Below are 49,734 nucleotides of genomic sequence, written 5' to 3'. Positions count from 1 at the left end.
ATAACAGTTATAGCGACAAAAGGTGAAAAATGTTTAGAAAATTTACATTTATCAATTTATATTTTTGGCATTTTTATGTATTATTAAAGTAGTGGGGGTAAATGAGAATGGAGGAGGACAATGCAACAAACATTAGAGAAAATCGGGAAACAAGTTTTTTATAAGCGACTGCAGCAAAAAATGACACAAGAAGAATTATGTCAGGGCATTTGTTCCGTCTCATATTTAAGTAAGATTGAAAATGGAAAGATAGAAGCATCAGAAGAAATCTTGCAGCTGCTCTGCGCGAGGTTAGAGATTGCTGTGTCGGATTTGAGAGATGTAGAAGAAGAAGTGAAAGAGAAGTTAGATGATTGGTTAAACGCGTTAGTTCATTTGGACAAAGGGCAAGTTGAACGCATATATAATGAGTTACAAGGTGAAATGAAGCATGTTTTAGATTTTGAAATCATAAACTATTATAAATTACTCTATACTCGTTATTTAATTATGAAAAGAGATCTTCCTGCACTTGAAGAAGAACTAGAGAAGTTGAGAAAAATGTATAAGAAGTATTCTCCGTTTCAAAAAATGTTATATACGTATAGTAGAGGGATATTATATTGTTTGCAATATAAGTGGAAAGATGGCCTCGATTATTTACTAGAGACAGAAGTGATGGCTAAAGAACAAGGGTATTATGAAACTGGGATTTATTATAATATTGCTCTTACATATACTCATTTAGAAATTCATCATCTTGCACTGCATTTTGCTAATGTTGCATTAGAGGGATTTCGAGGTGAATACAAGTTTAGGAATGTGATTAACTGTCAAATTCTTATTGCACTAAGTTATGCGGAAAAAGGTCAATATAAAGAGGCTTTGGAAATGTACGAAAGTATATTGAGAGAAGCATCATCTTTTGCAGACGAAGATGTACTTATAGCTATTACTTTAAGTAATATTGGAAATATATACTATAAAAAAAGACAGTATCAGCGGGCGAAAGAATGCTATTTAAAAAGTTTGCAATTTCAGAATCAAATAGATTTAAATTATATAGATACATTATATGAAATGGCATTACAATGTATTAAACTAGAGCAGCTAGAAGAAGCGAAAGAATGGATTGATAAGGGAGTTATTGCTGCTAAGCAGGAAGAAAGGTTTAATACAAAGTTATATCTACTTCTCATGCTTCGGTATAAATATTTTGAAGACGCAAAAGCCTATAAATCATTTTTGGAAGCAGAAGCTATTCCTTTTTATAAGTCGGCAGGAAATAAAATTGAATTAAAGAAAGTATATATAGAGCTTGCGGAATATTTCGCTCGGTTACTACATTTTGAAGAAAGTAATCGATATTATAAGTTAGTTATTGAAGTGCTAGAAGATCATAAGGAGGGTTAAAATGAAAAAAATATTAGCAGGAATTTTAGTGGTCGCAGTAGTATTTACCGTGGTAGGTGGTGTGCAATATACGAGTAAACCTGATACTTTTGGATTAGACTCTAATTTATCACAAACAGTAAATGTATAATAATAACCAAAAGGCCCTTTCCAAATTGGAAAGGGCCTTTCTCAATAATTGCTCCCCAAAATTCTACAAAACTTGAGAAAAGAATTTTTTGAATTTTTAGTATATAAATAGTGGAAACTAGATGATAATATAAAACTACTCTTTTTCAAAAAAATTTTTTATTAGGGGGAAGGTTATATGAAAAAGAAGAGTTTAGCATTTGTATTAGCGGCAGGAATGGCAGTTACAACATTTGGAGGGACAAGCTCTGCGTTTGCAGATTCAAAGAACGTACTCTCTACGAAAAAGTACAATGAAGCAGTGCAGTCACCTGAGTTTATCTCTGGAGATTTAACAGGAGCAACTGGAAAGAAAGCAGAATCTGTTGTGTTTGATTATTTAAATGCAGCAAAAAAGGAGTATAAGTTAGGAGAAAAGAGTGCAGAGGATTCTTTCAAAGTGAAACAAGTGAAAAAGGATTCTGTAACTGATGCAACAGTGGTACGTATGCAACAAGTATATGAAGGTACACCGGTATGGGGGTCTACCCAACTAGCGCATGTTAGTAAAGATGGTTCATTAAAAGTATTATCTGGAACAGTTGTACCGGATCTAGATAAAAAAGAAAAATTAAAAAATAAAAATAAGATTGAAGGTAAAAAAGCGATTGAAATCGCACAGCAAGATCTAGGGTTAACCCCTAAATATGAGGTAGAGCCATCAGCGGATTTATATGTATATCAAAATGGTGAGGATACAACTTATGCATATGTTGTGAAATTAAATTTCTTAGATCCGAAGCCAGGTAACTATTATTATTTCATTGAGGCGGATAGCGGTAAAGTGTTAAATAAATACAATACAATTGATCATGTAACAGATGAGAATAAATCGCCAGTTAAGCAAGAGGTTGCAAAACAAGATGCGAAAGCAGCTGCAAAACCTGTTACAGGAACAAATAAAGTTGGGACAGGTAAAGGTGTACTAGGAGATACAAAATCTATTAATACAACATTATCTGGATCTACGTATTATTTACAAGATAATACACGTGGAGCGCAGATTTTCACATATGATGCGAAGAATCGCACTACGTTACCAGGAACGTTGTGGGCAGATACAGATAACGTTTTCAATGCAAGCCGTGATGCGGCAGCGGTAGATGCTCATTATTATGCAGGAGTAACATATGATTATTATAAAAAGACGTTCAATCGTAATTCATTTAATGACGCTGGAGCACCGTTAAAATCAACGGTTCATTACAGTAGTGGATATAATAATGCATTCTGGAATGGCTCACAAATGGTATATGGAGACGGGGATGGCTATACATTTACTGCATTATCAGGTGGATTAGATGTAATTGGGCATGAGTTAACGCATGCGGTTACAGAATATAGCTCAAACCTGATTTATCAAAATGAGTCAGGAGCATTAAATGAAGCGATTTCTGATATTTTTGGTACTTTAGTAGAGTACAGTGATAATCGTAATCCAGATTGGGAAATTGGAGAGGATATTTATACGCCTGGTACATCGGGGGATGCACTTCGTTCTATGAGTGACCCAACAAAATATGGTGATCCAGACCATTATTCTAAGCGTTATACTGGTTCAAGTGATAATGGTGGCGTTCATACGAACAGCGGTATTATCAATAAAGCGGCTTACTTACTTGCAAATGGTGGTACGCATTATGGTGTAACAGTGAATGGTATTGGTAAAGATAAAGTAGGTGCAATTTATTATCGTGCAAATACACAATACCTCACTGAATCTACTACATTTAGTCAAGCTCGTGCTGGCTTAGTACAAGCTGCAGCTGATTTATATGGTGCAAGCTCTGCTGAAGTTACAGCAGTGAAGCAGTCATATGATGCAGTTGGTGTAAAATAGGTTCCACTCCTGTGGATTGTAAATAAAGTTTGATAAGGATTGCCCTTAAAGATGGAATGAAATTGAATATTCATTCCATCTTTTTATTGTTCATTATATCACTTTATGANNTCATAAAGTGATATAATGAAGGTAGGGAGAAAATGAAATCATTAGAACAGTTAACCGATTCTGTGTTTTATATTATGGCAGGATTTACAAAACCAAGACATGGCTATGCAGTGATGAGCTTGATTGAAGAATTAACAAAGGGGAAAGTAGTAATTGGGCCCGCATCACTATATACAATTATTAAAAAGTTAATAACCGAATCCTACATTGAATTATTTGATGATTCAGACTCACGTAGAAAAGTATATGTTTTGACAGATAAAGGTAGAGAAGTGTTGGAACAGGATATTTTGAGACGTAAAACGATGCTTGATTTTGCTGAAAATGGATTAAAAGGGGAGAACTAAAATGGGGAAAACAAAATACATAATGTCAAATGGGATTGCTTTTTCAGAAGAACAAGATTTAAAAAAGCTAAGAAAGTATGCTACAAAAGGATGGATTGTGAAACGTTTTAAACGAATGGGATATGAATTAGAAAAGGGTGCTGCTGAAGATACTATATTTAGTCTTGATATAAGACCATTAGCAGAAAACGAATTAGAAGAATATATTGAAATGTTTGAATTGGCAGGTTGGGAATATGTTTGTTCGAGTTATTATGATGTGCACCTATTTAAGGCCAAACCTGGTACAAAACCAATTTATACAGATAAAGAAACAAAACAGGAGAAAATAAAAACACTTAGACAACCAGTTATGTCAGCAGTTGCAATTAGTATGGCTATGCTGATTGTAAGTTATTTCGTTCATTCGGTAAGTTCAGGGGTATTAAGTACAATATTTTCGATAGTTTTCTTATTTTCCCTTGTCATTACCATTCCAATGTTAATGACATTAATGGCGACCTACTATCATTCGTTTAGAACAAAATAGTATAGAAAGAGAATTTCTAAGCTTATAAAGAAGTGGTAGTTATTATAATTTATTTTCCTGTTAAAATAAGCAATCTTTTTATAAAATTTTTGAAAGATAAGTTATAAATCCCTTATGTTTTGATCAACTTTTGTTCAAAATATAAGGGATTTTTTTATGATGAAATGAATGTTTTCAGCAACTCCCTTTGATAGAGAATAAAAAAGGAGCAATTGCTCCTTTTTTATTTTTTCTTCCACTTCTTCCATACATATAATACTCCGATACAACTAGCAATCGTTATAATCCACTTCGCTTCGCTTGTTCCGTTCATTACATGGTATGCAGAATACACTTCAATGAATAATGCTGGTACTTTTCCTATTGCACTTGCAATACTGAAAGAGAATAACGACATTTTTCCTAACGCAGCAAATAAGGTAATAATGCCAGATGGAATAAATGGGACAAGTCGGAATGATAGAACGAGAAAAAATGCTTCTTTACCTTGTACATAAAGAAGACGTTCTACTTTTGGATAGTTGTTTATTTTGTTATGGGCCAATTTTTGAAAACCTAGTCGATAGAAATAAAATGAAACAATTGCTCCCAATACTTCGCCTGCGATCGAAATTATTGTTCCGTCTGTTAAGCCAAAAAGCTGTATGTTGATTGCTGTTAAAAATATGCTTGGAATAAAGCCTGCCAAACTGATGATGATATTGAATAGAATACTAAGTGGAATTGCAATCGTGTAATGCTCTGTGAGTAAATTGTGAATCATTTCTTGCATATCGTTATAGTCCTTTGTCTTTTTTTGCATTACACCACATTTAATCAGTATAGGCAAGTGTAGATTTTAATAGAAAATATAAATTTTCATAATAAAAACCGAAAAATATACCCATTACAGGTATATGGTACGGAAGGTAGGGGGTATATTTTTCGGTTATTTCTTAAATCAAGAGAAGGTAATTCCATACATGGATAGGAAGAAGCTGAGAAAGTTGTAAAATGTTTAAAAAAGATAGAGTATAGATTAGAAAAAAACATTTAAGAAAGTCAGTATTATGTGGACGGACTGATTCACCCCTTTTCTGTGCAAGTAATATGAAATAAATGAGTTTTTTCGTTGTTAAGCGACATGCAAATCATTGGTGTACGCTTTTTTTATATAAAATTGACTTTTTGTGAAGTTATGACGATAATCATGAAAGAGGTGATATGATGAAACGATTATGGAGTATTTTCTTAAGCGGCTTACTTGCGATGATACTTGTTTTAAGTGGTTGTGCAGGACAAGAACAGAAAAAAGAAAGTCCAAAAGGAAGCGATTCAGCATCAATAGGGAAAATTAATGATAATATTTTAGATGAAATGGAAGGACCGCCGAAAAATGGTCATACGATAGAACGTCATGTCGGAAAGACAGAAGATCAGCTAAAAGAACGATTACGTACAGATAAAGTATCGGCCGCAAGTACATACTACGATAAAGAGACGGCAACAAAAGCTGTTAAAGATAGTTTGAAACAGCATGAGCAGGAAATTGAGAAGTGGTTAAAGAATTCCAAAGAAAATCGTCTCGTATTAAATACGAAGCATTCGTTTCCTGTTGGAAAAACGGTATTAAAGAAAGATATGAGTGTAAAAGATAAGCTTATGAATACAGTTACTGTTTTAGCAAGAGATAAATCAGGGTCATTAGGATTTAAAATCATTACTTCCTATCCATCGGACAAGTAAGAAAGGGAGAGTAGTATGTATCCAACACTTCAATATTTCTTAAAAACATATTGTACGTTAAGTGTGCATGAGGATGAGATAATCAATGTAATGACTGAGTTCTTAGAGGAAGAAGAGCAAGAAACCGTTGCTAAATTACAACATGAGCTATTACATATAAAGCAAGCGAAGGCATGGGAAGAAGGATCTTTATTAGCGGCTAAACAAGGAAACCGTATATGGTCGTTAGAAGAGGCGAGGGAACATATAGAGGCATTTATACGTTTACTGCAAAACAAAAAGGCGTGAATCATCACGCCTTTTTGTATACACTTTTTGAGATTTGGCCATTTGAGATCACTTGACCGTTTTGTGTTACTTTTTTATATGTAACAGCTGTAATTTTATTTCCAGTATCACTAATTACTTTTGATGAAACTTCTACGTCCTTACCAGTAGGTGTACCGAAAATACGTGTAGTTATACTGCCACCATTAGAGAAGGCTTGAATGTAAATATATTTTCCCGTATTGTTTTGGAATTTTAGATCGGGTCCATAATCTGCTACAGCGGCATCTTGGCCAAGTGGTAAGTAATGAACAGGCATAGAGTGGTTACTACGAGCAACAACTCCTAAATCAGCACGTAATGCTGCACCATATAGCGTACTACTAACTTGACACACACCCCCACCAGCACTTTGGACAACTTTACCATTCAAATATACAGCAGCGGATTTATAGCCATGCGCAGCATCTGTAATACCGACGCGTTCATTGAAACTAAATGTTTCACCAGGTGCTACGAGTGCTCCACTTAAAGTATTAGCAGATTTGTTTACATTAAAGGATTGGCTCCCGTTTCGACCAGCCATAGGAGTAGAATATTCAGCGATCACTTGTGTAATACCCATGTTTTTTATATCTTCTGTAGATCGTTCGGGTTTTGTGGATGCAATTGGAAGTTGAATATCTTGTGTACCAGTAGTAATTGCTTTTGCCGTTAATTCTTTTAATTTTTCTTTATCAACTTTTTCGCCATTTTGACTTTGACTAATGTTTACTGTTGTTCCGTAAACACTTAATTCAGCGTTTACAGGTTCCTTTAATGTTTCGTTATATTTTTCTTTTATAAAAGCCTCATAAGCTGTTGAGTTCAGTTCTGGTGTTAGTTTATATTCACGTTTTAACTCGCTGTTTTCAGCTTGTTTTCGCATGTTATAGCGATTCATAACATTCCCTTTTTGCTCGTTAAAGATTTTTTCGAAAATGTCTTTTTCTTTATAGTCAACACCTAAGTCTTTCCACGTATAAGTTTGTGTATTACTCGGTAATGCATAGTTAAGAGATTTTTTGTTTAATTCATCTACTTTTTGTTGAATAATTTCTTGCACGTCTTTTTTACTTTTACCATCAAGAGAAGTACCTTCAAATGTAGTGTGCGGTAATACGGTTGTATCGAGTTGTTTGTTTAACTTAGAAACGTATTGATAACCACCAATCCCACCTGCACATAGCAATATTCCACCTGCGACAGCAGAACCAATCAGTAAGTTACGTAGCTTCATTTACTTCCCCCCAAAAAGTTAATATATAAGGTTATATGTATTCGTTTTTTATGTATGAATGATAAAAATAGTATTATGTACTAGTATACTATTATTTTAATCGTCGGTGTAATGTTTTTATAAAAAATGTTACATTGTTGTAACAATTGTCTCTTTTTGTCATTATTTGCGTAAGAAAATGGAAGTATTTTGTTGGAAATTATAATAAAAAGGCTACTGGGAAAGTCCTAGCAGCCTTTTTATTATAATTTTTTATGTTCAGTTTTATTCGTAACATCGAGATGTTCTTTTAATGTTTTGGATATGTCCTGTACACTTTTTTCATCAGGAATGTAGTAGTAGATGCCGCCGATATATTTATCGCTACCTTTTACTTGGAGTTTATCCATCCTTAAGTTTGATCCCATAATGTTTGTCGTAATTGTCATCATGTCATCAAATGTTAAGTTTGTTTTTAAATCATGATCAACAGCATCTAATAAGCTGCCAATTTTATTAATAGAGTTTATAGATAGTGCTTTTTGAGCAATTGCTTCCAAAACAAGTTGTTGACGCTGACCACGCATATAATCACTATCAATGTGACGTGTTCTTGCTAAAGCAAGTGCTTCCTCACCATTTAAATGTTGGCGTCCTTTTTTGAGGTGAATGGCACCAGGCTCATCCTTACTATTTTGTTCTGTAAACTCAACAGGAACGTCTACGTCGATGCCACCAAGAGAATCGACAATTTTTATAAATGATTTAAAATTAAATTTTACATAGTAGTCGACAGGAACATTTAAAAAGTTTTCGACTGTATTAATTGTACTATCTACGCCCCCAAATACGTGAGCATGTGTGATTTTATCTTGTTTATCACGTGATTTAATATATACGCGAGAGTCACGGGGGATACTAACAAGTTTTACTGATTTATCATTTTTATTAATTGTAGCAAGCAATAATGCATCTGTACGTGTTGCTTTGCCGTAAGATTTTTCACGAAGGTCACTTTCATCTACCCCCATAATAAGGACAGAAACGTTGTCGGTCATCGGTTTAACAGCTTTATCTCGTTTATCAGATTTATCTCCTCTATCTAGTTCGGAATATGCATTATTTACAATTGATTTTGCTTTACTGTATATGTGGAAGAAATAGCTTCCACCCCCAATTGTTACAATGAGTAATGGAATGAGAACAAACCATAGTAGGCGTCTTTTCTTAAATCGCCTCTTTGAAGTTCTATTTTTGTTTTCTACATCTGAATTCATTCTTTAGTTCTCCTTCAAATCATTCAATTTGTATATTTTCTTATAATGTGTAAACGAGACACATAAAAGATATTGTACGCTAAATAGATATTGTTGTACATGTATAAAAAATAGATGTCTCGATTATTTATGAGACATCTATCCGTATTGTATACAAAAAGGATGAATAAAAAAAGGATAAAAATTTACCTTCTTATAGCATAATGCTTACCATAATTGCGGATAAAATGCTGACGAGTGTTGCGCCGTACAACAGTTTTAAACCGAAACGAGCAACGACATTCCCTTGTTCTTCATTTAATCCTTTAACGGCACCAGAAATAATTCCGATAGAAGAGAAGTTTGCAAAGGATACAAGGAAAACTGAAATAATACCTACTGTACGAGGAGAGAGACTGGTTGCAAGTTTGCTGAGATCCATCATGGCTACAAACTCATTCGTTACAAGCTTTGTAGCCATAATACTTCCTGCTGTGACAATTTCTTTACTTGGTACACCAATAAGAAAAGCGATAGGTGAGAAAACATAACCAAGTAACTGCTGAAATGTAATTCCAAAAATAAGATGGAATAAATCATTAATACAGCTAATTAAGGCAACAAATCCAATCAACATAGCGCCAACAACAACAGCAACGCGAAATCCATCTAGAATATATTCTCCGAGCATCTCAAAAAAGGTTTGCTTTTCGCCTTTAATTTCTAGAATGTCCTCTTCTTCTCTAACATCATACGGATTAATAATGAGTACGATAATAAAGCCACTAAATAAATTTAAGACAAGAGCGGTTACTACATATTTTGGCTCAATCATTGTCATGTAAGCACCGACAATTGACATCGATACGGTCGACATGGCAGAAGCGCAAAGTGTATACAAGCGATGTTTTGGAATTTGCGCAAGCTGTTTTTTTACGGTAATGAATACTTCTGATTGGCCTACAATAGCAGAGGCAACGGCGTTGTAAGATTCCAGTTTCCCGAGTCCGTTTATTTTGCTAAGGAAAAACCCAATCCAACGAATACAAAATGGCAATATTTTAAAGTGTTGCAAAATACCAATTAGGACAGAAATGAAGACAATTGGCAAGAGAACATTTAAGAAGAAAGGCATTTCGCCTTTATTCGCAATACCACCAAATACGAAATTCACCCCGGATGCAGCATAGTTCAATAACTTCGTAAATAAATTAGAAATCAAGGTTACAAGCACAAGTCCAATTTCTGTATTTAATAACAAATAAGTTAAAATCAACTGTATAATAAGCATGATGAAAATTGGTTTGAATTTAATATGCTTTTTATTATTACTTGCGATAAAGGCAAGAAAGAAAACAACGGCAAGGCCGAGAAAAAAAGTAACAAATTTCATAGTAAACCTCCTTATGAGATGTTCTGTTACATAGGTTTTTCATTTTGAGGGAGAATATGCATGTTTGATAACGAGAGGAATGACGTAGAGCGTGGGTATATCTAAAGTGCATCATATTGCAATTATATGTTCTAACTATAAAATATCTAAAAAATTTTATACTGAAATATTGGGATTTAAGGTGTTGAATGAAGTTTACAGGGAAGAAAGGGATTCTTATAAATTAGATTTATGTGTAGGAGGACAGTATCAAATTGAGTTATTTTCATTTTCAGATCCTCCTAAGCGGAAAAGTTTTCCTGAAGCAGCTGGTCTTAGACATTTAGCATTTGCAGTTACAGATATACAAGAAGCTGTCCAGCATCTAAAGCGATGCGGAATAAAAACAGAGCCAATACGTGTGGATGAAATAACAGGGAAACAGTTTGTGTTTTTTCAAGATCCAGATGGTTTACCATTGGAGTTATACGAGGATTAAAAATTGGGGAAATTTATATAGGTTTGCTTTTTAACAAATGAAGAGAATAAGAACAAAGTGAAACTTCCATTCGTTTTTTATTCATTCATTTGTTTTGATTGAGAGAAAACTTCTTTTAAAAAGGAGGTGTAACTTTAGCTAAGAAAAGCTAAAGGTGTTCTTTGGAAATTACTAAATTAATCATGGTTGTTATTCTTATTGCATTAACTGGTTTTTTTGTGGCAGTTGAATTTGCAATTATAAAAGTACGCAGTAGTCGCGTGGATCAGCTTGTAGGAGAAAAAAAAAGAGGGGCATTAGCAGCTAAGAAAGTGATTTCAAATTTAGACGAATATTTATCAGCATGTCAGCTTGGAATTACAATTACAGCTTTAGGATTAGGGTGGTTAGGCGAACCGACGATAAAGCATTTATTGGAACCGTTATTTTTAAAGATGGAACTTTCACCTGCGATTGCAAGTACAGTTTCGTTTATTATTGCCTTTGCTGTTATTACATTTTTGCATGTCGTAATTGGAGAGTTGGCCCCGAAAACACTTGCCATTCAAAAAGCGGAACAAGTAAGTTTGTTACTATCTCAGCCGCTTATTTATTTTTATCGTATTATGTATCCGTTTATTTGGGCTCTCAATGGTTCAGCTCGCCTCGTGACTGGTATATTTGGATTGCATCCTGCTTCTGAGCATGAAGTTGCACATTCAGAAGAGGAGTTAAGACTTATTTTATCGGAGAGTTATGAAAGCGGAGAAATTAATCAAGCGGAATTTAAGTATGTAAATAATATTTTTGAATTTGATAATCGGTTAGCAAAAGAAATTATGGTTCCGCGTACTGAAATAGTCGGTTTATATGAAGATGAATCGTTTGAGACACATATTAAAGTGATTGGACAAGAAAAGTATACAAGGTATCCTGTATTTGGAGAAGATAAAGATGAAATTATTGGGATGGTCAATGTAAAAGACTTATTTATTCATTATATGGATGGTGAACAAGAGGAAGACCGCTCCATTACTTCGTATACAAGACCTGTTATTGAAGTGCTAGAAAACATTCCAATTCATGATTTGTTATTGCAAATGCAAAAAAAACGAATACCGCTTGCAATTTTATATGATGAATATGGAGGAACAGCAGGAATTGTGACACTTGAAGATATTTTGGAGGAAATAGTCGGTGAGATTCGAGATGAATATGATGAAGATGAACATCCGCCTGTCGAACATATAAGCGAAACATATAAAATTATTGATGGAAAAGTACTCATTAGTGAAGTGAATGATTTGCTTGGTTTACATCTAGTTGCTGATGATGTAGATACGATTGGGGGGTGGATCATGATGCAAAAACAAACAATCACTGAAGGTGATATCATGGAGACAAATGGATGGGTTTTCAAAGTTCTTGAAAAAGATATGCATCAAATTAAACGAGTGGAAATAAAGAAAATGGGGGGAGAAGATACAGCAATAGCGTAATCTTTATACACCAGAAAGAAGTATGAGTGCGGAATCGATTTTGCAGAAAAATGGTATTGTTTGCGCTTTCAAAAAAGGTGAGATATAGTGGAGAAAGATATGGAAATATATCTCTTACAAAAATCATATTTTCATAGAAAATATTTCTAGGTCATCGATTAGAATGAAAAGTATAGGTGATAAAAAATGATAGTAACGAAAGATATACGTATTGAAAAAGACTTTCTGGGGGAAAAGGAAGTACCAAGTGCAGCTTATTATGGTGTTCAAACATTAAGAGCTGTAGAAAATTTTCCGATCACAGGATATCGTATTCATACGTCATTAATTACAGCAATGGCAATGGTCAAAAAAGCGGCAGCGCTTGCAAATATGGAGACAGGTTATTTGCAAGAAAATATTGGGGAAGAAATTACAAAATCAGCTCAAGAAATTATTGATGGGAAGTTTCATGAGCAATTTATTGTAGATCCGATTCAAGGCGGGGCAGGAACTTCTATTAATATGAATACAAATGAGGTTATTGCAAACCGTGCACTTGAGAGAATGGGTTATGAAAAAGGGAACTATGCAACCATTAGTCCAAATACACATGTGAACATGGCACAATCAACAAATGATGCGTTCCCAACAGGAATTCATATTGCAGTGCTTATGATGCTAGAAGAACTCCTTATTACCATGGATGCATTGCACAGTGCATTTACTGATAAAGCAAAAGAATTTGATCATGTGATAAAAATGGGACGTACGCATTTGCAGGATGCAGTTCCAATTCGTCTTGGACAAGAGTTTGAAGCATATAGCCGAGTGCTTGGGCGCGATATAAAACGCATTAGGCAGTCTCGTCAACATTTGTATGAAGTGAATATGGGCGCAACGGCTGTTGGGACAGGATTAAATGCAAATCCAATTTATATCGAACAAGTTGTAAAGCATTTACGCAATATTAGTGGATTTCCACTTATTGGTGCGGAGCATTTAGTGGATGCAACGCAAAATACAGATGCGTATACGGAAGTATCAGCCGCACTAAAAGTATGTATGATGAACATGTCTAAAATTGCTAATGACTTGCGTATTATGGCATCTGGTCCACGTGTCGGGCTAGCTGAAATTCAATTACCAGCTCGTCAACCAGGATCATCTATTATGCCAGGAAAAGTGAATCCAGTTATGGCAGAAGTGATTAATCAAGTAGCCTTCCAAGTTATTGGAAACGACCATACAATATGTTTAGCATCAGAGGCAGGACAATTAGAATTAAATGTAATGGAGCCGGTGTTAGTATTTAATTTAATTCAATCTATTAGTATTATGAATAATGCATTCCGCGTATTTCGTGAATATTGTATTAAAGGTATTACTGCAAATGAAAAATTGTTAAAACAATATGTTGAGAAAAGCGTTGGAATTATTACAGCGGTGAATCCTCATATTGGGTATGAGACGGCGTCTCGTATTGCTCGGGAGGCAATTGAAACAGGGAAATCTGTTCGTGAGCTTTGCTTAGAACATGGTGTGTTAACAGAAGAAGAGCTCGATATTATTTTGGATCCATATGAAATGACGCATCCAGAGATAGCTGGGGCATCGTTATTAAAAAATAAAAAATCCTGATACGTGTGTATCGGGATTTTTTATACAAAAGTATAAGGTATTCTCACCCGTGTTCGTGATGTGAAAAAGAAGGAAATAAAAACGATCCCTATACAGGGATCGTTTTTATCTTTTAAAAGATATTAAATATAGAGTTAAGTTGAAGTAAGCTAATTACAAGTAAGAAAATTAAACTATATTTCATCGCTGTTTTAAATAGAGCAGATTCTTTACCAACTAGTCCAACTGCTGCACAAGCAACTGCTACAGATTGTGGTGAAACCATTTTTGCCATTGTACCGCCGACTACATTTAGTGCAACGAGTGTAGATGGTACGATATCTAATTGTGCTGCAGTTACTGCTTGAAGCGGTGCGAATAAAGAACCACTTGATACTACTGAACCAGTTAAGAATACGCCGATCCAACCTAAGATTGGAGATAAGATTGGGAAGGCATCGCCTGTAGATGATAAAGCTAGTCCAAGAGTAGAAGACATACCAGAATAGTTTGTTACATATGCTAATGCAATTACACTACAAATTGTATAAATCGGAGCCTTCAGTTCTTTTAATGTTTCAATAGTTAATTCTTTAACCAATTGCCCTTTTGCACGATATACAAGTAAAGATACGATGATTGCCAATACAATTGCAGTAGTTGTAGATGAAAATACATCTAGTTTGAAGATTGCTGCAAATGGTGTATCTGCACTTACAATTGGTGTTGTTTTAATAACGTGATTGTGTAAGCCAGGAATTTGGATGTTCCATACTAAGCTTCCTAATGCACCATCTGGAGCGAATAAACCTTTAATTGCTTTTAAATTGAAAATTGTTACGAATGCAGTTAAGAAAGCAAATGGTGACCAAGCATATAAAATTTGTTTCATTGTGTAACTATGTTTTTCCGCCTGCCCAGCTTCAGCTTGAGCTGAAGATTTTGGCTGCCATACACGTAAGAATAAAGCTAATGAAACCATGCTGACAACAGCAGCAAAGATATCAGTTAGTTCTGCACCAAGGAAGTATGTTACAAGGAATTGTGTAATGGCAAAGGAACCACCACTTACAAGGATACCTTGCCAAGTTTCTTTAATTCCCTTAAAACCGTCTACCATTGCAACAAGTAAAAATGGTAGTACAAAGCTAATGAAAGGTAATAATGTTACAGTTTGACGCCCAACAATTAATGGATCTATTTGAGTTAATTGAGCAGGGACTGTAACTGGAATACCCATTGCTCCCATTGCTCCACCAGCAATATTTGCAACTAAACAAATACCTGCTGCTTTTAATGGATTAAAGCCCATACCTACAAGTAATGCTGCTGTAATTGCAACCGGTACACCAAAGCCAGCTGCACCTTCTAAGAAAGCACCGAAAGAATAAGCAATTAATAACACTTGAAGACGACGATCGTTTGTAATACTGGAAATGCTGTCACGAATAACATTAAATTGCTCAGTTTTTACAGTTAATTTGTAAAGGAAGATTGCTGCAATAACAATTGTACAAATTGGATAAAATCCAGCTGCTACACCAAATGCAGCTGATGATACTGCCATAGTTGCTGGCATTTTGAAAACAAAAATAGAAAGAATAATTGCTAAAATCACACTATAAAGTCCTGATAAATACCCTTTGATCTTAAATACTGTTAAACAAAGAACGAAGAATAAGATTGGAAGAGCAGCAACGATTGCTGATAACCAAATGTTGTTTAACGGGTCATAAATTTGTGTCCAAGTACTCATAATAATGACAACTCCTATCTATAATATGTGAAGGTATTCACATTAATTTGTGAAATGATTCACAATCAACTTACATGCTAAGTATATTCTTGTTCAACACTATTGTCAACGTGAAAAAGTATATTTATTCCATAATAGTATTAACTGTAAAAATTCCGCTACATTTTGTTCATAAACTAGACAAAAAGAGAAATCGTGTGTACGAAAGTACATGATTCCCGGTTTATCAAGAATGAAGGAGGAATGCTTAGAATTTGATATGTCACATCTTTATATTTAATAGAACAGTCTGGGGTTGTATAGCCTAAGTACAATACGAATTAAATTTATTATGAACCACTTTTTCATTTTGCATTCTTTTCCTTATCAAAACTTTACTTTTTTATGGTAGCAAAGGGAGAGATAAATGACTAAAAAGATTGCAAGGATGTATCATTTGAGAAAAGTATTTTACAATACCATTACAATGATTATTTTAAGGAAGGAATATAACAAAAAGGTTGATAAAACAGCTTTTAGAAGCAAAGTATTCCTATCTGTTTTTTTTGCTTTTTCACTAAAGCGTGTAGTATAATATTCAAAATCAGCAGGGGTTATTGCTCTTAATGGTATGTTGATAAAAGGAGGAAATAATTTTTTTATTTTGGGTTGATAAAGTTGTGTCGTAACAGGAAATATAAAAACAAATATATAAAAATAAATAAAGAGAAAATAAAAATGAAAAAATGAGGGGAACTTTATGAATCAAAATCAATTTGATTGTCGTATTTCAGAAGAGGATGTACAAATGCTACGAGCGTTAGCTCACCCGCTTCGACTCCGCCTTGTAATGGAGCTTATGGAACGCGGTACTTGTAACGTAACACAATTGCAGGAAGTTTTAGAAATTCCGCAATCTACTGTTTCACAACATTTAACGAAATTAAAACAGAATAAAGTTGTTCGTTTTGAAAGACGTGGCTTAGAAGTATATTATCAAGTGCATAATGAGAAAGTAAGTGAAGTTGTAAAGACATTATTTTTGTAAAATTTTAATATTATGGAAAAAGGCGTATAGAAATATACGTCTTTTTCTTATGGAATATAGTTCAAAGAAATATGAAAAGATAAAAAGAGTGTTATAAATGGAAGGAGAGATACTGAATGGATGTAAAGCGTGTAAAACAAATTTTGTCATCTTCAAGTAGAATTGATGTAACTTACCATGGTGTACCGGTTTGGATTGAAAGTTGTGATGAGGGACGTGGAATCGCCAATGTACATGATGTGAAGACACCGCATGAGACGGTACAAGTAGATGTGACAGCATTAGAAGAGGAATAAAAAAAGGCGGAGAATTCTCTCCGCTTTTTTTATTCCATCATATGTGCAATTTTTTTAGAGAACATAAGAAGTATTAAGCCTAGTACGATTACGATAATACCGATACTTGCGAATACTTCTAAGTATCCTAAAGATTGTGTGAAGGAAGCTAATTTACCAGCTAGCCAGTTTGCGCATCCAGTACCAGCCATCCATACACCCATTAATAAAGAAGCTAACTTTATAGGTGCAATTGCACTTACCATTGATAGACCGATTGGTGATAAGAATAACTCACCAATTGTATGGAACAGGTATGTGAAAACGATGAATAATAAATTTGCTTTAGTAGCAATGTGTGCTTCGTCGCTACCAGTTTTCAGAACAGCTAATGTTAAAACAAGGTAACCGATACCTAATAAAATCATACCAAGTGCCATTTTTGTTGGAACTTTTAAGTCACCACGTTTTGTTTTAGAAAGCTTTATCCATAACATAGAAACAAATGGTGCTAATAAAACGATAAATGCTGGGTTAACAGATTGGAACCAAGATGTTGGAACTTCCCATCCGAAAATTGTGCGATCAACAAAAGTGTTTGTATATAGTGTTAAAGAACTACCGGCTTGTTCAAAACCTGCCCAGAAGAAAACAACGAAGCAAGTTAAAATGATGATTGCCCAAGTACGGTTCTTTTCTTGTTTTGTTAAAGGTTTTTTCTCAATAACTTTTGCATTTGTATCTTTTGATTTTTTACCTACAACTGTTGTGCCTGCTTTACCAAGGTAACGTGGAGCTAATAGGTTAAAGAAAATCTGACCGATAATCATACCGATACAAGCAGCCAAGAATCCATATTTATAACCCATAACCATAACGCCATCAGCACTTGTTTTAAAGAAGTCTTCAGCTAGGAAACCACAAATTAGTGGTGCGAAGAAAGCGCCGACGTTGATACCCATGTAAAAGATTGTAAAAGCACTGTCACGACGTGAATCATTTTCACCGTACAGTTCACCTAACAATGTAGAAATATTCGGTTTAAAGAATCCATTACCAATAACTAGTAAGCCTAATCCTAAAAAGAGTCCAGTTTTTGTATTCATCGAGAATAGTACGAAGTTACCAAGTGCCATGATAATACCACCAAGAGTGATTGCATGGCGTTTTGTTATGAAGTGGTCAGTTAACCAACCACCAATAATTGGTGTGAAATATACAAGCATTGTAAATGTACCATAAATTTGTACAGCTACTGCTTTATCAAATCCTAAACCGCCACTAATAGCAGCTGTTGTTAAATAAAGAACTAAAAGACCACGCATTCCGTAATAACTAAATCTTTCCCACATTTCTGTTAAGAACAACAAGTATAATCCAGGTGGATGTTTTTTTGGTGATTGTTGCTCTCCAGCTTTTTCTACTTTTAAAGCTGCATCCATATTGTTTCCCCCTAATCCTGTATAACGGATATTTATGTAATCATTTTAATTTACAAAATATTTAGAAGTCAATAGAATTATATGGAAATAGAAAGAAAATTTATTTAATAATCTATTGAAGCTTCAACCGTTACTGTATTTTTCCCTGAAAACTAGATAATAAGCGTTTTCAAATGTAGTATTTGAATTCCAAAAGAAAATAAAATAATGACTAATCAGAAAATTTAGATTAAAATAACTCTTCTGATATAGAGAAAATATATTTTATTTACTATTACAATATAACATATTGAGAATAAAAATACAAAATGAAATAATGTGACACTTCAATGAAATTAAAAAACAGCTCCCAAGAAGGGGAGCTGCTTTAGAAGAATGTTATTTTACAAATCGTTTTTCAATATCATCTAGCATTAAGTTTGCTGCCATTACACCGCCAGCTGTATTCCAAATGACATCGTCAACTTTATATACTTTCCCATTTTTAGAAGCATTTAAGTTTTTGAATAGAGGATCATTGATATATTCTTTCTCTAATTCAGAACCTTTTTTCTCATTACCTTTATCATATGTGAAGTAGAAGATGATATCACCATCCATTGCAGGGATGCGCTCTTTAGATACATTGCGTTCTGCAAAGTCATTTTTGTTTTGATCACCAGGACGTTTGAAACCAAGTTCTTTTAAAATAACACCAGAGAATGTATCTCCGTGATAAATACGAACATCACCAGGCATAAAGCGCACCATAGAAATTTCTTGATTTACTTTATCACCAAGTTTGCCTTTTAAGTCTTTGATACGTTTGTCGTAATCAGCTAATACTTTTTGACCTTCTTTTTCTTTATTTACTGCTTTTGCATAAAGTTTAAAGTTATCTTTCCATTCACCGCGTAGTGTTTCTGAGAAAACAGTAGGAGCAATGCCTTTTAATTGCTCGTATATTTTTTCGTGACGCAGTTTGTTACCAATGATTAAGTCGGGTTTTAAAGAAGCAATTGCTTCTACATTGGGTTGAAGCTCGGTACCGACAGTTTTTACATCTTTCAGTTTATCTTTCGTATGTGGATACCATGGGTTACCGGTAGGTGATTCAGCAGCACCGACTGGTGTTATACCAAGGGTAAGTAAAGCTTCGGTTCCTTCATTTGTTAAAATAACGATACGCTTTGGATTAGCAGGAACTTCTGTTTTACCCATTGCATGTTCTACAGTAATCATTTCTTTCTTTTCTTCTTTTTTAGGCTCAGCCTTGTTATCAGATTTCCCACATGCCCCTAAAAGGAGTGAAAATGATAACACGAATACAAATAATACAAATGATTTTTGTTTGATGAAATTCATTATGTATCCCCCTAAATATTGAGAATAATTTTCATTAGCAAGCTTGATGTTAAGGGTTTATAAATAGATTGTCAATAGATTTAATTGAAAATAATTATTACTATCATTGACAATGCGAATTAAGTTACAATAGACTAACAACGTATCATTATACATTGAAGGAGAAACGCTGCATGTTATTAAAAACAAATCAAGCAAAATGGGTTGGATTATTTGTTGGAATCATTGGAGTTATTGCTTGTATTTGGGGAAGTATTATTTTTGGATATACAAATACAAGTGGGAAATTAGCACTTGATGCTTTTTTTCATTTTAATGGTTCGAATGAACATATTATTATTCAAAATGTACGTCTTCCAAGGGCGTTAATTGCTGCTAGTGTTGGTGCTAGTTTAGCTATCGCTGGTTGCTTAATGCAAACTTTAACTAAGAATCCACTTGCTGCTCCAGATTTTATTGGATTAAACTCAGGTGCTGCCTTTTTCATTGTTGTAGCAATTGTTGTTTTTTCGATAACATCTTTGTCAGCGTTTACCTGGATTGCCTTTTTAGGTACAGCGGTTGCCGCTGCACTTGTATTCGCATCTAGTTCCTTAGGGAAAGAAGGGACAACCCCACTTAAGTTGACTTTGGCGGGGGTAGCAATTAGTGCTTTATTCTCGTCTTTAACACAAGGTTTGCTCGTATTAAACGAGCAAGCATTAGAAGAAGTACTATTTTGGTTAGCTGGTTCTGTACAAGGGAGAAAGTTAGAAATGTTACAGTCTGTATTTCCTTATTTATTAATAGGATGGATCGCTTCTCTGCTAATGGCAGGAAAAGTAAATACATTAATGATGGGAGAAGATGTTGCGAAAGGATTGGGGCAACGAACTGTTTGGATGAAATCTTTGGTACTACTCATTATTGTTTTACTGTCTGGCGGCTCAGTTGCTGTTGCAGGTCCAATTGGCTTTATTGGAATTATTATCCCTCATTTTGCAAGAGCTCTTGTCGGTGTAGATCATCGTTGGAGAGTTCCATATAGTGGGTTGTTAGGTGCCATTTTGTTATTACTTGCAGATATTGCTGCAAGATATGTCATTATGCCACAAGAAGTTCCAGTAGGGGTTATGACAGCATTTATTGGTGCACCATTCTTTATTTATATTGCACGTAAGAGAGGGCTTAGCAAATGAAGAAGTATATTCCGTTTCGTATAGGAAAAGACGGCCTCTCGTTTTTAATGTATAAACGAGTTTTTCTCGTCTTGTCAGGTTTATTAATTGTTTTAATCGGATTATTTTTCGCAAGCGCGGGTATGGGGGAGATGAAAATAGCCCCATATGATGTATGGCAAGCAATTACCGGGAACGGTGATGCAATGTCTAATATGGTCGTAAATAAGTTCCGTATGCCGCGTATTTTAATTGCAATTCTTGTAGGGATAGCTCTTGCTGTAGCTGGTTGTATTTTACAAGGGCTCGTTCGAAATCCACTTGCGTCTCCTGATATTATTGGGATTACGGGGGGGGCAAGTGTAGCAGTTGTCCTATTTCTTGCTTTATTTAGTGATAAAAATAATGCATTAACGGTAAGTATTCATTATATGCCACTGGCAGCCTTTATTGGGGCAACCATCGTTGCACTTTGTGTATATTTATTTGCATGGAGAAATGATGGGTTGTCGCCAATTAGCCTTGTTTTAATTGGTGTTGGATTTTGGGCATTAACGAAGGCAGCTACGACTTTATTTATGTTGTTAGCACCTATTTATCAAGCGAGTCAAGCAAACGTGTGGATTACTGGTACTGTTTACGGTTCATCATGGCAAAATGTAGGGGTGCTAGCACCTTGGGTTCTTATTTTAACAGTGATTGCATTTATATCGGCGAGACATTTAAATGCCCAAGAACTTGGTGATGATATCGCGACTGGACTTGGTATTCGTTTAACGAAATCAAGATTCTTCCTTTTGCTCCTTAGTACAGCGTTAATTGGAGGAGCGGTTGCTTTTGCTGGTGGGATTGGCTTTGTCGGTTTAATGGCACCCCATATTTCAAGAAGATTAGTTGGTTCTTTATATGGTGCGTTACTTCCCGTAGCAGCTATTGTAGGTGCTATTTTAGTACTTGCTGCTGATTTAATTGGCCGTACAGTTTTTGCCCCGCTTGAAATTCCAGCAGGTGTATTTACATCAGCAATTGGTGCTCCGTATTTTATTTATTTACTTTATAAAAGTCGAAATTCATAAAGGTAAAAAGTACATAGATGGCTTTCTATCTATTAAAAAACGGAGTAAAGGGAGATGAACATGCAAAAAGCATTAGAGACGAAATCGTTAACATTGTCTTATGGTGAAACAATTATTATTAATGAATTAAATTTAGAGATCCCAAAAGGGAAAATTACGATTTTTATCGGTTCTAACGGCTGTGGGAAATCAACTTTATTACGCTCGCTTGCTCGTTTATTAAAACCGACATCCGGCGATATTTTATTAGAGGATAATGCGATTCAAAATATGCAAACAAAGCAAATTGCTCGCCAAATGGCAATTTTACCACAAGGGCCTCAAGCTCCAGAAGGACTTACTGTACTGCAACTTGTGAAACAAGGGCGTTATCCATATCAAACATGGCTCAAGCAATGGTCAGAAAAAGATGAAGAAATGGTACAAAAAGCACTTGCAGCAACAGGTATGACTGAATTTGCTGAGCGTGATGTTCACGCACTTTCAGGTGGACAACGTCAGCGCGCTTGGATTGCAATGACACTTGCACAAGATACAGATATTATTCTGTTAGATGAGCCAACAACATACTTGGATATGACACACCAAATTGAAGTGTTAGATTTATTATTTGAATTAAATGAAACAGAGCAAAGAACAATTGTTATGGTACTACATGATTTAAACTTAGCATGTCGCTATGCTGATAATATTGTAGCCATTCAAGACAAACAAATTTATGCACAAGGCAAACCAGAAGAAATTGTCGATTGTAAGCTAGTTCGTGATGTATTCCGTATGGATTGTCAAATTACAACAGATCCTTTATTTGGAACACCGCTATGTATTCCACAGGGAAGAGGAAGATGTTTGCTTCCGCAGAAAGGGCGAGTGGTGAAATAAAAAAGCGATGAAAATTCATCGCTTTTTTATTTTTTACAAGAAAACAAGAGAAAGAGGGGAATACGCAATCTGCGCTTATATTCTTCTTCATTTTGGAAATGTTTTCGCTTTGGTGTTGCTTCTTGTAAGTCTGTAATTGTAAATCCAGCTTGTTGTAAGAGGGTGAAGTACTGTTCAGTAGTACGATGGTATTTGATTACCTCTTGGTCAATCCACGGTTCTGTACGTTTCCCAATTTTAAAATAATCATCAATAAGCCAGCTTGTACGTTTCCCACTACTTTGTAAGCTCTCAAAGGAAGAGGTAATAACGGGATGTTGTACACTAAAGGTGAAAATTCCATCTGTTTTTAAAGTTTGATAGACGTTTTGAAAAATAATATCAAGATGCTCAATATAGTGCAGGGCGAGTCTAGATGTAACGAGATCAAAAGTAGAAGAGGGGTATGTATAGTCTTTGAGGTTCGTGAAATGGACAGTGCCATTTACGTTTTCGAGTTGTTTGATAGCTTCTGTATACATAAGGTAAGAGCCTTCAATACCAGTGTAAGATAGGCAGCCTTTTTGCAATAATTCTATACCAAATTTAGCATCACCGCATCCTAAGTCAAGAATGTTCTTTCCTTTCATGTCCCCGATGAGCTGTAATAAAGCTGGCTTTTCCATTGCTTCATTTGGATTGTCTTTTCGATATCTGCGCTTCATGTACTGTTCAAAAAAAGAGTCATTATTATATACTTCAGATTCTGTAAATGCCATTTTCTCAGCTCCTAAAAACATTTTTTTTATTCTATCAAACAATTGAAGTAAATCATAGATTTCTTGTATGTAATCCTATATAATTAAAAGTTGTAAGCGTTTTCTCCAAGCTATTTTTCTATAATAAATTCTGAAAACGTGTTAAGCTAGTATTGGAATTATTGGAATTGTTAAGATAATGATTCGCTTACATGAACGATGGGGAGGCTTCACGATGTCTAGTAAAACACTTGCAAACTTTTTAGAAGAAAATTTAGAGGATTTAAAAGCAAAAGGGCTTTATAACGTAATTGATCCGCTGGAAAGTCCAAATGGACCGATCATTACAATTGGCGGGAAAGAATATATTAACTTATCTTCAAATAACTATCTTGGTTTAGCAACAGATAATCGTCTGCAAGAAGCAGCAATTGGTGCGATTCATAAGTATGGCGTTGGTGCAGGAGCGGTTCGTACAATTAACGGTACTCTTGATTTGCATATCAAATTAGAAGAAACAATTGCGAAATTTAAACATACAGAAGCAGCAATTGCATATCAATCAGGATTTAACTGTAATATGGCAGCGATTTCAGCTGTTATGGATAAAAATGATGCAATTCTCTCTGATGAATTAAACCATGCGTCTATTATTGACGGTAGTCGTTTATCAAAAGCAAAAATTATTGTGTATAAACATTCTGATATGGAAGATTTACGTAAAAAAGCAACCGAGGCGAAGGAATCGGGGCTTTATAATAAATTAATGGTTATCACAGATGGTGTGTTCTCAATGGATGGTGATGTTGCGAAACTACCAGAAATTGTTGAGATTGCAGAGGAACTAGATTTAATGACATATGTTGATGATGCACATGGTTCAGGTGTACTTGGAAAAGGTGCAGGTACTGTAAAACATTTCGGTCTTTCTGATAAAGTAGATTTCCAAATTGGTACATTATCAAAAGCGATTGGTGTAGTCGGTGGATATGTAGCAGGAAAACAAAACTTAATTGATTGGCTAAAAGTTCGTTCACGTCCATTCTTATTCTCAACAGCGCTAACGCCAGCAGATGCAGCAGCTTGTATGAGATCGATTGAGATTTTAATGGAAAGTACGGAATTACATGATCGCTTATGGGAAAATGGTCGTTATTTAAAACAAGGTTTAAAAGAACTTGGATTCAATATTGGCGAAAGTGAAACACCAATTACACCTTGTATCATCGGCGATGAAGTATTAACACAAGAATTTAGTAAACGTCTAAATGAAGAAGGCGTATATGCAAAATCTATTGTGTTCCCGACTGTAGCAAAAGGGACAGGTCGTGTTCGTAATATGCCAACAGCAGCTCATACGAAAGAAATGCTGGATGAAGCGATTCGTACGTATGAAAAAGTGGGTAAAGAAATGGGAATCATTTAACACAATTACACATCTTTTGAAAGCTTGCAAATGAGGAGTGGAGAAAATGAAAAAAATTCTAGTAACCGGTTCTTTAGGACAAATTGGTTCTGAGCTTGTGATGAAACTTCGTGATGTATACGGCGCATCAAACATTATTGCAACAGATATTCGTGAAACGGACAGTGAAGTGGTAAAGTCTGGTCCATTTGAAACATTAGATGTAACTGATGGTCAAAAACTACACGACATTGCGAAACGTAATGAAGTGGATACAATTATTCATTTAGCAGCTTTACTTTCAGCAACTGCAGAAAAAAATCCGCTATTCGCTTGGAATTTAAATATGGGTGGACTTGTAAATGCATTAGAAGCAGCACGTGAACTAGACTGTAAATTTTTCACGCCAAGTTCTATTGGCGCATTTGGTCCAACAACGCCAAAAGATAATACACCACAAGATACAATCCAACGCCCTACTACGATGTATGGAGTAAACAAAGTAGCAGGAGAATTATTATGTGATTATTATCATCAAAAATTTGGCGTTGATACGCGCGGTGTACGTTTCCCAGGCTTAATTTCTTATGTAGCTCCTCCAGGAGGCGGTACAACTGATTATGCAGTTGAAATTTATTATGAAGCAATTAAAAAAGGTACCTACACCTCTTACATTGCGGAAGGCACCTACATGGATATGATGTATATGCCAGATGCACTGCAAGCAATTGTTTCTTTAATGGAAGCAGAGCCAAGTAAGTTAATACACCGTAACGCTTTTAATATTACTGCAATGAGTTTCGAGCCAGAGCAAATCGCAGCAGCAATCCGTAAGCATATTCCGACGTTTACAATAGATTACGCTGTAGATCCAGCTCGTCAAACAATCGCAAACAGCTGGCCGAATTCAATCGATGCAACCGCAGCGAAAGAAGAGTGGGGCTTTAAAGCGGAGTATGATTTAGATAAAATGACAGCTGATATGCTGGCGAAATTAAAAAAAAAGTTAACAGCTGAGTTAGTGCTTAGTTAATGAAAAAAGAGTCGATTCAATTCTTTGAATCGGCTCTTTTTTTCAACATACTTAAACTTAGTCTGAGGAAGAAATAAGTTTTCTCGTTATATAGATTTTACCTTATTCGTATCTACACTTCTTGGTTCGGTGCTAGCCTCAGGATATTGCTGCTTTGTTTCTTCATAAGGTTTTTCATATTCGTAACTAAATGCCTTATGTGTTTTTTGATCATCCTCCCAAGGAGACGATTTTCCTAACTTTCTGTTAGTGGAGGAACCGTAAGGCCCATCAGGAAACTCTTCGGGAATGACAAATTCATGTCTTGCTTCAGCAACTGTAACATCCGTATATTGTTCATCCTTTTTTGGGGACAAATGAAACATCCTTTCAAATATATTTGATAGTAGACTTCTTCCTTAATATACCCAAAAAGATTTCTATGAATTTTTCATTATTCAGAAAGAGGGATAAGGAAGATACGTGGGGAACAGGCTGATAATTAGTAGGGGATGAAGAAAACACCACTGATTAAAGTTTCACTTTATCGGAAATTGAATCAGGATTAGATATGTAAAAAGTACAATAGGGGGAAACACATATGAAAAGAGTCGATGTTGTATATGCACTTATTTATAATAAGGCACGAGATCAAGTATTAATGGTACATAATGTAGAACAAGATGTTTGGTCATTGCCAGGAGGCGCAGTGGAAAAAGAAGAAACATTAGAAGCTGCAGCTGTAAGAGAGGCAAAGGAAGAAACCGGTTTAACTGTAGAGATACAGGGGATTGCAGCAATAAACGAAAAGTTTTTTACTGACGTAGGCAACCATGCATTGTTGATTACTTTTCACGCCAATGTGATAGATGGGGATATTGATGTACAGGATGTGGATGAAATTTCGGCAATAGAATGGGTTGATATGAAAGCGGCAAACGAGCGGTTTCCATATTATGATGGGGGAATTGAATCGTTATTAAAAACATCTATTCCATATAAATTTCAAAAAGAAACAAAATAGTAAATGGAATTTTATCGGCAATTCGAAAGGAGAACATCGACTGCTCAACAAATAACGACTAAAAAACAGGGCCCATATAGGACCCTGTTTGCTATTCAATCGTCTTCAGTAATAATTTCTTCAATAACGGCTTAATCTTCAATCGTAAATCTTCAGCATGATTGGCAACTAGGAAATGATGATTGTAAATATTTTTCATTAACTGATATGTCGCTTCTTTCGCTTCGCCTTCTTCGATAAAGATACCGATAACTTCCATACCGCTTTTACGAGCGAGTTTAACAGCTTCATGTGTGTCTAAAATACCATCTTGTTGGTAGTCTAAAGCAGATGGTTCACCGTCTGTAAATACGAGTAGGAACTTATGTTTCTCTGGTCTTTTTGCAAGTTTTTCTGAAACGATACGGATAATGTAACCGTCACGATTGTCTTCTTCTTCGCGAAGTTGCATAATCTCAGGTCCAACGTTTGGAAGGGTTGAATTCTTGTATGTTACTACTTCATGAATCACGTTTGGTTTATCTTCTGGTGTCGCACTAGAAGCATCTTCCCAAAATCCGCTAATTGCATGTGGAATTTTCAATGACTTTAACGCTTCATGGAACAGAACAACACTTTTTTTCGTTTCTTCCATTTTGTTATACATAGAGCCCGAGCAGTCTACTAATAGCTGAAAGGCAACATCAAGCTCTTGTGATTCCTGCCCTTTTTTATAAAACATCCGCGGTTGCTTTTCTGTATAAATACGAAGGAATTTTTTACGAAGTCTTCCGTAATATTTATCACTATTTGCGTTGGTTTTATTTTCGATCGTCTTCTCAATGATTTTCTTTAACTCTTTTACATCTTTATTAATGACTGATTTGATCGCTTGATAATCTTTTTTATCATCAGGATTTGGCTTGCGTGCTTCTTTAAATGTATGAGAGGCACCGACGTTATATTTACCGTATATGCCTTCATTTTGACTAGAAGCGTGTGAAGCTTTCGCATCTTGCGCATCTGCCTGATCGAAGTTTGATTGCGTACTTTTTTGAGAAGTCCCCTGTACAGAACCAAGTGCTTGATCGCCATCTTCTGATTCACGAGCAGTATCACCCATCATATTTGTTTTTGTTCCGCTTTCTAATTCAAAGCGTAAAAAGTTCTCGTTTTCGTTATTTTTATTTTCACGATGCCATGTCGAGAAGCTTTCATTAATTTTATTTTTATTCTCATCATCTACGATTTGAGTATCATCATTTGCTAAATCTTCGACGCGCCCATCTTTTTCTTCGGCAATAACAGATAAATATAGCGGTGCGTGTCCAAAGTAGTTGTTAATCATATCATTTTCAAGAAAACCTTCTAAGCGATAGCGAATTTTTTCAATGATATACATTGTATCTTCTGTATTACGAGCTTGAAATGTTTCATGTAAAATAGCTTCAATTTGCTCAAAATATTCGTTGTGAAACATTTCGTATTTATCGCTTGTTAAAGAAAGATAGCATAGACAAAATAGACGGTCTCCATGATAGTTACGAACACGGTTGATTTCATTTTGTGAACCGAAGTAATTACGGTACATCTCTTTACGTCTTTTAAAAATGTGTTTTGTACCAGGACGTAAGTTTTTGACAATTTCCTCTACGCGTAAATCTTCTAACAGAACAAATAATTGTGTTAAAAATTTTTTAAGAGGAGAATCTTGCAATTCAATTGCATAAGAACGAATGAGCTTCATGTCTGAGTAATGTTTATTACCAAGTGCCTTTAAAAACACTTCGCTTTTTAAGCCGATTACCATATCCTCTTCTTTACGATCATCCCAAAAGTGACTGATGACAACTTTCTTTTCGATTTCGTCGTAATATGCCTTATAGCCATACTCTAAGTAAGCATCATCTTCTTTTAGAAGAGCATACATTAAATTTTCCATTTGAAGAAACAGCGACGCATCAATTTTTTTGTCACTAAAAATTTGTCTCATGAATTATCCCTCAAAGAAATAGCTTTCTGCTAATTCACGGACAGTCATTTGTTCTGTTTCATCATTTAATTTTGCAATAATGCTTCGCTCAATTGCACGTATAACAGGAATATATACACCTAAGTCACATGCGTCAATAATACCACGAATACTTGCTGCTTCTTCACTTACGCGTCCGTCACGGGCAAGTGGCATGAGGTCACTTGCGAATGCAACAAACTTTTCAATTGTTGCAATGTCTTTCAATTTTGATTCAGATAATAATAGTTGTTTTAATGTATTACCTTGAATATAAGGAACTTCAATGATAACAAATCGATTTTTTAATGCTTCATTTAGTTCGCTTGTTCCAACGTAACCTTCGTTGATTGCAGCGATTACACGGTATTCTTCATCACCATATACAACTTGTTGTGTAAATGGGTTTGTGATCATTTTACGGTAATCTAATGCACCATGAAGAAGAGGAAGTGTTTCCGGTTTTGCCATATTAATTTCATCGATATATAGGAAGTGTCCATTTTTCATCGCTTTCATAAGAGGACCATCAACGAAGGAAACTTCAGATGCTCCGTCTTTTGTTTTTAAAGTATTATATCCTAAAATACCCTCGACATCTAAATCGACAGAACAGTTAATACTGTGCATTGGTTTTTGGAATAAGGAAGATAGCGTTTCTGCAAGAACGGTTTTTCCACTTCCAGTTGGTCCTTTTAATAAAATATTTTTGCCAAGCAGAAGGGCTGTAATTGCATCTTCAATAATGCTGTTATCCGATGCTTTGTACATTTTTGTTCCGATTAAATGTGCATTTTCACCAACTACTTGTTTATTTTTTTCGTGAATTGTTGCTAATTGCTGTTTTAAATCAGCATGTATATGAAATTGTTCTAACATGTATTTCCCACCTAACATTATTTTCATAAAGTAAACAATACATCTTATGATAACTTGTTTTAATATGGTATGCAAAGAAAAGGAGAGGGGAGAAGAGTACGACATTATAAAAGAAAAAAGTAACCAAATTTACTTTGATTACTTTTTTCATATTTATAGTAAAGGGGAAATTAGACGCATTAGAGATTCTAGTATTCGTTTTTTAATACTTCTTTTTTGGAATGACTTCCATCTAATTTCAGTGGAATGGTTAAAATCTTCTTCAAAATCATGTTTAATATCAAGAACTGTTTTGGATTCATAAAGTACGCTAATGATTTCATAATTTAGTTCAAAGCTGCGGACATCCATATTTGCCGTGCCAATTGTTGCAATTGTATCATCAACGAGTACAATTTTAGCGTGCATAAAACCATCTTTATAGCTGTAAATTGAAGCTCCTGCTTTTAGGAGTGGTGTAAAGTATGATTGAGATGCTTGATCACTAATGATACTATCACTTTTACCCGGATATAGAATGCGGACATCTATTCCAGCCAGTGCACTTAAACGAAGTAATGTTAATGTTTCTTGATCAGGAATGAAGTAGGGTGTCGCAATCCAAATTGATTTCTTAGCAGAAGCTATAACAGCAAGTAACGTATTGCGAATGCTTGTATCATCTGAACTTGGTCCACTTGCTACAATTTGAACAGCACCTTCTGCATCAGAAATTTCTTTGCCAGGAAAGTATTTTGTATTCATAAATTGATCCCAAGAATATGTATTTAAACCACTAGAGGCATAGAGCCAATCCTCAAGAAATATTGCTTGTAATTTGTACAATGCTTTCCCATCTATTCGTAAGTGACTGTCACGCCAAATTGGGAATTTTTTAGAACGACCAAGATACTCATCACCAACGTTGAGTCCGCCGGTAAAACCAATTTCTCCGTCGATAATGATGATTTTACGATGGTTACGATAATTGACTGTTTCAAGTAGCCACGCTGAGAATATAGGATCGAATTCCACAATTTCAATTCCAGCATCTTTCATAGGCTGTAAGAAGCGTTTTCGCAACGTATTGCTTCCGAGTCCATCATAAAGGAAGCGTACAATTACACCGGAATTTGCTTTTTTTATTAAAGCGTCTCGAATTTGTGTACCAATTTCATCAGCTCGATAAATGTAGTATTGAATATGTATATGGTGCTTCGCCTGTTCAATCGCTTGTAAAATTTCTGGAAATGTTTGTTCACCGTTAGTTAAAAGTTTTGTGGTTGTTGCATCGGCAACAGGGCCGCCTCCAAATTTTTGCACCACTTTTGTTAAATGTGTTGAGTGTTCACTTAGGGAAGATATGGCTAATATATCTTCACGTCTGCCTTCTAATATTTCACGGAACAATTTTCGCTGCTCTTCTGAACGGTGGAGATGTTTTTTTCTTCTCCAGCGACTGCGGCCAAAAATAGAGTATAGAAGTACACCGATAATAGGGAGAAGAGCCAATACTAAAAACCATGCTAATGTGCTTTGTGGGGAACGATTTTCAATGAAAATTACGAAAGAAATTCCGATAATTGTAATAGACCATAAAGCACCAATAAAAGTATATAGTGAAATATTGGATGTATCTAAAAGGAAAAGCACAATCGATATAATGATAAATACAAACAATAACTGAACGATGGGTTTTTTCATCTGTATAAATTTCACCTATTCTTTCTTAAATATATGCTTCTTATATGGAAGCAGTCTTCTAACATTTCTATTATAAACGTTTTATTTTTTTGTACCAACATAGATATTTTGCTCATGCCTTCCACATTTGTCCCACATAGCGTATATTATTACGTTTTTATATGAAAAGGAGTTTGAATGATATGCATAGAATCAGTCGTCCATTTGGTTGATATGGCTATCCATACTATTCATATAGCCCATATTGATGGAAGGAGGAGAGTGAGGACTACTTATAATTTCTATATTTGTCAGGTTTATGGTAGTGAATAATTAGAACAAAGGGAGATGAAGATAAAATGAATGAGATGCGGAACCATAGTGGACATCACCATAATCACCACGGAGGTCACAATCATGGAGGTTATCATCACCATAATCACCACGGAGGCCATAATCACGGAGGCTATCATCACCATGGCGGCGGTAGTAGTTGGGGATGGGGAGGAGGCACATTTGCCCCAGTTGGAAGTTTTGCGGGCGGGATGCTAGGCGGACTAACAGCTGGAGCATTAACGAGCGGCGGAGGCTATTATCCGGCGCCGTATCCAGCACCATATCCAATGCCGGTCCCTACACCATACCCAACAACATATCCAATGCCGTATCCAACACAATATCCATATGGGGGTTATTAATAAATAAGTGATAAAAAACAGACTATTGTAATCTGTTTTTTAGTAGTTAAGGCAATCGTGCGTATAGCTAATCTAATTCGTAAGTAAGCGGAACTTTAGATGCGACTGATTAAAAAAAGCTGTTAACTAACAACTTATTTTTTAGATAAATTGTAGTTAACAGCTTTTGGGATTAGCTAATTTTCGTATTTTGTTGCTTTGCCATGGATGATGCTGAATTTTTCATAAGAATTGGGTAAAGAATGAGTCCTAATATAAATAATCCAATGCCTAAGAAAAATGTTTTCAGATCAGCTGTTCCTGTTTTAATTACCCAAATAGAGTATCCGAGTGCAAGTACGGTAATGATTCCATCTTTTATTCGAGAGCCTGGTGTTATATCGTATGTTTCTCCTGTAACAACAAGTTTTAATTGGTATAGAGTGGAAACAAGGTATGGAATTAAATAAGCTAAAGTTGCAACAACAATGGCAAAATTATAAGCTTCTGAAACCGTGCCAGATATTGTTGAGAACAGGAAAATTTGCGTCATAATATTTGTAACAAGCAATGATTTTGACGGACTGCCTTTTTTGTTTGTTTTTCCAAAGAATTTTGGGAAAAGTCCGTTCTTTGCTGCTTGATAAGGAACTTCTGAACTTACAACAATCCAGCCAACGGTAGATCCGAATAATGATACAAGTGCAAGCAGTGCCATGATGTAAGCACCTTTATTACCGATTGCTAGGTTTAAAGCATCTACTAACGGTTTTTGAGAATCTTTTAAAGCATCTTGCGGAAGGGCACCCATTGTTAGTAAAGTAATTGACATGTAAATAAGAAGGGCAATGATTAACCCGAAAATTGTTGCCTTTTTCACATCACGCTGAGACTTTGCACGGTTGGATAGCATAACTGCTGATTCAATCCCTATAAATGCCCAAAGTGTTGCAATGGCAGCAGCATTTACTTGACCACCTAATGGAATTGCCTTTCCAGCCTCGTTCATAAATGTTTGCCCATCGCCAAAATTAGAAGCATTAAAAATAAATAGTGTGATGACAATGAACATTGTAAATCCGATAATTTTTGCGATTGTTGCAAGTAGGTTCATGTTACCTGCACGATCAATATTTTGAGAAAGAATATATTGAATGCCCCATAGCATAATGCTACATACAGCAAATGTTAATCCTTTTCCGAGTTCTAATGAAAATCCGTTTAGCGAAAAAAGAACTTGCTTACTTTGTAAAACTGGGAAGAATGTAGATAGGTATCCTGCAAATGAAATAATAACAGAAGCAGTTGCAGCCCAGTTAGCAGCCCAGTATCCCCATGCCATACTATATCCAGCAACCTTACCGGCCTTTTGCGAGGTGAACATTGCTTGTGCATAACTTTGTGGACCAGCTTTTAATTCCGGTTTACGAACTGCAAGGTTACCAAATACAAGAGCAATCATAAATACACCAAGTCCTGTAATTGTCCATGCAAGTGTTGATCCCATTGGTCCTGATACTTGCGCTAAATTCGATGGAAGCATAAATACGCCGCCTCCAACCATATTTCCAACAACAAATGCTGTTAAAATCCATAAACCCCATTTTTTCGTTTCCATGTTTGGCTATCTCCTTTGTAGTAGTTTTGCTTATTCATCATCTTTTTACTAACGTTTTTTGAAAATAAAAAAGAGCCATGTAGATAAAAAATACCTACATGGCTCTTTTTGCCTAACGTAGGTACAACGGGAATAACCCTTGTACCTACGCGTAATTTTTCCGCTAGGTTTCAAGGGTTAAGTATGATGATGATGTTTTTGTGCAAATGTAACTACAGTTGTATTCATAAGCATAGTTCTTTGCTCCCTTTCTCCTCTGATTTTGAAGTTAGTATACTACATGTTTTTTGGAATGAAAAGAGAAATCTGAAAAAAATTATAAAAATGCGCATTGGTGACTAAATATTTATATAGATATTTCTTGTGCTGGAAAATAAGTAAGAGATTGGCATGAATTTCTGTCATGCTATAATACAAGTAGAAATAGAAGGTGACGAGGGGTTATTCAAAATGATGAGTAAGTATGAACAGATTTATACGGAGATAAGTGATTCAATTGATAATCGCAAGTTAACAGAGGGGTGCAAAATCCCATCTGAAACAGAATTGATGAAGCAGTATGAAGCGAGCCGTGGGACGGTAAGAAAAGCTGTTGATTTATTGCAGGAACGTGGATACGTACAGAAAATACATGGTAAAGGTGTTTTTGTTTTAAAACGAAAAAACATTGAATTTAACTTTGGAGGTATTGTGAGTTTTCAGGAGGAAAATGAACGATTAGGGCGCCAATGTATAACAAATGTAGTAGAGATGGAGAAAATCTTAGCGACGAAAGAGCTAGCAAAATTATTGAATGTAAAAACGAGAACGAAGATAGATCATATTAAACGTGTTCGAAATATTGACGGAGAAAAGGTAATCTTAGATGTGAATTATTTTGTATCTGAACATATTCCAGAGTTAACAAAGGAAATAGCTGAGAAATCGATTTATAAATATATTGAGAAAGAATTAGGATTACATATTAGTTATTCACAGCGTGTTATTGAAGTGCAACCTTGTACAGATGACGATAGAAAGTATTTAGATTTAAATGGAACTGACTATGTTGTTGTTGTGAAAAATTTTACGCATCTTTATGATGGTAGTCAATTTGAATATACAGAATCACGTCACCGACTTGATATTTTTCATTTTTCTGATGTGGCGCGGAGAAAATAAAAAGATGAAACCGTACAGTGTTTCATCTTTTTTTGTATATTTTGAGAACAAATAAAAAATACATATTAACTCGTATNNATACGAGTTAATATGTATTTGTAAACGGTATCAAAAAAAGAAAAGAGGGACGGAGTATGGGGAAGGATTATCGTAAGACAGCAGAACAAGTGTTGCAATATATCGGTGGGAAAGAAAATATTGACCAAGCAGCGCATTGTGTAACGAGATTACGTATTGCACTGAAGGATGAAAGTAAAATAGATAACGATAAATTACAAGCGGTTTCATTAGTGAAAGGTGTATTTCATAACGCTGGTGTATTTCAAATTGTTATTGGCCCAGGAGATGTAGATCGAGTATACGCAGAATTGATAACGCTTGCAGGTATGGAGGAATCGACAGTAGCGGATGTAAAGGATTCGGGGAATCAAAAATTAAATCCAATGCAAAAGTTTGTCAAAATATTTTCTGATGTATTTATGCCGATTTTACCAGCAATTGTTACAGCTGGTTTATTGATGGGTGTTAATAATTTATTAGGCGCTAAGGATTTATTTTTTGATGGAAAGAACTTATTGGAGGTATATCCAAACTTAGGTGGACTATGGGATTTAATTAATATGATGGCGAATACGGCATTCGTATTTTTACCAGCACTTGTTGGTTGGTCAGCGACGAAACGGTTTGGCGGCAGCCCGATACTGGGTATTGTTATGGGGTTAATGCTTGTACATCCTGATTTATTAAATGCATGGAATTATGGAAAAGCAGCAGCAGGCCTAGATGGACAAAAAATAGAGTACTTCAATATTTTAGGATTATTCCAAATTGAAAAAGTAGGTTACCAAGGACAAATTTTACCGATATTAGTAGCGGCATTTGTTTTAAGTAAAGTTGAGATTTTTCTTAAGAAACGTGTACCAAATGCGATTCAATTATTAGTTGTTCCGATTACAACAATTGTTGTAACTGGTGTATTAGCGTTAGGAGTTATTGGCCCAGTTACACGTCATATCGGTGATTTATTAACAGCTGGCTTAGTTGGCGTATATGAAACAGTTCCTGTACTTGGCGCAGTATTATTTGGCGCATTGTATGCACCGTTAGTTATTACGGGTATGCATCATATGTTTATTGCAATTGATTTACAGTTAATCGCGCAAAATGGTGGCACATTTATTTGGCCAATGATTGCACTTTCTAACCTCGCACAAGGTAGTGCAGCGCTTGCAATGTTTTGGATTTCTAAAAATCAAAATGATAAAAGTATGGCGTCAACATCGGCGATTTCAGCATACTTCGGTATTACAGAGCCAGCGATGTTTGGGGTGAATTTAAGAAATAAATTTCCGTTTTATGCAGCTATTACAGGATCGGCAGTTGCAGCAGTATTTATCACGTTAAATGGGGTATTAGCACCAGCAATTGGAATTGGCGGATTACCAGCATTTATTTCTATCATTCCGAAATCGATTCCAATGTTTGTGGTTGGTATGGTAATTGCGATAGTGATTCCATTTGTTTTAACATGGTTATTTGGAAAACGAGTAAAACAGAAGTAGGAGGCAGGGGAGCATGAAAGATTGGCATAAAAGCGTTGTCTATCAAATTTATCCCAAAAGCTTTAATAGCTATTACAATACAGAAACAGGCGATATAAAAGGTGTAACAGAGAAATTAGGTTATTTAAAAGAACTAGGTATTGATTATATTTGGTTAACACCAATTTACCGTTCACCGCAAAATGATAATGGCTATGATGTGAGCGACTATTATTCAATAGATCCATCTTATGGAACGATGGAGGAATTTGAAGAATTACTAGCAGAAGCGAGAAAACATGAGATTGATATTATGCTTGATATCGTTGTAAATCATAGTTCAACGGAGCATAAATGGTTCAAAGAAGCGAGTGAAAATAAAAATAGCCCGTACCGTGATTTTTATATATGGCGCGATGAAAAGAATAATTGGCAGTCTAAGTTTGGCGGCTCCGCTTGGGAGTATGATGAGAAAACAAAGCAATATTATTTGCATCTATTTGATAAAACACAGGCTGATTTAAATTGGGAAAATGAACAACTACGAAAAGAAGTATACGAGATGATGCGCTTTTGGCTTGAAAAAGGGGTTAAAGGATTCCGTCTTGATGTAATTAACTTAATTTCGAAAGATCAACGATTTTTAGATGACGAAGGAACAGCGGCTACAAGCGACGGACGTAAATATTATACAGATGGACCGCGTGTTCATAAATATTTACAAGAGATGAATTACGAAGTGTTTGAAGGAAAAGATGTGATTACAGTTGGAGAGATGTCCTCTACAACAATTGAGAATTGTATTAAGTATTCGGATCCAGGGCGTAGGGAATTAAGTATGACATTTAGTTTTCATCATTTAAAGGTAGATTATCCAAATGGAGAGAAATGGACAAGAGCAGATTTCAATTTCGGTCAATTAAAAGAAATTATGTCGAAGTGGCAAACTGAGATGCAAGATGGTGGAGGATGGAACGCATTATTTTGGTGTAATCATGATCAACCGCGCATCGTATCGCGTTTTGGTAATGATAAAAAATATAGAAACGAATCAGCAAAAATGTTAGCTACTGCGCTGCATATGTTACAAGGAACACCTTATATTTATCAAGGTGAAGAAATTGGGATGACAAATCCAGAGTTTGATAATATAGATTTATATCGTGATGTGGAATCTTTAAATATTTATGAAATGAAGCAGGAAAAAGGAATGTCAGATGAAGAAATCATTGGCATTTTGCAGCAAAAATCTCGTGATAATTCGCGTACGCCTATGCAGTGGAATACAGAAGAAAATGCTGGCTTTACAACAAATACACCGTGGATTTCTGTTGCAGAGAATTATAAAGAAATTAATGTGGAAAAGGCACTTGAAGATAAACAATCTATTTTCTATCACTATAAAAAGCTAATTGAACTTAGAAAGAAATATAATGTTATTACAAATGGTAAATATGCAATTATAGATGCAAACCACCCAAATGTATGGGTATATACACGTGAGCTAGAAGATGAAATGCTACTCGTTGTCAATAATTTTTATGAAGAAACAATTGTATATTCTGTACCAGACAAAGTTATAGGAAACGAAATAAAGCAAGAAATATTAATATCAAATTATGAGGATTCAGGTGAAGATATTAGAAACCTTGTACTTAGACCATATGAATCTATTGTGTATCGATTTACTAAATAATTGGAATAAGAGGTTGGATGCTAATAGCATCCAACCTCTTATTAATTTAAAACACCGCTACTTCAGGAGTAAATTACACCATTCATATATACCTTTTGTACTATAGAGATTACGTCCAATGATATGTACAATTACATCATTTGATTAATAGGGAATTTATGGAAAGTGATTTATACTAGTATTGTGTCTTGCCTTTTTAGGTTTCGTACACAGCCGGTGATTGGCTAGTGGAGGTTTTTCCATTTTGCCAGTGCCGGTTTTTTGTTGGATAATAGAGAAAATATATTTTTACAAAGAAAGAAGGGACTGTTTTGAAAGATGTAGATTCTATTTCTATGAGAGAAAAAGTTGCTAGTTTTTATCTTTATTTTATTTCTTTTCTTGGTTTGATTACTATAACTATATCTTTACTTGAAATTAAAATCCCTTCTCATCGAACGATAATAGTATTGTTAATACTATTTATGGGGATTACTGAGTATTTTCCTGTACGATTCTGGAGGGGAGTAAGCTCACTTAGCTTTCCAATCATTTATTCTATGCTTTTGTTGTTTGGCACACATATAACTGTGCTCTCTCTTGTGTTTGTTACATTAATTATCCACTTACTCCGCCGTTCGCCGGTAGAAAGGATACTTTTTTAATAGTACTCAGCATGCTCTTAGCCTTATACTAGCAGAATGGTTTTCTAGCAAATGTATGCTTTTGTTGACGAGTGGGATGAATATGGCAGTTTTATATGAAAAATTAATACTTTTACTGTTGTTTAGCATATTCTTTTGTTTTTTCAACAACCTTTTTTATGATTTATTAATAGTACTCCTTCCTCAGCCATATTCGTTGCGTCGATGGAATCAAAAAAACATATCAGTATTTCTTTGTGAAAGTTTTTGTTTATTCTATGCTGCTCTTATGCATATATTAGGTACGCAATATCGTTTAGAAATGAATGAAATTGTATTTTTTTTCTTCTTCTTTCCGCTTGTGGCAATTTCTATTATTAGTTCATTTTCTGCACGAGTACGGATGGAAAAAGAAAGATTGTATGAATTCTTTCTTATTACGACCGAAATAAGCCGTGGATGATCTGATGGAAATCTGCAACATATAAAAAAATCACTTAAAGGATTTCTAGGGATACAAGCATATGTATTATGGACAAAAGGCGAAGATGGATGGAGTATTCAGTTGAAAGATGGCAAGTTGAAGGAAAAAATAACTGATTATTCTAATTATGCAGAAAAGTTTGAAGGGATAACTAAAAATATCGTTTTTAATAATTGGAAAATTGGTACAGCACCGGGAGATGGAGTGTTTGAGGACGTTATACGCTCTCTTGTTTATTTTCCTCTTATTGTAAATGATGAGTTAATCGGAATGTTTGTTACGGGAAAAAGTAGAAGTTCTGGCTTTTTTCTAGAAGACGTGCAGCTATTAGAAACTTTTTCTAATCAATTAGCTAACATAGTTAAAACGAGAATACTTATTTCCGAACAAGAAAAAAGGATGATTTTAGAAGAAAGAAATCGAATTGCACGCGAAATTCATGATGGTATAGCACAAGCATTGGCCGGGGTGATATTTCAACTAGAATCAGCTCAGAAAAAATACCGTGATAAACCAACTGATATGCAGCAAGTAGTGGAGAAAAGTATAAGAAAATTAAGAGGGAGTTTAAGCGAAGTTCGCTATTCTATTTATGCTTTAAAGCCATATCCAACACAACAATTAGGGCTCAAGCAAGCAATAGCAAGTAAAATAAAATCTGTAAAACAAGAATATGAACTAGACATTAGATACCATGAAAGAGGACATTCTCGCACACTCAGTTTTTCTAAAGAAAGGGTCATTTTGGTGATCACATCCGCGTCGATTTCTTATGGAACTTGGACAAAAATACAGTGCCTGTACGGTCTACTACATTGTCTGAGTTGAAGAAAGCTACGCAAAATGGAAATGTACTTGACCTTGTGCAAAAAGGTGTTGTAGATCGAGAAGGAGATGGACTTGCTCCTGGTGATGATGACACATTCTATGTCATGTTCACATTTGTAGATAACGGTGAAGATCAAAATATGTTCCAAGGAGATGCATTGAAATTGAACTAGACATTCAACTCAATGCAGACAGAAGGTGAGGATAGGTAAATATAAAGATTCTCGTACTTATACAAGGATAAGGTGATAGCGTTATATCTTTAGCTATAATTTAAACATTTTTTGGATAATTTCTTTCAAATATTGTACAGATTGATTTGATAAATCAATCTGTTTTTTGTTGTCAGATAGAGTTTGAGTTTTTTAATCATCATAGCAGTATTTTTTCATATTCCTATCGAATTAAATATAAGGATACATAAAGGAGGAATACATATGGAAATAGCTGTAGAGAGAGTTTTTACAACTGAAATTTTGGAGGAAGCTGCAAGACGATTTAACGTTACAGTGGAAGAAACACCACTTGGTGATTTTGAAAACTATATTTTTCATGCAAAGCATGAAAGCGGGGAATCTTACGTATTAAGATTAACGCACTCTTCTCATCGATTTAAAAAACAGGTGGAAGCAGAGTTAGACTTTTTACGGTATCTTGCAGAGAACGGAGCTAAGGTTGCTGCGCCACATTGTTCAATATCTAAAAAACTTGTAGAAGGGATACAAGCAGCAGATGGAACTATCTTTTATACTTCTCTTTTTACATATGCCAAAGGAGAGAGAGTAAAAGGAGAAACATCAGTGTATTGGGGCGATGATTTTTTTGAAGCATGGGGAAAAGCGATTGGTCAACTGCATCGTCTTACAATTGATTATCCAAAAACGGAATATCGTGATACCTGGGAAGTAGAGGAGAAAGCGATTATTAATGAGCTAGAAGATAGACAAGTAAAAAAGATTGCATATGCATTAATTGATAAAATAAAGATGCTTCCGATAGAAAAGGGAACTTTTGGACTTATGCACGGCGATATTCATCAAGGGAATTTCCATTATGATGGGAAAGAATTGACAATTTTTGATTTTGATGATGCAACGTATAATTATTTTATTCATGATTTAGCGATGGTTATTTATTATTCTGTTCTTTCAAATGCATGGACTGAACAAGAGAAAACATTGTTTGTACGTAAACAATTACAAGTATTAAGAAAAGGATATGAATTGGAACATCAATTAGAAGAAAGTTGGTATGAATCACTACCACTATTTTTACGTCTTCGTGATATCGGTTTATATGGTACGATTCAGAAAAAATTCAAAGGAAAAGAAATGCCAGTATATTTCCAAGAACTAGCAGAAGCGCTTTATGTAAGGATTATAAAGCAGGAAGCCATTGTGAATATATAATACACATGTAACGTAACAAAGTATATATATCGAATATATACTTTGTTTTTTTATACAAAAATATGTTTGTTTTATCAAAATAATATTGTCATAGACTATAGATACATTTATAATTTTTATATATTCTGAATATTCTTTATAAAATAAAAGGAGGGGGAATGGATTGGAGTCCTTTGTTACTTGGCTAAATAATATTGTATGGAGTCCCGCACTTGTTTATTTATGTTTAGGAGTAGGTTTATATTTTTCAATACGAACGAGATTTTTACAAGTTAGGCATGCAGGTGAAATGGTAAGACTGACATTTCAAGGGGAAAAATCGGAAGCGGGTGTCTCTTCTTTCCAAGCGTTAGCACTTTCTCTATCAGGGCGCGTTGGAACGGGGAATATTGCTGGTGTAGCAACAGCGATTGCTTTTGGTGGTCCAGGGGCTGTCTTTTGGATGTGGGCTGTGGCGTTTTTAGGGGCAGGCTCTGCTTATGTGGAATCAACACTTGCTCAAATATATAAAACGAAGCATCAAGGGCAATTTCGTGGTGGTCCAGCTTATTACATTGAAAAAGGCTTAGGGGTTAAGTGGTATGCACTTGTGTTTGTCGCTGCTACAATTCTTGCAACAGGGATGCTACTTCCAGGTGTTCAAGCAAATAGTATTGCTTTGAGTTTAGAAACAGCTTTTGGTATTAATACATCTGTTTCAGGAGCAGTATTAGTTGTTGTATTAGCACTTATTATTTTTGGTGGAGTTAAGCGAATTGTTAATGTAGCTCAAGTTGTTGTACCGTTTATGGCAGCTGGATATATTCTTGTTGCTTGTGTAATTGTAGCTATGAATATCGAAAAGTTGCCAGAAGCATTCATGTTGATTTTAAAAAGTGCATTTGCCTTAGATGCTGCGTTTGGAGGAATTATTGGTTTAGCGATTTCTTGGGGAGTAAAACGTGGTATTTATTCGAATGAAGCTGGTCAAGGAACTGGGGCACATGCGGCTGCAGCTGCTGAAGTATCTCATCCAGCAAAGCAAGGCCTTGTGCAAGCTTTTTCCGTTTACATTGATACATTATTCGTTTGTTCAGCAACAGCATTTATGATGATTATTACAGGCATGTATAACGTATTTGATGCAAGCGGAAAAAATTTCATTGTGAATAAACTGAATGGTGTAGAACCAGGTCCTGGATATACACAAGCTGCAGTAGAATCTGTGTTTCCTGGATTTGGAAATGGTTTTGTTGCAATTTCTCTATTATTCTTTGCTTTTACAACGATTATGGCGTATTACTACATTGCAGAAACGAATATTGCCTATTTAAATCGTGATAAGGATCGTCCATGGATGTCACTTGTTTTAAAAATTGTTTTCTTAGGTGTTGTATTCTACGGCTGTGTCAAAACAGCAGCAACAGCTTGGGCGCTTGGAGATATCGGTGTAGGGATTATGGCATGGGTCAATATCATTGCAATCATACTTTTACAAAAACCGGCACTGCTAGCACTGAAAGACTATGAAAAACAGAAAAAAGAAGGAAAAGATCCTGTATTTGACCCAAAGGAGCTAGGAATCAAAAATGCGGATTTCTGGGAACACGAATACGGAAAAGATAAGAAAGAAGAAGTGTCATAATAGAGTATTTGCAAAACAATAAAGTGGAGTGTATCTGTCCGTTATTGTTCAAATAATGGGAATTTCTATTTGCATGGCCGAATAAAATTTGAATCAGGTAAGCTTCACTTTATTAATAATTGGGTCAGAAAGGGGGAAAAAGATTGATTGCTTTTCGTAATGTAAACAAGTTTTATGGTAACTTTCAAGTTTTGAAAAATATTAATTTACAAGTCCAAAAAGGAGAAGTAGTTGTAATCGTAGGACCATCGGGATCTGGAAAAAGTACATTACTTCGCTGCATTAACCAATTGGAAACAATCACAGAAGGAGACTTAGTAGTACAAGATGTTGAAGTACATAATCCGAAAACAGATATGAATGAGTTACGCCGGAATATTGGAATGGTGTTTCAACATTTTTATTTATATCCACACAAAACAGTGCTCCAAAATATTACACTTGCACCAATAAAAGTGAATAAGACTTCAAAAGAAGAAGCGGAAAAAACAGCAATGTATTATTTAGAAAAAGTGGGAATTCCAGAGAAAGCGAATGTGTATCCGCAGCAATTATCTGGTGGACAACAGCAACGGGTAGCGATTGCAAGGGGATTAGCGATGAAACCAGAAATCATGTTATTCGATGAGCCAACTTCTGCACTTGATCCAGAAATGATTGGAGAAGTGCTTGATGTAATGAAAACCCTAGCAAAGGAAGGGATGACGATGGTTGTCGTCACTCATGAAATGGGATTTGCACGTGAAGTAGCAGACCGCATTATATTCATGGATGAAGGGCAAATCATTGAAGATACAAAGCCAGTAGACTTCTTTGCAAATCCAAAGCAAGAAAGAGCACGATTGTTTTTAAGCCGAGTGTTAAATCATTAGAGGAGGGGTTTTATGTTTAAAATGAAGAAACTGTTCGTTTTAATTGTATTTTCATGCTTATTTGCTCTTATCATAGCAGGTTGCGGGAGTAAGAAGGAAACGTCCAAAGAAGTTTCTAAAGAAACTTCAGGCGGAAAAGTGGTAGATCAAATTAAAAAGCGTGGGAAATTAGTAGTTGGGGTTAAGAATGATACAAACTTATTTGGATTAAAAGATCCTGCAACAGGGAAGGTAGAAGGATTTGATGTTGATGTAGCAAAAGCGCTTGCGAAAAAAATTCTCGGAGACGAGAGTAAATTAGAATTAAAAGAGGTAACTTCTAAAACGCGTATTCCAATGTTGAAAAACGGTGATATTGATGCGATTATCGCAACGATGACAATTACAGAAGAGCGTAAAAAAGAAGTTGATTTTTCAGATGTATATTTTAAAGCAGGGCAGTCATTACTTGTAAAAAAAGGAAGCAAGATTAAGAGTATTGATGATGTGAAAAGTGGTGTGACAGTATTGGCGGTAAAAGGATCAACTTCTACGCAAAATATTCGTAAAAAGTCCCCAGAGGCGAAAGTACTAGAATTTGAAAATTATAGTGAGGCATTTACAGCATTAAAAGCAGGAAAAGGGGATGTCCTTACAACGGATAACGCTATTTTATACGGCATGGCAAAACAAGATGCAAATTATCAAGTTGTTGGAAAGATTTTCACGGATGAACCGTATGGAATTGCTGTTCAAAAAGGAGCAACTGATTTAACAAAGGTAATTAATGATTTGTTAAAAGAGATGAAAGCAAACGGTGAATACGATAAATTATATGAAAAATGGATTGGTGAAAAACCAGAGAAGTAAAGTATAGAAAGAGTAAGAGGATGAGAGATACTCATCCTCTTCTTGTAAAGAAAGAGGGGGGAGCATTTGCCTGATTTTTCTATTCTTACAAACAATCTTGATTTGTATTTAGAAGGATTTAAATATACAGTGATGTCTAGCATTGTTGCACTGATTGGGAGTTTTATTCTCGGTACGATTATGGCAGTGATGCGAATTGCACCCATTCGAGTTTTGAATTGGTTTGGCGCAGCTTATGTAGAATTCATTCGGAATATTCCACTTGTTTTAATTGCATTTGTATTTTATTTTGCTTTTCCAGTAATGGGTGTTACATTAAATGGGTTTATTGCTGGGACGGCCGCACTTACAATCTATACAGCAGCGTTTATTGCAGAAGCAATTCGAGCTGGAATCTTGTCAGTTCCCAAAGGACAGATGGAAGCAGCGCGTTCTTCGGGCCTAACGTACGTGCAAGCGATGTATTATGTCGTTTTACCACAAGCTATTAAAATAGTAATTCCACCATTAGGTAATCAGTTTCTCAATTTAGTAAAGAACTCATCTATCCTTGGCATTATTGCCGGAGCAGATTTGATGTATCAAGGGGATTTAATTTCAACAAGAACATTTGTTACATTCGATGTATATATATTTGTTGGTATGTTTTATTTACTATTGACTGTACCGCTTAGTATGCTTGTGCGTTACTTTGAGAAACGCTTAGCGAAAGGAGCGGTGTAAATGGATTTTCGAGGTGCTTATACAGGCGATCATGTCTTATTTTTATTAAAAGGACTACTTGTTACGTTAGAAATAGCTGTTGTAGCAATTTTGCTTAGTTTTATTATTGGTAGTGTAGTAGGGACGCTGCGATATACAAGAATCCCAGTCGTATCACATTTATTAGGATTTATCGTTGAAATCATTCGTAATTTACCATTACTTTTAATCATCTTCTTTACGTATTTTGCGCTTCCAGAAGCTGGACTGAAATTAGAGATTAAAACGGCAGCCATTGTTGCTTTAACAATATTTGAAGCAGCGATGATATCAGAAATTGTACGAAGCGGTTTATTATCGATTGAAAAAGGACAAATTGAAGCAGCACGTGCCTCTGGATTATCATACGTACAAACACTTTGGCATATTATTTTGCCACAAGCTTTGCGACGTATGGTACCACCGCTCGTTAGTCAATTTATCTCTTTATTAAAAGATACATCACTAGCGGTTGTGATCTCATTACCAGAACTTATGCATAACGCCCAAATTATAAATGGACAGAACGTAAATTATATGATTCCTACATTAATACTTGTTGCGTTTATGTATTTTGTTGTCAATTACAGTTTATCAATTGTATCTAGAAAATTGGAAAGTCGTTAACTCTTACATGAAATGAGATGTAAGAGTTTTTTATTTTTTACATAGTATAGGAGCTATGATTTGGAAGATATTTGTTTTTTTTATGGGTGTAATTATAATTTAGATAAAAAAATATATATTTTATCAGAAAAGTTTTAATTTTATATAGAAATTGTAACCGCTTTCGTGTATATTTTTGTTATCAGAAAATTTTAAAAAGAGATAGAGGGTAGTTATAGGGGAGGATTACGATGCAGCAAACAACGAACGAGAAATTACATCGCACGATGAAGAGTAGACATTTATTTATGATTGCACTTGGAGGGGTAATCGGAACAGGTTTTTTTCTTGGATCAGGCTATACTATTAACCAAGCAGGACCAGGAGGAGCAATTCTTTCTTATTTAGTCGGTGGATTTATTATGTATTTAACAATGCTTTGCCTCGGTGAGCTAACAGTAGCGATGCCAGTTTCTGGTTCTTTCCAGAAATATGCGACGAAGTTTATCGGCCCGGGGACAGGATTTATGATTGGATGGCTTTACTGGCTTGGATGGGCAGTTACAGTTGGCTTAGAGCTGACATCGATCGGTTTAATGATGAAAAGATGGTTTCCAAATGTAGATGTTTGGGTATGGTGTCTTGTATTTGGAGTTATTTTATATATGGCCAATGCTATTTCAGCAAAGAGTTATGCGGAATTAGAATTTTGGTTCTCAAGTATTAAAGTTATTACAATTATTGCATTTATTGTTCTTGGTGGTAGTGCGTTATTTGGTTTCTTGCCATATGACGGAAAAGAAGCAGCACCTCTTTTTTCTAACTTTGTGAGTGATGGCGGATTGTTCCCAAATGGACTTGCAGCGGTACTTCTTACTATGATTACAGTTAACTTCTCGTTCCAAGGTACAGAGTTAATTGGGATTGCAGCAGGGGAGAGTCAAGAACCAGAAAAAACAATTCCACGTGCTATTCGTAATACAGTATGGCGTATTATGTTGTTCTTTATTTTAACGATGACGATTTTAGTAGGTTTAATTTCATGGAAAGATGCAGGGGTTATTGAAAGCCCGTTCGTTGTTGTATTTGATAAGATCGGCATTCCATATGCAGCAGATATTATGAACTTTGTTATTATCACTGCTTTATTGTCTGTAGCAAATTCAGGATTATATGCAGCAACGCGTATACTATGGTCACTTGCAAATGAGGGAATGGCACCAACTTCCTTCAAAAAGGTAAATAAACGCGGTATTCCGATTATGGCATTAGTAGTTACAATTGCGGTAGCGGCACTATCTTTACTAACGAGCTTTTTGGCAGAGGATACAGTATATATGTACTTATTATCTGTTGCTGGTTTATCTGCAGTTGCAAGTTGGATTATCATTGCATTGTCACAACTTCGCTTTAGAAGCCAGTACGTAAAGGGTGGCGGGAAATTAGAGGACTTAAAATATAGAACACCGCTATATCCAATTGTCCCAATTTTAGCGTTAATTACAAATAGTATCGTTGTGATTAGTTTAGCGTTTATTCCAGAACAGCGCATGGCATTATATTGTGGTATTCCATTTATCATTTTCTGCTACGTGTATTATTATATGAGTAAGAAGCGACAGCAAATTACGAAAGTGGAGATGGGCACAACGTATGAAACTAACAATCAAGCATGATGATATTGAGGCAGAACTTTCACATGGTCAATTGTCTATTGGAAAAGAAAGTGGATATACACCGTTAGAATTACTAGTTTCTTCTATTGCAGGATGCAGTGCAATTGTATTTCGGACAATTCTAGAAAAGAAGCGTATTACATATGATACGTTTACAATTGAAACTGAAATTGGAAGAAGTGAAGTTTTATCAAGACCGGTAGAAAGTGTTCATTTGTACTATAAAGTAAAAGCAGAAGGGATTACACAGATACAGTTAGAGAAAGCGTTAGAGCTTGCGGTGAAGAATTGTACGATTGCTCAATCTGTGAAGGATAGTATAAAAATTACGGAAACAGTTGAGTTAATGGGTGAATGAACTTTTGTGAGTGGTATGTAAAGTCAGAAGAAATTGAGAATAAGATCGTATAAAGTGAAGTAAACGTCAAGTAACTCTAAAATCAACCTTTATTGTATATTTTGGAGTTACTTGACGTTTGTGTTTTTTTTACTTGTATATATAGTTTTACAACACCTTCATTAGTTTATTACTAACATTATGAATAAATGATATAATCTATTTTTATCTTAGTGTAATAAATTAATTGAAAAGGTGAGAAGGCATGGGGAAATGGTTTACACTTCGAGAAATTTCTCGAAATACATCTATACCTATTCAAACGGTAAAGCGCTATGTAGAAGATTATCAGTCATATTTAAATATGCGTAACGAAGAAGGCGTTTATATATTTCATGAAACATGTATTTCTACACTACAAGAGGTTAGACAATGCTATAAACAAGGAAAGAATAAAGAAGAAATTAAAGGGATTTTGAACAAAGTTTGTAGCAATTCCACGGCGATGATAGTCAAAGAGAGTACATGTAATGAGGACCCTGTATTATTAGGAATACATAAACATTTAGAAAAAGAAAATAATGTTCATCAAAATCTTATGAAAATGATTCGGGAGCAAAGTAAAGAGATAAGTAAACTACATCAAAAATTAAATGAGCATTTAGAACAAAAAGAGCGTATCGCAATAGAAGAAAGAGATCGTACATTAACACAGTTACTTAGAGAGATGCAAAATGTAAAAAGAGAAATAGCAAAATCAAAAAAGAAACCTTGGTGGAAAACTTTCTTTTTTGAAAAGAACTGAAATCACATTTATATACATATTTATCTCGCTATTCGCGGACAGTAAAACCTCGACTGATTAAAGTTTCACTTTATTTTTAGTGGAATCACGTATGTTTCCTTTCTTTTTGAAAATGCTAGACTTTTTTTGACGATTTTATTAAGGTAAATATTGTGCACAAAAAGGAAAGCTCAAATTTGAGCGTTGGGAGTAGTTTATGACAGAAAATAAACAACAAAAACGCTTAATATTCTTGCTAACTGTTGTGCTGGTTGCAGTATTCATATGCGTTAGTTTTCAAAACAAGAAAACAAATTCGAATAAGTCTAATAATCATGTAGCGGATGTACGTGAGGATAAAAATTCTGAAAAATCCAGTAAGAGCGATTTTTCCAACGTAAAAGTTACAAATAATGTTTCTGATCAATCACTAAAAGAGAAGCTCTCGAATTCAGAAGATGAAGGTAATATTTCGAAACAATCAATTGAGATAGATCATGCTAGTGATTTACCTCAAAATAAGAATTATAGAGATTCAAGTGAAAAAATTTTTTCTACTGAAGTACACAAGGAAGCTACTTTCGTTAAGTTAGGAAAAAAGGACAGCGACAATGATCACACTTTAAACAACATGAATAATTTAATACAACCAGTACAAGTTAGTGAGGCATACGAAAAAGAAAAGCAGATCGAAGCTAG

At 35.1% G+C, this 49,734-nt stretch carries 45 protein-coding genes and 2 pseudogenes; 34 read left to right on the top strand and 13 right to left on the bottom strand.

Annotated features, from left to right (window positions below; genetic code table 11):
- Positions 1–120 precede the first annotated feature (120 nt).
- The 5 genes from CN288_RS08260 to CN288_RS08240 all read left to right on the top strand — a co-directional run bounded on the left by CN288_RS08260 (position 121) and on the right by CN288_RS08240 (position 4,387).
- On the top strand, positions 121–1,392 hold the full coding sequence (locus CN288_RS08260; RefSeq protein WP_026593935.1) for a helix-turn-helix transcriptional regulator: 1,272 nt from the start codon (positions 121–123) through the stop codon (positions 1,390–1,392).
- A gap of 1 nt (position 1,393) precedes the next feature.
- Positions 1,394–1,522 carry an NprX family peptide pheromone gene (locus tag CN288_RS08255; protein ID WP_090692926.1) on the top strand — a complete coding sequence of 43 codons (129 nt, stop codon included), beginning with the start codon at positions 1,394–1,396 and terminating at the stop codon, positions 1,520–1,522.
- Between the two features lie 177 nt (positions 1,523–1,699).
- A complete protein-coding gene (locus CN288_RS08250; RefSeq protein WP_090692923.1) occupies positions 1,700–3,400 on the top strand; it encodes a M4 family metallopeptidase in 1,701 nt (566 codons plus the stop codon).
- Between the two features lie 143 nt (positions 3,401–3,543).
- Positions 3,544–3,858 (top strand): PadR family transcriptional regulator, encoded by a 315-nt coding sequence (locus CN288_RS08245; RefSeq protein ID WP_016115627.1) that lies wholly within the window; start codon positions 3,544–3,546, stop codon positions 3,856–3,858.
- Position 3,859: 1 nt separating this feature from the next.
- Positions 3,860–4,387, top strand: a complete 528-nt coding sequence (locus tag CN288_RS08240; RefSeq protein ID WP_090692919.1) for a DUF2812 domain-containing protein — start codon at positions 3,860–3,862, stop codon at positions 4,385–4,387.
- Positions 4,388–4,610: 223 nt separating this feature from the next.
- On the opposite strand, the gene CN288_RS08235 is transcribed toward CN288_RS08240, so the two are convergent.
- Complete coding sequence (locus tag CN288_RS08235) at positions 4,611–5,159, bottom strand: TVP38/TMEM64 family protein (protein WP_098302123.1); 549 nt, start codon at positions 5,157–5,159, stop codon at positions 4,611–4,613.
- A gap of 434 nt (positions 5,160–5,593) precedes the next feature.
- Between CN288_RS08235 and CN288_RS08230 the strand changes: the two genes are divergently transcribed.
- On the top strand, positions 5,594–6,112 hold the full coding sequence (locus tag CN288_RS08230; RefSeq protein WP_026593930.1) for an RNase A-like domain-containing lipoprotein: 519 nt from the start codon (positions 5,594–5,596) through the stop codon (positions 6,110–6,112).
- Positions 6,113–6,127: 15 nt separating this feature from the next.
- Positions 6,128–6,400 carry a hypothetical protein gene (locus CN288_RS08225; protein ID WP_026593929.1) on the top strand — a complete coding sequence of 91 codons (273 nt, stop codon included), beginning with the start codon at positions 6,128–6,130 and terminating at the stop codon, positions 6,398–6,400.
- Between the two features lie 4 nt (positions 6,401–6,404).
- On the opposite strand, the gene CN288_RS08220 is transcribed toward CN288_RS08225, so the two are convergent.
- The 3 genes from CN288_RS08220 to CN288_RS08210 form a co-directional block, all read right to left on the bottom strand.
- Positions 6,405–7,658, bottom strand: coding sequence for a VanW family protein (locus tag CN288_RS08220; protein ID WP_098302101.1), 1,254 nt, complete (start codon positions 7,656–7,658; stop codon positions 6,405–6,407).
- Between the two features lie 242 nt (positions 7,659–7,900).
- Positions 7,901–8,914, bottom strand: a complete 1,014-nt coding sequence (locus tag CN288_RS08215) for an LCP family glycopolymer transferase (RefSeq protein WP_090692910.1) — start codon at positions 8,912–8,914, stop codon at positions 7,901–7,903.
- 193 nt (positions 8,915–9,107) lie between these two features.
- On the bottom strand, positions 9,108–10,286 hold the full coding sequence (locus tag CN288_RS08210; protein ID WP_026593926.1) for a NupC/NupG family nucleoside CNT transporter: 1,179 nt from the start codon (positions 10,284–10,286) through the stop codon (positions 9,108–9,110).
- A gap of 91 nt (positions 10,287–10,377) precedes the next feature.
- On the opposite strand from CN288_RS08210, the gene gloA2 reads away from it, so the two are divergent.
- From gloA2 to aspA, 3 genes are all read left to right on the top strand, one after another.
- Positions 10,378–10,764, top strand: coding sequence for an SMU1112c/YaeR family gloxylase I-like metalloprotein (gloA2, locus tag CN288_RS08205; RefSeq protein WP_098302100.1), 387 nt, complete (start codon positions 10,378–10,380; stop codon positions 10,762–10,764).
- A gap of 161 nt (positions 10,765–10,925) precedes the next feature.
- Positions 10,926–12,242 (top strand): hemolysin family protein, encoded by a 1,317-nt coding sequence (locus tag CN288_RS08200; protein ID WP_098302099.1) that lies wholly within the window; start codon positions 10,926–10,928, stop codon positions 12,240–12,242.
- A 186-nt stretch (positions 12,243–12,428) separates the two neighbouring features.
- Entirely contained in the window at positions 12,429–13,862 is a 1,434-nt protein-coding gene (aspA, locus tag CN288_RS08195) for an aspartate ammonia-lyase (protein WP_098302098.1), read from the top strand.
- Between the two features lie 112 nt (positions 13,863–13,974).
- Here aspA and CN288_RS08190 read toward each other — a convergent pair whose 3' ends face one another.
- A complete protein-coding gene (locus CN288_RS08190) occupies positions 13,975–15,597 on the bottom strand; it encodes a lactate permease LctP family transporter (protein WP_098302097.1) in 1,623 nt (540 codons plus the stop codon).
- A 739-nt stretch (positions 15,598–16,336) separates the two neighbouring features.
- Between CN288_RS08190 and CN288_RS08185 the strand changes: the two genes are divergently transcribed.
- Both CN288_RS08185 and CN288_RS08180 read left to right on the top strand, forming a co-directional pair.
- The gene (locus tag CN288_RS08185; RefSeq protein WP_026593921.1) at positions 16,337–16,624 is read left to right on the top strand and encodes an ArsR/SmtB family transcription factor; all 288 of its coding nucleotides are present in this window, start codon (positions 16,337–16,339) and stop codon (positions 16,622–16,624) included.
- A gap of 116 nt (positions 16,625–16,740) precedes the next feature.
- Positions 16,741–16,920, top strand: a complete 180-nt coding sequence (locus CN288_RS08180) for an acid-soluble spore protein H (RefSeq protein WP_026593920.1) — start codon at positions 16,741–16,743, stop codon at positions 16,918–16,920.
- Between the two features lie 29 nt (positions 16,921–16,949).
- Here the strand turns inward: CN288_RS08180 and CN288_RS08175 are convergent, their stop codons facing one another.
- Together CN288_RS08175 and CN288_RS08170 are read right to left on the bottom strand one after the other, a co-directional pair.
- The gene (locus tag CN288_RS08175) at positions 16,950–18,341 is read right to left on the bottom strand and encodes a peptide MFS transporter (protein ID WP_026593919.1); all 1,392 of its coding nucleotides are present in this window, start codon (positions 18,339–18,341) and stop codon (positions 16,950–16,952) included.
- Between the two features lie 378 nt (positions 18,342–18,719).
- The gene (locus tag CN288_RS08170) at positions 18,720–19,685 is read right to left on the bottom strand and encodes an ABC transporter substrate-binding protein (RefSeq protein ID WP_026593918.1); all 966 of its coding nucleotides are present in this window, start codon (positions 19,683–19,685) and stop codon (positions 18,720–18,722) included.
- A gap of 173 nt (positions 19,686–19,858) precedes the next feature.
- On the opposite strand from CN288_RS08170, the gene CN288_RS08165 reads away from it, so the two are divergent.
- From CN288_RS08165 to CN288_RS08155, 3 genes are read left to right on the top strand one after another with little or no spacing between them, the layout of a single operon-like run.
- Positions 19,859–20,863: a FecCD family ABC transporter permease gene (locus CN288_RS08165; protein WP_026593917.1), complete on the top strand. Its 1,005-nt coding sequence runs from the start codon at positions 19,859–19,861 to the stop codon at positions 20,861–20,863.
- Positions 20,860–21,918 carry a FecCD family ABC transporter permease gene (locus CN288_RS08160; RefSeq protein WP_026593916.1) on the top strand — a complete coding sequence of 353 codons (1,059 nt, stop codon included), beginning with the start codon at positions 20,860–20,862 and terminating at the stop codon, positions 21,916–21,918. Before CN288_RS08165 ends, CN288_RS08160 begins: the two co-directional genes overlap by 4 nt.
- 54 nt (positions 21,919–21,972) lie before the next feature.
- A complete protein-coding gene (locus CN288_RS08155) occupies positions 21,973–22,800 on the top strand; it encodes an ABC transporter ATP-binding protein (protein WP_026593915.1) in 828 nt (275 codons plus the stop codon).
- Between the two features lie 26 nt (positions 22,801–22,826).
- Here CN288_RS08155 and CN288_RS08150 read toward each other — a convergent pair whose 3' ends face one another.
- Positions 22,827–23,558, bottom strand: coding sequence for a class I SAM-dependent methyltransferase (locus tag CN288_RS08150; RefSeq protein WP_090692891.1), 732 nt, complete (start codon positions 23,556–23,558; stop codon positions 22,827–22,829).
- A 214-nt stretch (positions 23,559–23,772) separates the two neighbouring features.
- Here CN288_RS08150 and CN288_RS08145 point away from each other — a divergent pair, with 214 nt between their 5' ends.
- Both CN288_RS08145 and CN288_RS08140 read left to right on the top strand, forming a co-directional pair.
- Complete coding sequence (locus tag CN288_RS08145) at positions 23,773–24,963, top strand: glycine C-acetyltransferase (RefSeq protein ID WP_026593913.1); 1,191 nt, start codon at positions 23,773–23,775, stop codon at positions 24,961–24,963.
- A 46-nt stretch (positions 24,964–25,009) separates the two neighbouring features.
- Entirely contained in the window at positions 25,010–25,975 is a 966-nt protein-coding gene (locus tag CN288_RS08140) for an L-threonine 3-dehydrogenase (RefSeq protein ID WP_090692889.1), read from the top strand.
- Positions 25,976–26,061: 86 nt separating this feature from the next.
- On the opposite strand, the gene CN288_RS08135 is transcribed toward CN288_RS08140, so the two are convergent.
- Complete coding sequence (locus CN288_RS08135; protein WP_035415677.1) at positions 26,062–26,340, bottom strand: hypothetical protein; 279 nt, start codon at positions 26,338–26,340, stop codon at positions 26,062–26,064.
- Between the two features lie 215 nt (positions 26,341–26,555).
- Here CN288_RS08135 and CN288_RS08130 point away from each other — a divergent pair, with 215 nt between their 5' ends.
- On the top strand, positions 26,556–26,978 hold the full coding sequence (locus CN288_RS08130; protein ID WP_090692885.1) for an NUDIX hydrolase: 423 nt from the start codon (positions 26,556–26,558) through the stop codon (positions 26,976–26,978).
- Positions 26,979–27,069: 91 nt separating this feature from the next.
- Here the strand turns inward: CN288_RS08130 and CN288_RS08125 are convergent, their stop codons facing one another.
- From CN288_RS08125 to CN288_RS08115, 3 genes are all read right to left on the bottom strand, one after another.
- Entirely contained in the window at positions 27,070–28,950 is a 1,881-nt protein-coding gene (locus CN288_RS08125; RefSeq protein WP_090692882.1) for a vWA domain-containing protein, read from the bottom strand.
- A gap of 3 nt (positions 28,951–28,953) precedes the next feature.
- Positions 28,954–29,847, bottom strand: coding sequence for an ATP-binding protein (locus CN288_RS08120; protein WP_026593908.1), 894 nt, complete (start codon positions 29,845–29,847; stop codon positions 28,954–28,956).
- A gap of 153 nt (positions 29,848–30,000) precedes the next feature.
- Complete coding sequence (locus CN288_RS08115) at positions 30,001–31,530, bottom strand: cardiolipin synthase (RefSeq protein WP_098302096.1); 1,530 nt, start codon at positions 31,528–31,530, stop codon at positions 30,001–30,003.
- Between the two features lie 338 nt (positions 31,531–31,868).
- Between CN288_RS08115 and CN288_RS08110 the strand changes: the two genes are divergently transcribed.
- Positions 31,869–32,207, top strand: a complete 339-nt coding sequence (locus CN288_RS08110; RefSeq protein WP_098302095.1) for a hypothetical protein — start codon at positions 31,869–31,871, stop codon at positions 32,205–32,207.
- 172 nt (positions 32,208–32,379) lie between these two features.
- Here the strand turns inward: CN288_RS08110 and CN288_RS08105 are convergent, their stop codons facing one another.
- Positions 32,380–33,804 (bottom strand): amino acid permease, encoded by a 1,425-nt coding sequence (locus CN288_RS08105; protein WP_090692873.1) that lies wholly within the window; start codon positions 33,802–33,804, stop codon positions 32,380–32,382.
- A gap of 450 nt (positions 33,805–34,254) precedes the next feature.
- Between CN288_RS08105 and treR the strand changes: the two genes are divergently transcribed.
- The 15 genes and pseudogenes from treR to CN288_RS08030 form a co-directional block, all read left to right on the top strand.
- Entirely contained in the window at positions 34,255–34,965 is a 711-nt protein-coding gene (treR, locus tag CN288_RS08100; protein WP_026593904.1) for a trehalose operon repressor, read from the top strand.
- A 134-nt stretch (positions 34,966–35,099) separates the two neighbouring features.
- Positions 35,100–36,527, top strand: coding sequence for a PTS system trehalose-specific EIIBC component (gene treP, locus CN288_RS08095; RefSeq protein ID WP_098302094.1), 1,428 nt, complete (start codon positions 35,100–35,102; stop codon positions 36,525–36,527).
- 13 nt (positions 36,528–36,540) lie between these two features.
- The gene (gene treC / locus CN288_RS08090; protein ID WP_098302093.1) at positions 36,541–38,202 is read left to right on the top strand and encodes an alpha,alpha-phosphotrehalase; all 1,662 of its coding nucleotides are present in this window, start codon (positions 36,541–36,543) and stop codon (positions 38,200–38,202) included.
- Between the two features lie 311 nt (positions 38,203–38,513).
- Positions 38,514–40,053 (top strand): annotated as a pseudogene (locus tag CN288_RS29470) (GAF domain-containing sensor histidine kinase); the annotation flags it as partial.
- Positions 40,053–40,310: pseudogene (locus CN288_RS08080) on the top strand (TasA family protein); the annotation flags it as partial. The pseudogenes CN288_RS29470 and CN288_RS08080, both read left to right, overlap by 1 nt.
- A 264-nt stretch (positions 40,311–40,574) precedes the next feature.
- Complete coding sequence (locus tag CN288_RS08075) at positions 40,575–41,546, top strand: phosphotransferase enzyme family protein (protein ID WP_098302091.1); 972 nt, start codon at positions 40,575–40,577, stop codon at positions 41,544–41,546.
- A 163-nt stretch (positions 41,547–41,709) separates the two neighbouring features.
- Positions 41,710–43,170, top strand: coding sequence for an alanine/glycine:cation symporter family protein (locus CN288_RS08070; RefSeq protein WP_026593899.1), 1,461 nt, complete (start codon positions 41,710–41,712; stop codon positions 43,168–43,170).
- A gap of 143 nt (positions 43,171–43,313) precedes the next feature.
- Positions 43,314–44,042: an amino acid ABC transporter ATP-binding protein gene (locus CN288_RS08065; protein WP_026593898.1), complete on the top strand. Its 729-nt coding sequence runs from the start codon at positions 43,314–43,316 to the stop codon at positions 44,040–44,042.
- Positions 44,043–44,054: 12 nt separating this feature from the next.
- Positions 44,055–44,891: a glutamate ABC transporter substrate-binding protein gene (locus CN288_RS08060; protein ID WP_026593897.1), complete on the top strand. Its 837-nt coding sequence runs from the start codon at positions 44,055–44,057 to the stop codon at positions 44,889–44,891.
- Between the two features lie 66 nt (positions 44,892–44,957).
- Positions 44,958–45,614 carry an amino acid ABC transporter permease gene (locus CN288_RS08055; protein ID WP_026593896.1) on the top strand — a complete coding sequence of 219 codons (657 nt, stop codon included), beginning with the start codon at positions 44,958–44,960 and terminating at the stop codon, positions 45,612–45,614.
- Complete coding sequence (locus CN288_RS08050) at positions 45,615–46,259, top strand: amino acid ABC transporter permease (RefSeq protein ID WP_026593895.1); 645 nt, start codon at positions 45,615–45,617, stop codon at positions 46,257–46,259.
- A 230-nt stretch (positions 46,260–46,489) separates the two neighbouring features.
- Positions 46,490–47,914, top strand: coding sequence for an amino acid permease (locus CN288_RS08045; RefSeq protein WP_090692852.1), 1,425 nt, complete (start codon positions 46,490–46,492; stop codon positions 47,912–47,914).
- Positions 47,892–48,272 carry an OsmC family protein gene (locus CN288_RS08040; RefSeq protein ID WP_026593893.1) on the top strand — a complete coding sequence of 127 codons (381 nt, stop codon included), beginning with the start codon at positions 47,892–47,894 and terminating at the stop codon, positions 48,270–48,272. The genes CN288_RS08045 and CN288_RS08040 overlap by 23 nt, the downstream gene beginning before the upstream one ends.
- Before the next feature lie 244 nt (positions 48,273–48,516).
- Positions 48,517–49,056 (top strand): DUF3967 domain-containing protein, encoded by a 540-nt coding sequence (locus CN288_RS08035; protein ID WP_026593892.1) that lies wholly within the window; start codon positions 48,517–48,519, stop codon positions 49,054–49,056.
- A 196-nt stretch (positions 49,057–49,252) separates the two neighbouring features.
- Positions 49,253–49,734: hypothetical protein (locus CN288_RS08030; RefSeq protein WP_141527936.1), on the top strand; the 482-nt coding region annotated here is incomplete at its 3' end.

This window comes from Bacillus sp. AFS023182 (assembly GCF_002560575.1).
Lineage (GTDB): Bacteria > Bacillota > Bacilli > Bacillales > Bacillaceae_G > Bacillus_A > Bacillus_A arachidis.
This window is presented reverse-complemented; position numbering and strand designations above follow the sequence as displayed.

Excerpts from the sequence above, each read along its gene's own strand:
- CN288_RS08260 (WP_026593935.1), top strand. The coding sequence starts at position 121 with ATGCAACAAACATTAGAGAAAATCGGGAAACAAGTTTTTTATAAGCGA.
- CN288_RS08255 (WP_090692926.1), top strand. The coding sequence starts at position 1,394 with ATGAAAAAAATATTAGCAGGAATTTTAGTGGTCGCAGTAGTATTTACC.
- CN288_RS08250 (WP_090692923.1), top strand. The coding sequence starts at position 1,700 with ATGAAAAAGAAGAGTTTAGCATTTGTATTAGCGGCAGGAATGGCAGTT.
- CN288_RS08245 (WP_016115627.1), top strand. The coding sequence starts at position 3,544 with ATGAAATCATTAGAACAGTTAACCGATTCTGTGTTTTATATTATGGCA.
- CN288_RS08240 (WP_090692919.1), top strand. The coding sequence starts at position 3,860 with ATGGGGAAAACAAAATACATAATGTCAAATGGGATTGCTTTTTCAGAA.
- CN288_RS08235 (WP_098302123.1), bottom strand. The coding sequence starts at position 5,159 with ATGCAAGAAATGATTCACAATTTACTCACAGAGCATTACACGATTGCA.
- CN288_RS08230 (WP_026593930.1), top strand. The coding sequence starts at position 5,594 with ATGAAACGATTATGGAGTATTTTCTTAAGCGGCTTACTTGCGATGATA.
- CN288_RS08225 (WP_026593929.1), top strand. The coding sequence starts at position 6,128 with ATGTATCCAACACTTCAATATTTCTTAAAAACATATTGTACGTTAAGT.
- CN288_RS08220 (WP_098302101.1), bottom strand. The coding sequence starts at position 7,658 with ATGAAGCTACGTAACTTACTGATTGGTTCTGCTGTCGCAGGTGGAATA.
- CN288_RS08215 (WP_090692910.1), bottom strand. The coding sequence starts at position 8,914 with ATGAATTCAGATGTAGAAAACAAAAATAGAACTTCAAAGAGGCGATTT.
- CN288_RS08210 (WP_026593926.1), bottom strand. The coding sequence starts at position 10,286 with ATGAAATTTGTTACTTTTTTTCTCGGCCTTGCCGTTGTTTTCTTTCTT.
- aspA (WP_098302098.1), top strand. The coding sequence starts at position 12,429 with ATGATAGTAACGAAAGATATACGTATTGAAAAAGACTTTCTGGGGGAA.
- CN288_RS08190 (WP_098302097.1), bottom strand. The coding sequence starts at position 15,597 with ATGAGTACTTGGACACAAATTTATGACCCGTTAAACAACATTTGGTTA.
- CN288_RS08185 (WP_026593921.1), top strand. The coding sequence starts at position 16,337 with ATGAATCAAAATCAATTTGATTGTCGTATTTCAGAAGAGGATGTACAA.
- CN288_RS08180 (WP_026593920.1), top strand. The coding sequence starts at position 16,741 with ATGGATGTAAAGCGTGTAAAACAAATTTTGTCATCTTCAAGTAGAATT.
- CN288_RS08175 (WP_026593919.1), bottom strand. The coding sequence starts at position 18,341 with ATGGATGCAGCTTTAAAAGTAGAAAAAGCTGGAGAGCAACAATCACCA.
- CN288_RS08170 (WP_026593918.1), bottom strand. The coding sequence starts at position 19,685 with ATGAATTTCATCAAACAAAAATCATTTGTATTATTTGTATTCGTGTTA.
- CN288_RS08165 (WP_026593917.1), top strand. The coding sequence starts at position 19,859 with ATGTTATTAAAAACAAATCAAGCAAAATGGGTTGGATTATTTGTTGGA.
- CN288_RS08160 (WP_026593916.1), top strand. The coding sequence starts at position 20,860 with ATGAAGAAGTATATTCCGTTTCGTATAGGAAAAGACGGCCTCTCGTTT.
- CN288_RS08155 (WP_026593915.1), top strand. The coding sequence starts at position 21,973 with ATGAACATGCAAAAAGCATTAGAGACGAAATCGTTAACATTGTCTTAT.
- CN288_RS08150 (WP_090692891.1), bottom strand. The coding sequence starts at position 23,558 with ATGGCATTTACAGAATCTGAAGTATATAATAATGACTCTTTTTTTGAA.
- CN288_RS08145 (WP_026593913.1), top strand. The coding sequence starts at position 23,773 with ATGTCTAGTAAAACACTTGCAAACTTTTTAGAAGAAAATTTAGAGGAT.
- CN288_RS08140 (WP_090692889.1), top strand. The coding sequence starts at position 25,010 with ATGAAAAAAATTCTAGTAACCGGTTCTTTAGGACAAATTGGTTCTGAG.
- CN288_RS08135 (WP_035415677.1), bottom strand. The coding sequence starts at position 26,340 with ATGTTTCATTTGTCCCCAAAAAAGGATGAACAATATACGGATGTTACA.
- CN288_RS08130 (WP_090692885.1), top strand. The coding sequence starts at position 26,556 with ATGAAAAGAGTCGATGTTGTATATGCACTTATTTATAATAAGGCACGA.
- CN288_RS08125 (WP_090692882.1), bottom strand. The coding sequence starts at position 28,950 with ATGAGACAAATTTTTAGTGACAAAAAAATTGATGCGTCGCTGTTTCTT.
- CN288_RS08120 (WP_026593908.1), bottom strand. The coding sequence starts at position 29,847 with ATGTTAGAACAATTTCATATACATGCTGATTTAAAACAGCAATTAGCA.
- CN288_RS08115 (WP_098302096.1), bottom strand. The coding sequence starts at position 31,530 with ATGAAAAAACCCATCGTTCAGTTATTGTTTGTATTTATCATTATATCG.
- CN288_RS08110 (WP_098302095.1), top strand. The coding sequence starts at position 31,869 with ATGAATGAGATGCGGAACCATAGTGGACATCACCATAATCACCACGGA.
- CN288_RS08105 (WP_090692873.1), bottom strand. The coding sequence starts at position 33,804 with ATGGAAACGAAAAAATGGGGTTTATGGATTTTAACAGCATTTGTTGTT.
- treR (WP_026593904.1), top strand. The coding sequence starts at position 34,255 with ATGATGAGTAAGTATGAACAGATTTATACGGAGATAAGTGATTCAATT.
- treP (WP_098302094.1), top strand. The coding sequence starts at position 35,100 with ATGGGGAAGGATTATCGTAAGACAGCAGAACAAGTGTTGCAATATATC.
- treC (WP_098302093.1), top strand. The coding sequence starts at position 36,541 with ATGAAAGATTGGCATAAAAGCGTTGTCTATCAAATTTATCCCAAAAGC.
- CN288_RS08075 (WP_098302091.1), top strand. The coding sequence starts at position 40,575 with ATGGAAATAGCTGTAGAGAGAGTTTTTACAACTGAAATTTTGGAGGAA.
- CN288_RS08060 (WP_026593897.1), top strand. The coding sequence starts at position 44,055 with ATGTTTAAAATGAAGAAACTGTTCGTTTTAATTGTATTTTCATGCTTA.
- CN288_RS08050 (WP_026593895.1), top strand. The coding sequence starts at position 45,615 with ATGGATTTTCGAGGTGCTTATACAGGCGATCATGTCTTATTTTTATTA.
- CN288_RS08045 (WP_090692852.1), top strand. The coding sequence starts at position 46,490 with ATGCAGCAAACAACGAACGAGAAATTACATCGCACGATGAAGAGTAGA.
- CN288_RS08040 (WP_026593893.1), top strand. The coding sequence starts at position 47,892 with ATGAAACTAACAATCAAGCATGATGATATTGAGGCAGAACTTTCACAT.
- CN288_RS08035 (WP_026593892.1), top strand. The coding sequence starts at position 48,517 with ATGGGGAAATGGTTTACACTTCGAGAAATTTCTCGAAATACATCTATA.